Raw genomic sequence first — 57671 nt, forward strand, 5'->3', positions numbered from 1 at the left:
GTGACCACCGGCCCCCACCCGCCGCCGCCCGATGCGTCGAGAAAGCCCCCGATCAACCCGACCGGCCCGACGAGCCGCAGCCGCCGATAGGTATGCGGCCGCCGCGGGCCGCGCCACAGCAGATAGGTGCCGACCGCGGCGAGATAGGCGAACATCACCGGGCGCAGCACCGGCTGGTGGACGAGCGCGAAGATCCACACCCCGATCACGCCCCCGGCGACCCCGGGGACGGCGAGCCGCGCGAAGAGCCGCCAGTCGACGTTGCGCTGCGCGATATGGGCGAGGCCGGAAAAACCGCTCGCGAAACTCTCCGACGTGCGCACCGCCGCCGAGGCGGCCGGCGGCGGCACGCCGAGCGCGATCAGCAGCGTGTTGGAAAGGACGCCGAACCCCAGCCCCAGCGTCCCGTCGACGAGCTGCGCGAAAAACCCCACCACGATGAACGGCGCGAGATCCGCCCAGGGGATCGTCTCCAATCCCATCATCGCCGGAGCCGCGCGACGATATTGCGGACCCGGCCGGCGGGCGCGGTCAGCAGATAGGCGATCGGGAAAAGCAGCGCGATGACCGACAGAATCCCGCTGATCGCCGCATCGGCCCCCGCCAGCCACGGGATGATCGCCGCCCAGATCGACACCGCCAGGAGGACGATCAGGATACGTTCCGCCTCAACATCGTCGAACCCCAGCGGAATTCTCGTCGCGGTGCCGTCGAACAGCGCCTTCAGCCCAAGCTCTGTCCTCCCCCGCCGGTCGACCAGAACCGCGGGGAGCGCCGCGCGCGCGAGACAATTGGCCCCGGCGGCGATCAGCCGCAGCCCGACCGCGCTGGCGAACCCGCGGGCGTCGGTATTGCGATCGCCGATCGCGCGCAGCCCGCCACGGCCGCCGAACACCAGATCCATCAGCGCATCCCCCTCGGGCAGCGCGGGAACCGGCGGCACATAATCCTGCGTCGCGATGATCCACTGCAGGATCGCACCCGGTACGTCGAGCCCGGTCGCCCGCTCCAACCCCTGGAAACCCGGCGCCGAATTCGCCTCGCAGATGCGATAGCCGTCTTCGTCGAACAGGATGTCGATGCCGGTGACATCGAGGTCGAGCGTCTCGGCGGCGCGGATGGCGAGCTCCGCCATATCGTGCGGCGGATTATACGCCACCGCCGCGCCGCCGAGCGAGACGTTCGATTTGAAATTGCCCGTCAGCGAGCGGCGCTCCATCGCCGCGACCACCCGACCGCCGACCACCAGCACGCGCACGTCGCGGCCGTGGCTCGCGCGGATATAATGCTGGAGCACGAAATCGGCCTGGGCATGAGCGCTTTCGAGCAGCCCGGCGAGATCCTCGAACTGGCTGCGGTTCTCGCACTTGAGCACGCCGGCGCCGCGCGTGCCCTTCAGCGTCTTGACGATCACCGGAAAACCCAGCTCGCGCTCGACCAGCGCCGCATCGAGCGGGAATTTGCCGAGGATCGTGCGCGGGATCGGCAGCCCAGCGCGCGACAGGCTCTGCAGGCTGTGCAATTTGTCCGCCACGCGCTCGATCGCGGCCGGGCCGTTGACCAGCCGGACCCCGCGGCGCTCGAGATGGCGCAGCAGCGCCAGCGTCGTATAATCGGTCTCGGCCCCGGTGCGGCAGATGACGAAATCGGGGCGCTCGACGGGCCGCCCCTTATAGGTAACCGCCCAATCGTCCGCGGCGCCGACGACGAGATCGAACCGCTGCGGCTGCAACACCTCAAGATCGATATGCTGCGCGATCGCGGCTTCCTGGAAGCGCAGCACCTCGGGAACCTCGGGGAGCGAGGGATCGAGCGCATGTTGGAAAAGCAACCAGCCTTGCACGTTTCGCTCCCGATTCTCCGGTCCGGCACTCGGCCGGGCCGGCGGTCTCGCCCGAGCCGGCGCAACGGCAGGGCGGCACGCCGACCCCTCCGCCGGCATGATGCGGGTTAGGGATTAAAAACGAAAGGAATTTGCGATCACGCGATGGCGCACGGCAGCCGGAACCAGCGTCGCGCCGGCCGGTTTGATTTCGGGCCGCCCCCCGGCGGACCCCAATCGCCCACCGAAAAGGCCAGCCGATGAAACAGATCCCCGATGTTGATCGCGATTCGCCGAGCGCCAGCGGGCCGGCTCGCGCACACCGCAAGCGATTGCACCCCGGGAAAGCCGCCACCGAATGAACGCGCAGCCGGAAAGCGCCCCGTCCGCGCCGCATCGCGATCAGCCGGGCGACCGCGCGGCGTTGCTCGTGATCGATATGATCAATCCGTTCGATTTCGCCGAGGCCGATCGCGTCCGCCCCGCCGCCGAAACCGCAGCCGCGGTCATCGCCCGGTTGCGGGCGAAGGCCGATGCCCACGACGTCCCCACGATCTACGTCAACGACAATTTCGGGCAGTGGCATTCGGACCGCGATCGCTTGATCGCCGCCGCGCGCCCCGCGCTCGCGGGCGGCGCGATCGAGCCGCGCGAGCGCGATTTCTTCATCATCAAACCGCAATTCTCGGGCTTCTATTCGACCAACCTCGCGGTGCTCCTCCCCAAGCTGGGGGTGCGGCGGCTGATCCTGACCGGTATCGCGACCGAAATCTGCGTCCTGTTTACCGCCGCCGACGCGCATATGCGGGATTATAGTTTGTGGGTGCCCGAAAATGGCGTCGTCGCTCTCGACAGCGCGCACGGCGCGGCGGCGCTGGCGATCATGAACGCGCGGATGGGCGCCCGCACGACGCGCTTCGACGATCGCGCCTTCGCGGCCTGGCTTGCCGACGACGACGCGGATTGAGCCGCGCTACGTGGTCTTTGGCAGCGCGAACGCCAGCGTATAATCCCCATATCGCGTGCCCAGCGCGCCGTGCCCGCCGGCGGTGATCACGACATATTGCCGCCCGTCGCGCCCCTGATAGGTCATCGGGGTCGCTTGCGCGCCGGCGGGTAGCCGCGCCTTCCACAGTTCCGCGCCGGTCCGAAGATCGAAGGCGCGCAGATATTGGTCGGTCGTCGCGCCGATGAACACCAGCCCGCCGCGCGTGATGATCGACCCGCCGAGATTGGGAACCCCGGTCTTGAGCGGAAACCCCAGGTGGCTGCCGAACAGCCCGGTATCCCGCGCGGTGCCCAACACCCTGGTCCACATCACCTGCCGCGTCTTGAGATCGACCGCGGTGAGCTTGCCCCACGGCGGGGCGCTGCACGGCGCACCGAACGGCCCGATCCACGCCTGGACGACCGCGACATAGGGCGTGCCGAATTGCTGGTAATAGATCGGCGCCTTGGCATTCTCGCCGCCCTTCGCGGCCGCCGCGATCATCTTCTGGCCTTGCGCACTGTCTGCGCGCACCAGCCGGATGCGGAACGGCATTTCCATCGTGTTGACGGTGAAGATCGCGCGTTCGGGATCGACCGCCCCGCCGCCCCAATCGGTCACGCCGTCGAACGCGGGGTGGCCGATGATGTCGGTCGTGCCGATCGGTGCATAAATGCCCGCCGCATGCGCCTTGCGGAATTGGATGCGGCAGATCAGCTGGTCGATCGGGGTCGCGCCCCAGGTCGTCGTCTCGCTCGGCGCGGGCGGGGTGAATGACGGCATGCCGACCGAGAACGGCTGGGTCGGCGACATCGCCTCGTCGCCGATCCCGCCGCGCGTCGACACCGGCTTCTCCACGATCGCGGCGAGCGGCGCCCCGGTCAGGCGGTTGAGCAGATAGACCTGCCCCATCTTGGTGGTCTGGACCAGCGCCGGCACGATGCCGCCGCCGGGCAGCGGCAGATCGACCAGCGACGGCCCAACGGGGACGTCCATATCCCACATGTCGCGGTGGACGAGCTGGCGGTGCCAGCGCATCTTTCCCGTCGCGATATCGAGCGCGACGATCGACGTGCCATATTTGTCGTCGAACGGGCGCCGCCGGCCGATCCAGTAATCGGGGGTCGCATTGCCGGTGCCGAGATAGACGATGCCGTTCGCCGCGTCGGCGGTCATCGCGCCCCAGACATTGGGCGTCCCGCGGGTGTAGATTGCGTCACCGGTCAGCGGTTTGATCGCATCGTCGCCGCGCCCCATGTCCCAAGCCCACACCGGCGCGCCTGAGATCGGATCGTAAGCGCGCACCACCCCGGCGGGCTCGTCGACGCCGACATTGTCGATGATCCGCTCGCCGATGATCAGCCGGCCGTTGGCGACGACCGGGGGCGAGGTGCTGATCTGGAACGCGGCGGGCGATACGCCCATCTGGTCGCGCAGATCGATATAACCGCCTTTGCCGAAGCCGGCGCACGGCTTGCCCGTATCGGCGTCGAGCGCGTACATTTTGGCATCGAAGGTCGGCGCGAAGATGCGGTGCGCGCATGCCGTGCCCGCCGGCGCCTCGTAATAAGAGACGCCGCGGCAGACGAGATAGCTGTTGCCGGTGATGTCGGCGTCGGTGTGCCAGCGCCATTTCGCCGCCCCGGTCGTCGCGTCGATCGCCTCGACATAGCTGTGCGGGGTGCAGGTATAGAGCGTGCCGCCGATGTGGATCGGGGTCGCCTCCGAATGATATTCGCGCAGATGCTTCACCGCCTCATCGGGCATCACCAGATCGCCGGTGCGGTGGGTCCAGGCGAGCTGGAGCTGCCCGACATTGGCCGGGGTGATTTGCGCGCGCGACGAGTAACGATCCCCGGCGAGCGTCCCGCCATAATGCGTCCAGTCGCCGGTCGACGGCTTCGGTGTCGCGGCGGATACGGCGGCCTGCGCACTAAGCGTTCGGGGCGCGAATGCGGCATAAGCGCCGGCAAGAACCAGTCCCGCAATCACCGCCGTCGCCGCCATTCTCCTCGCAGGGGGCCGGGTCGCGCTTCGCCACAGCCAGGGCCATGCGACGAGGATCATCAGCACGGTCGGCGCGACGACGCGCGGGATAAGCTGGAGCCCGTCGAACCCGACTTCCCACACCGCCCAAAGCCAGGTGGCGAGCCAGACCAGCGCATAGATCAACGCCCCGCGCCGATCGCTCCGGCTGAGCAGGATCCCCGCCGCGATCATCGCCAGTCCGGCGAGCAGATAATAAAGCGAGCCGCCGAGCCACGCGAGTTCGGCGCCGGCGACGGCAAAGAACAGTCCGAGCAGGGCGACGATCCACCCAAGGATGCGCAGGTACAATCGCATGGCCTCGCCTTTCATCGATCCGGGTTCCTAGAACGCGGCGCGCGGGCGCCCGTTGCGACGGGCGGGGCACGAAGCCCCCGACATGCGGCGAAAACAGCCCCACCGGCACGACCAGCCGGCGGGGACCGACTGTCTCTTTTCGGGATCGAGCACCGAAAAATGAATCTTCAATTAACTGAAAAATATAGCCAAATCGCGCCGACACCGGGAGAAATACACAATGCGCACAATCGCTTTCGCTACTGCTGCGGCCGCCGCCGCGCTTGTCACCGCCGCTCCGGCCTCGGCCGCGACGACGATCAACCTCGTTCCGATCGCGGGCACGCTGACGGGGGCTTTCGGCAACGCCAATCCCGCGCGTTCGGGCACCGATCTCTACAATTTCACCGTGCCGACGAGCGGCGCTCTCCAAGGCTTCGTCGGGTCGCTCGGGCTCAAGATCACGCTGACCAACCTCGACTTCACCTCGGTGACGCTCGACGGCATTTCGTTCGACAAGATCAGCAGCGGTATCTTCGAACTGCAGACGATCGCGCAATCGATCGGCGCGGGATCGCACACGCTGTCGATCGGCTATAAGAATGCGCAGCTCTTTTCGAGCTACGGCGGGGTGATTTCCTTCACCCCGATCGCCGCCGGGGTCCCCGAACCGGCGACCTGGGGGCTGATGATCCTCGGCTTCGGCGCGGTCGCGGGCGCGATGCGCTACAAGCGCCGCGGGCAGGCCAAGGTTCGCTTCGCCTGATCATCATCCGACCGTTCGATGATCTCCGCCTCCCGACGATCCGGTCGTCGGGAGGTTTCGCCGGCGCCCGATCGCTGCCCCGATTCACGGCGCGGTCCGCGTCAGGGAACCGCGCCATGTCACGTCTGTTCCTTAGGTCGGTCACCTGAGGGAGTGCTGGACGTGCCGTGCGTGACAAAGGCTCGCAGGCCGCATTGGTGAGCGGCCCGCGCGACTGTTCCTGGGTCCGGCCCGGCGCGTCGGGGCTGTGGGTGGCGCCCGCCGATTGCTGGATCGATCCGCACGATCCGGTCGAGCGCGCGCTCGTCACCCACGGGCACGGCGATCACGCGCGCGGCGGCCACCAGCAGGTGTTCGCCACCCCCGAGACGCTGGCGATCATGGCGCTGCGCTACGGCGCGGCGCGCGACACCGTCGCAGTGCGTTACGGCGACACGGTCGAGCTGGCGGGCGGGGTCAGCGCGACCTTCCTCCCGGCGGGTCATGTCCTGGGCTCGGCGCAGATATTGCTGCGTTACGCCGGCGAGCGCGTGATCGTGACGGGGGATTACAAGCGCCGCGCCGACCCCACTTGCGCGCCGTTCGTGCCCGCCGCGTGCGATGTGCTGATCACCGAGGCGACGTTCGGCCTGCCGGTGTTCATCCACCCGCCGATCGAAGAGGAAATCGCGCGGCTGCTCGAAACGCGCGCGCGCAACCCCGATCGCTGCGTCCTCGTCGGCGCCTATGCGCTCGGCAAGGCGCAGCGCCTCATCGCCGAGCTGCGCCGGGCGGGATATGGCGAGGCGATCTATCTCCACGGTGCATTGGTGCAAATGTGCCGGTTGTACGAGGAACAGGGCGTGCCGCTCGGGCCGATCGCGCTGGTGATGGATACGACGAAGGAAGCGCTCAAGGGCCAGATCGTGCTGTGCCCGCCCGCCGCGCTCAACGATCGCTGGGCGCGGCGGCTGCCCGATCCGATCACCGCGCTCGCCTCGGGCTGGATGCGGGTGCGACAGCGCGCGCGCCAGCGCAACGTCGAGCTGCCGCTGGTCATCTCCGATCATGCCGACTGGACCGAGCTGACGCAGACGATCGCCGAGGTCGATCCCGCCGAAACCTGGATCACCCACGGCCGCGAGGACGGGCTGTTGCGCTGGTGCGAACTGCAGCAGCGGCCGGCGCGCGCGCTGGCGCTGGCCGGCATGTTCGACGAGGACGATTGAGGTGGAGGCGTTCGCCGAGTTGCTCGACGCGCTCACCTATACACGGTCGCGCAACGGCAAGCTGGCGCTGATCGCCGCCTATCTTCAGCGCACCCCCGACCCCGATCGCGGTTGGGCGCTGGCGGGGCTGACCAATTCGCTCGACTTTCCGGCGGTGAAGTCGGCGGTCATCCGCCAATTGGCGGTCGAGCGCGTCGATCCGGTGCTGTTCGCGCTGTCGCGCGATTATGTCGGCGACACCGCCGAAACGGTGAGCCTGTTGTGGCCCGCCCCGCCGCTCCCCGGCACGCCGCCGACCGTTGCGGAGGCGGTCGGGCTGCTTTCGGCGATGACGCGCGCGACGGTCTACGGCGCGCTGCCGGCATTGCTCGATCGGCTCGATGCCAACGGCCGCTACGCATTGCTCAAGCTCGCCACCGGCGCGATGCGCAACGGCGTATCGACGCGGCTGGCGAAGATCGCGTTCGCGCAGGCGTTCGACGTGCCGGTCACCGACGTCGAGGAATATTGGCACGGCCAGCACCCGCCCTATGCCGCGCTGTTCGACTGGGCGACCGGCCGCGCGCCGCCGCCGCATGCCGCCGGCGCGCCGCAGTTCAGGCCGTTCATGCTCGCCCATCCGATCGGCGACACCGCGGTCGATCTCGATCTCTACGCGGTCGAGTGGAAATGGGACGGGATCCGCGCGCAGATCGTCCACGGCGACGAAACGCGGATCTATTCGCGATCGGGCGACGATATCTCGCACAGCTTTCCCGAGCTGCTCGGCGCGCTCGATACGCCGGTGGTGCTCGACGGCGAATTGCTCGTGCGCGGCGCCTTCCAAGGCGGCGAGGAGGGCGGCGCGGCGAGCTTCAACGCGCTGCAGCAGCGGCTCAACCGCAAGACGGTGTCACGCAAGATGCTGGAGGAATCCTCCGCCTTCGTGCGCCTGTTCGACCTGCTGCTGATCGGCGACGAGGACCTGCGCCCGCTGCCGTGGCACGCGCGGCGCGCGCGGCTGGAGCAATTCGCCGCCGGGCTCGACCCCGCGCGGTTCGATCTCAGCGCGATCGTTCCCGCGACCTCGATGGAGGCGCTCGCCGCGATCCGCGATCAGGCACGCGATCAGGCGATCGAGGGGGTGATGCTGAAGCGCCGCGACAGCCCCTATCTCGCGGGCCGGCCGATGGGGCTGTGGTACAAGTGGAAGCGCGATCCGCTGCTGGTCGATTGCGTGTTGATGTATGCGCAGCGCGGCAACGGCCGCCGGTCATCCTATTATTCCGATTTCACCTTCGGCTGCTGGAACGGAGACCCCGATGCCGGGGCGGAATTGCTGCCGGTGGGGAAATCCTATTCGGGCTTTACCGACGCCGAGCTGAAATGGCTCGATCACCACGTCCGCACGCATACGGTGAATCGCTTCGGCCCGGTGCGCGAAACCGATCGCAGCCTCGTGCTGGAGATCGCGTTCGATTCGATCCACGCGAGCAAGCGGCACAAATCCGGCCTCGCGATGCGTTTCCCGCGCATCCACCGCATCCGCGCCGACAAGCTCCCGCGCGAGGCGGACCGGATCGAGACGCTGCGCGCGCTCGTCGCGGCCGAACCGTAACCCGGATCCCCGCGCGCTACTCGATCCACAAACTATGCGCGTCGATCCGCAGCTTGAGGATCAGCCGCGCCGCGGCGGCACGCATCGCGAGTTCCTGCGCGCGCGCTTCATTGGCCTGCCGATCGGCATAGAGACGATCGGCAAGGTCGATCGCCCCGCGCCGCTGGCCGAGCCCCGCCAGCGCCGCGCTTGCCTCGGCATGGCGTACCGACTCGCGGCTCGCCAGCCACGCGACGTGGCGCGCGCGAAACTCCGCGACATCGGCAGCGGCATTGCCCGCAACGTCGCGCTCGACGATCACCTGTTCGGCACGCGCCGCGCTTGCCTCCGCCGCCGCGCGATCGGCCAGAGCGCGGCGATGCCCGCCGCCGAGCGGCAACGCGACGAACAGGCCGGCGCCCTGCTCCTGCCCGCTGCGCTCGCTGAACAGCCGCACCCCGAGCGATGGATCGGCGATGCGATCGGCGCGCGCACGACGAGCGACCACCGACTGGCGCTCGGCGGTCCCCGCCGCCGCGGCGATCTCGTGGCTGCGCTCGACGATCAGCCGCTGCAATTGCAGCAGATCCTCGTTCGACGCCGAGGGCTCGCGCAGCGCGGGCGCCTCGGCCGGCAACGGCAGGTCGGGAAAGCGCGTCGCGAGCAGCGACCGCGCGCGATCGCGCGACGCCGCGGCGTCGCCCGCCTGTGCCTGCGCCAGCGCAAGGCTCGCCGCCGCCTGTTGCACGTCGAGCTCGGCCGCGTCGCGCAGCGCGGCGCGGCGCCGCGTCGCCGCGACCAGCGCCTGCTGGTTGGCGACCAGCGCCGCCGCATTGCGGTGCAATTCGCTAGCCAGCACCCAATCGTACCACAAGGTCGCGAGCGTCAGCGCCGCCTGATGCCGCGCATCCTCCATCCGGTTCTGCGCGATATCGACCCCGAGCGCCCCGGCGCGGCGATCGAGCGCCGCCTTGCCCGGCAGGCGGAACGCGCGGCTGACCGTTGCGTCATATTCGGCATAGCGCCCCTCGCGATCGACCGTGCGACGCGAAACCGTGCCCTGCGCGGTGATCTCGTGCGGCCCGCGGCGCAACGCCTCGCTGTCCGCCCGCGCCGCATCGACCCGCGCGGTCGCGGCCTCGACCCCCGGATGCGCATCGAGCGCGCGCATCACCAGATCGTGCGGCGGCAGATCGCCGGTTTGCGCTTGCGCGGGGACGGCGGCGCCCGCCACCAGCAGCCACGCCCATTTCATGCCACCCGCCCCCCGTCCGTGATCGCGACCGTCCGCCAGCGAAACGGCAGCCGCCGCCGCACCTGCGTCGCCGCCGCCAGCGCTTCCTCGACCCGCGCGGCGGCGAGCTCCACCTCCACCGCGACGCGCGCGAGCGTCCCGGCGACGCGCTCGCCGGTCGCCGCATCGTCGAAATCGCGGCCGAGCACGGCCTCGCGCCGCTGGTGGACCGGCAGGTGCAGGCAATCGCGCAACGCCGCGGCGATCGCCTCGCCGTCATGCGCGCCGCAGAACAGGGTCAGCACCACGCGGCTCATGCGGCGGACCTTTCGCCGAAACGCTCATAGAGGATCGGGAGCAGCACCAGCGTCAGCAAGGTCGAGGTGACGAGCCCGCCGATCACCACGATCGCGAGCGGCTTCTGGATCTCGGAGCCCGGCCCGGTCGCGAACAGCAGCGGCACCAGCCCGAAGGCGGTGATGCACGCGGTCATCATCACCGGGCGTAGCCGTCGCTCGGCCCCGCTGCGCACCGCCTCGGCCATCGGCAGCCCATCTTCGCGGAGCTGGCGAAAATAGGCGACCAGCACCAGCCCGTTGAGCACCGCGATGCCAAGCAAGGCGATGAACCCGACCGATGCGGGCACCGACAGATATTCCCCCGTCAGCCACAAGGCGATGATCCCGCCCACCGCGGCAAACGGAATATTGGCGAGGATCAGCAGCGACCCGCGCAGCGACTTGAGCGTGAGATAGAGCACGAGGAAGATCAGCAGCAGCGCCACCGGGATCACCAGCATCAGCCGCGCCGCGGCGCGCTGCTGGTTCTCGAACTGCCCGCCCCATTCGAGCCGATAGCCCGGCGGCAGCGCGATCTGTGCCGCGACCTTGGCTCTGGCATCGTCGACATAGCCGACGAGATCGCGCCCCGAGACGAACGCCTGCACCAAGGCATAACGCGAGCCGCTTTCGTGATCGAGCCGGATCGGCCCGGCGGTCTTTTCGATCCGCGCGAGATCGCTGACCCGCGCCAGCTCGCCCGTCGGGGTGGTGAGCTGGAGATCGGCGAAGCGCGTCGCATCCTCGCGCGCGCCGTCGTCGCTGCGGATCATCACCGGGATGCGCTTCTGCCCCTCGTTGACGATACCGGCGGGAAGCCCCTCGAGCTGCGCGCGCAACATATCCTCGAACTGGTCGACCGGCATTCCCGCGCGCCCGGCGGCGGCGCGGTCGATATCGAGCTGGAGATAGTCGATCGTCTCGTTGGCGACGGTCAGCACCTCGGCCGCACCGCGGGTCGATTGCAGCATGCGCTGCACCTTGCCGGCGAGATCGGCGAGCGTGGCGAGATCGGGGCCGAAGATCTTGACCGCCAGATCGCCGCGCGCGCCGGTCAGCATCTCGGCGACGCGCATCTCGATCGGCTGGGTGAAGCTGGGATCGAACCCCGGCATCCCGTCCAGCACCTTGCGCATTTCAGCGACGACGAACGCGCGGTCGCCGCGCCATTCGGCCGAAGGTTTGAGCGTGACGAACAGGTCGGTTTCGTTGAGCCCCATGGGATCGAGACCGATCTCGTCGGTGCCGGTGCGCGAGATCACCCCGGTGACTTCGGGCACCTGCCTCATCAGCTCCTGCTCGACGCGGGTGGTGAGCGCCTGCGAACGATCGAGCCCGACGCTGGGCAGCTTGGCAATCTGGATCACCACCGCGCCCTCGTCCATCGTCGGCATGAAGGTCTTGCCGACCGCGCCGTAAGCGAGCCCCGCCAGCACCAGCGCCGCCCCCGCCAGCCCATAGACCAGCTTCTTGCGCGCGAAGGCGCCTTCGAGCAGCGCGGCATAGCGTGGGCCGAGCTGGCGCATGATCCACGGCTCGGCATGATGCCCGCTCCTGAGCCCGAACGAGGCGAGCACCGGCACAAGGGTCAGCGCAAGCAGCAGCGATCCGGCGAGCGCGAACATGATCGTCAGCGCGACGGGGGCGAACATCTTGCCTTCCAACCCCTGCAGCGACAGCAACGGCAGGAAGACCAGTGCGATGATGACCAGCCCGGCCGACACCGGCACGATCACCTCGGCGGTGGCGCGGAACACGATGTTGAGCCGCGGCGCGGCCTCGTCCTTCGCATGATTGAGCCGGTCGACGACATTCTCGACCACCACCACCGCGCCGTCGACCAGCATGCCGATCGCGATCGCCAGCCCGCCGAGGCTCATCAGATTGGCCGACAGCCCCATCGCGCGCATGAACAGGAAGGTGGTGAGCGCCGCCATCGGCAAGGTCGCGGCGACGATCGCCGCCGCGCGCCAATCGCCGAGGAACAGGATGAGCAGGACGACGACGAGCAATGTCGCCTCGATCAGCGCCTTCTGCACCGTATGCACCGCGCGGCCGATCAGATCGGAGCGATCGTAGAAGACGGTGAGCGTCGTCCCCCGCGGCATCGCCTTCTGTAATTCGGCGACGCGCGCCTGGATGCCGTCGACAACCAGCCGCGCGTCGGCGCCGCGCAGCGCGATGACCAGCCCCTGCACCGCCTCGCCCTTGCCGTGCGCGGTCACCCCGCCGTACCGGGTGAGCGACCCCGCCCCGACGCTAGCGACATCGCCGACCCGCACGATCCGCCCTTCGCGCGCGACGACCGCCATCTGCTCGATATCGCGCGCGTCGCGGATCGCGCCGACCGCGCGGACGATCAGCGCCTCCTCGCCCGCCGCGATCCGCCCCGCCCCGTCGTTGCGGTTGCCGCGCTCGATCGCGGTCTTGAGATCGTCGACCGACAGCCGCGCGGCGGCGAGCGCGACGGCATCGGGGCGCACCTCATAGGTGCGGACATGCCCGCCCAATGCGTTGACATCGGCGACGCCGGGGACGGTGCGCAGCGCCGGGCGGATCGTCCAGTCGAGCAATTCGCGCTTCTCGGCGAGCGACAGCGGCCCGTCGATCGTGAACATGAACACGTCGGACAGCGGGGTGGAGATCGGCGCCATTCCGCCCTCCACGCCGCGCGGCATCTCCGCCATCACCCCGGAGAGGCGCTCGCCGACCTGCTGGCGCGCCCAATAGATGTCGGTGCCGTCGGTGAAGTCGATCGTGATGTCGGCGATCGCATATTTGGCGGTCGAGCGGAGCATCGCCTGATTGGGCAGCCCGAGCATCTCCTGCTCGAGCGGCGCGATCACCCGCGTCTCGACCTCCTCGGGGGTCATGCCCGGGGCCTTGAGGATGATCTTGACCTGGGTCTGCGCGATATTGGGATAGGCGTCGACCGGCAATGTCGCATAGGCCCAGGCGCCGAGCCCCGCGACGACCAGCGTCAGCGCCAGCACGAACAGCCGGTAGGACAGCGACCAGGCGACCAAAGCGCGGAACATCAGTCGTGCCCCGCGATCGACTTGAGCTCGCTCATCCCGGCGACCGCGATCTGCTCGCCCGCGCGCAGCCCGTCGCGGATCACGATCCGGCCGTCGGCGCGGTCGCCGGTCTGCACCGCGCGCACGGCGACGCTTTTGCCGGCGCGGACGAAGACGCTCGGCTTGCCCTTCACCTCGACCACCGCGCGCGCCGGCACCGCGATCGCACCCGCCGGCGCGGGGGCGAAGAGCGTCGCGGGCAGCGCCCGCCCCGATACCACCCCGGCGCCCGCCGGCACCCGCGCGCGCAGCGTCGCCGAGCGCGTCTCGGGATCGAGCGCGTGGCCGACGCTGGTCACCTCGCCCCGCACGTCGCCGGGCAGCCGCACCGTCATGCCGGGGCGGACCTGTCCCAGCAGCCGTTCGGGAAGCTGCGCGGTCAGTTCGTAGCGGCTGGTCGCGTCGATCACATAGGCCGAGGTCGCCTCACTGACCGGGCTGCCGGTCTGGATCGTCGCCTTGGTCACCTTGCCCGCGATCGGCGCGGTGAGCGTATAGCTGCCGCTCGCCGGCGCCCCGTTGACCAGCCGCACGGTGCGCCGCCGCTCGCTCAACTCGGCCTCCGCCTCGCGCAATGCGGCGCGCGCCTCGTCGGCGCGCGCGCCCGCGATCACGCCTTCGCGCGCAAGCTGCCCGAGCCGGCGATCGCTGGCGCGCGCCACCGCGACGCGCGCCGACGCCTGCTCGATCCCCGCCGCCAGCGTGATCATCTCGCGCGCGGCGATCACCGCGAGCGGCTGGCCCTGACGGACGCTATCGCCCTCCACCACCAGGGTCCGGGTGACGACGCCGGGGATCACCGCGGCGACCGCGACGCGCGCATTGGGCGGCGGCGCGAGCGTCGCCGGGACGGTGGCGATCGGCAGGTCGCTCACGCGCTCGACCGGGGCGAAGCGGATGCCGAGCCGCGTCATCTCCGCCGCCGACAGCGCCGACAGCCCCGCCGGCGCGGGCGCCGCCGCATTCCCCGCGCCGCTTTCGCCGCCCGAACAGGCGGAGAGGCTGCCGAGCAGCGCCAGCAACGCCAGATGCCGGTTGCGAGCCATGACCGTTTCCCCCGGATTTCGTGTCCTCGGGGCGCCGACTAGCTTCGCAAACTGTCAGAATCCTGTCAGAAAACCGCCAATGCGAATCCTGCTGGTGGAAGACGAGGCCGAACTGGCGGCGCGCGTGACGGCCAATCTGACGCGTCACGGCATGACGTGCGAATCGCTCGACAACGGCGAGGATGCGCTCGATTTCGCGAGCGACGGGTTCAGCGTGCTGGTGATCGACGTCGGATTGCCGGGGATGTCGGGGATCGAGCTGGTGCGGGCGTTGCGCGCGCGCGCAATCGCCACCCCGATCCTGATCCTCACCGCGCGCAGCAGCTGGAAGGAAAAGGTCGAGGGGCTCAACGCGGGCGCCGACGACTTCATCGTCAAGCCGGTGCGCACCGAGGAACTGGTCGCGCGGCTCCACGCGCTGGCGCGCCGCGCGGCGGGGCATAGCGCGACGCGCGTCGCCGCCGGCCGGGTCGCGATCGACACCGCCACCAGCGAGGCGTGGCTCGACGATACGCCGCTCGCGCTGACCGCCACCGAGTTCCGCCTGCTCCAACTGCTGCTCTACAGCGCCGGGCGGACGCTGACGCGGCAGAGCATCCTCGACAATCTCTATCAGCTCCACAGCGAGCGCGACGAAAATGCGATCGAAGTGCTCGTCGGCCGGCTGCGCCGCAAGATCGGGCGCGAGCATGTCGTCACGGTGCGCGGGCTCGGCTATCGGTTCGCGGCATGAGCGAGGGGTGGCGCAACAGCCTGCGTTTCCGGCTGATCGTCGGATCGGCGGTGGGGGTGATCCTGGCGGTGCTGCTCGCCGGCTTGTTCATCGGCAATCTCTACCGCGTCCACACCACCGATCGCTTTCAGAGCGAGCTGGATCACCACCTCGGCGAATTGCGCGCGCTGATCGCGATCGACGCGCAGGGCCGACCGCGCGTCACGCAGCCCTTGTCCGATCCGCAGTTCAACCTCGCGCGTTCCGGGCTCTACTGGCAGATCGACGGCAGCGGCGCGCGGCTGCGCTCCCCGTCGCTGGCCGGGGATCTCTCGATCGTCCCCGCGACCGACGACGGCTGGAAAAGCGGCCGCGTCGCGCGCGAGGCGGTGCGGATGCGCAGCATGCACACGCGCGTCGCGGGGCGCCCGCTTACCCTCAGCATCGCCTCGAGCCAGCAATTGCTCGACGAACAGGTCGCGCGCTTCCACAAGGATCTCATCCTGTCGATGACCGCAGTCGGGCTGCTTTTGCTCGCGGGGGCGGCGGCGCTGGTCCGTTTCGGGCTGACACCGGTGCGGCGGCTCGGCGAGGATGTGGCGCGCCTGCGCAATGGCGAGACCGAGCGGCTCGATCCGCACGTCCCCAGCGAATTCATGCCGATCGTCGGGCGGTTCAACGCCTTGCTCGACGGACAGGCGCAGCTCATCACCCGCGCGCGCACCGAATCCGGCAATCTGGCGCACAACCTGCGCACCCCGCTCGCGCTGATCATCGACGAGGCCGAGCAGCTCCGCCTGACGGGGAACGCCGGCGCCAGCGAATTCCTGCTCAAGCGCTGCGCGGTGATGCAGCGCCAGATCGACTATCATCTCGCGCGCGCCGCCGCCGCCGGGACGCGCGGCGCGGGCACGCTCACCGAGGTCCGCCCGCTGCTCGCGCAAATCGTCGAGGCGCTGCAGCGCCTCCACGCCGATCGCAAGATCGCGGTGGAGATCGCGGTGCCCGCCGGACTGCGCCTTCCGTGCGATCCCGGCGATCTCGCCGAGATCCTTTCCAACCTGATCGACAATGCCTTCAAATGGGCGAACCGGCGCATCACCATCACCGGCGCGCCCGACGGCATCGAGATCGGCGACGACGGCCCGGGCATCCCGGCCGATCAGCGCGAGGCGGTCCTGGCGGTGGGCAAAAGGCTGGATCCGGATACGCCCGGCACCGGGCTGGGCCTGGCCGCGGCCGCCGATCTGCTGCGTTTCTACGGCGGCCGGCTGTTGCTGCGCGACCGCGACGGCGGCGGTTTGCGCGCCGCGGCGCACTTCGCCCCATAGCAGCCTGATCACCGGCCACGGCACGAAGCTGGCGTCGAGCGCCCGAACGCGACACTATGCGCGCATGATCCGTCGCCCCAGTCTGGAGACCGTTATGATCCGTGCGTCGTTCGTCGCTGCGCTGGCGCTCAGCACTGTGGCGGCCTGCAACGCCCAGCCCACGACCGGGCCGCTGAGCGGCAAGGAATGGGCTGCGCTCGCCGCAGCCGCCAGGCCGGGCGGGATAATCGACCTCGGGGAGCGTCGCGTCACCTTCGCGCGCGTGAAGGGGCTGCACGACGTGACGATCAAGGGCGGGGTGTTCGGACCGGTGGTCCTCGATCAATGGCGCAATGTGACGTTTGATGGCACGCGGTTCGAAACGCCGCCCGCGGAGCGGGTGATGCACGGTTTCGCCGCGCCCTATGTCGACGCTTATTCCTCCGAGCGGTTGACGTTCAGGAACGCGACGTTCGTCGGCTATGTCGACGACGCCGGCAATCTCACCACCGGCGGGATCAACGGGCGCGGCGGCGCGGATATCACCGTGACCGGCTGTACTTTCCGCGAACTCGGCACCGTCGCGACCTTCATGCGCACCGTGGGGGTCGTCTTCACCCGCAACAGATTCGATACCGTGCGCGAAGGCGTGCGGCTCGTCGGCGCGAGCAAGGCAACGATCGCGCACAATCGCATGGGGCCGTTCAGGCCCGCAAAGGGCGATCACCCCGACGCGGTGCAGTTTTTCACCGCCGGCCTGACGCGCCCCGACGATCGCGCCGCGCACGACGTGCTGATCGAGGGCAATTTCATCGATCCGGGGCCGAACGCGCATGTGCAAGGCATCTTCATCGGCGACGAGGCGAAGCTTTACGCGAGCGGGCGGGGCTATGCGAACATCACCGTGCGCAACAACGTCCTGATCGGCACCGGCTGGCACGGCATCACCGTCGGCCCGCACGGCCCCGGCCTGACGATCGAGGGCAACCGGCTGCTGATCCGCCGCTCCAACGATGGGGTGACCGACAACTGGATCATGGTCGGCGACGGCGGCGGCGTCGTCCGCAATAATTATGCCGGCTCGATCAAGCTCGCCCGCGGGGTGACCGGCAAGGGCAACACGTCGGTCAAACGGCCGGCGCGCGCGACGGAGATCAGCGCTGCCGCCGCGCAGCTTGCGCCGGACGCCAACAGATAGACGGTCGATTACGGCGGAAAGACATTGGCGAAATATGCAAATAGCTGACTTTTACAGAGCGAATTGACTATTTGCGTATCGTTCGGCACGGATTGCAGCGAAATCACTCACCGATCTCGCAAGGAAGACGCATGCTCGATCCGCATATCGAAGGCTTGATGCGGGCAATGGCCGAAAGCGGCTTCCGCCTGCCGGACCCGTTCGAGGCGGGGGCGATGCGGATGATGCTTGATTCCCCGCTCCCCGCGCCCCCGGTCGAGATCGCCGCGGTGCGCGACATCACGATCTCCGGGCCGGCGGGGGCGATGCGCGCCAGGCTGTACCGCCCCGGCGAGGGACGATCGCCGCTGGTGATCCTGTTCCACGGCGGCGGCTGGGTGCATGGCACGCTCGACACCCACGACCGGCTGGCGCGCGGAATGGCGCGTGACGCCGATTGCGCCGTGCTCTCGGTGGACTATCGGCTCGCCCCCGAGCATCGCTTTCCCGCGGCGATCGACGATGCGGTGGCGGCGGCGCGCTGGGCGCGCGGCAATGCCGACGCGCTCGGCGTCGATCCCGCGCATTATGCGGTGGCCGGGGACAGCGCCGGGGGCAATCTGGCCGCCGCGGTGGCGCAGATCCTGGCCGGCACCGCGGACGCGCCGGCGCATCAATTGCTCTTCTATCCGGTGCTCGACGGGCGCTGCGCGAGCGCGTCCTTTGCGGTCGAGACGCCCGGCTTCCTCTCGCCGACGCAGATGCGCTGGTATTGGGACCAATATGCGCCGGGCGACGCGCGGCTCGATCACCGAGCCTCGCCCGCGCTGGCGCCGGTCGCGGCATCGCTCGCCCCCGCGACGATCGTCGTCGCCGGCAACGATCCGCTGCATGACGAAGGCGTGGCTTATGCCGAGGCGCTGAACGCAGCGGGGGTGCCGGTGACGCTCCACGATGCCGCCGGCGGGATTCACGGCTTCGTCAGCCTGTTCGGGATGATCCCGATCGCCGACGCGGCGCTGGCGGTCGGCACCGCGGCACTGCACACGGCGTTGCACCGCTAGAGCCGTTCACCAGGCGGTGAAGCCACCGTCGACGACGATCGACTGGCCGGTGACGAACCCCGATTGCGGCGACAGCAGCCACAGCACGGTATCGGCGATATCCTGCGGCCGGCCGAGCCGCCCCATCGGGGTCATCTGCGCGAGCTGTTCCATGTCGGCGCGATTGGCGGGATCGTCGGTGATCGCGGTATTGCCGATCCCGCCGGGGCAGACCGCATTCACCCTGATGCCCTGCCGCGCATAATCGAGCGCGACCGATCTGGTCAGCCCGACCACCCCCGCCTTCGACGCCGAATAGGCGGCCAGCCCCGGCCCGCTGACCACCCCCATGATCGACGCGGTATTGACGATCGTGCCGCCGCCGCCCTGCGCCAGCATCTGCGCGCATTCGTGCTTCAGGCACCACCACACGCCCTTGAGGTTGATCGCGATCGTGCGGTCCCAATCGGCCTCCGCCATATCGACGATCGCGGCGCCGCGCGGCGCGATCCCGGCGTTGTTGAACGCGCAGTCGAGCCGGCCATAAGCGTCGACCGCCGCCCTGACGATCCGTGCGACATCGTCGCCCGAGGCGATGTCGCCCGGAACGAACATCGCGCGTCCACCCGCCGCCTCGACCGCATGCGCGCTTTCCTCGCCCGCCTGCTCGGCGATATCGGCGAGCACGACGCGCGCGCCGGCCGCCGCCAGTGCCAGCGCGGTCTGCCGGCCGATCCCGGTCGCCGCTCCCGTCACCAACGCGACCTTGCTGTCGAAACCCTGAATCATCGTCCTACGGCGCTCCACGTCGCTATTTGCGTAGATTATTTGCAGATATTCTACGTAACAACATCATGTAAAGTGCAATCGCGTTAGCAATGCGAAATGCGCCGTCGCGCGCCGCCAACCTGACAAGAGCGGAACGACGGCTCGGATGTCCCGCCGGTGCGTTTCGACCACGATCGAACCGATTGGGAGCCCCGCTATGCCCGATTACGAACTCTATTACTGGTCGGTGCCGTTCCGCGGTCAATTCGTCCGCGCGGTTCTCGCTCATGCCGGAAAGACCTGGACCGAGCACGGCGACGACGCGATCGCGCGGTTGATGGAAGGAACGCCGGCGCAAATGCCGGTCCCCTTCATGGGGCCGCCGCTGCTCGTCGACACGAAGGCGGATTTCGCCATCGCCGAGATGCCGGCGATCATTCTCTATCTCGGTGAAACGCTCGATCTCATGCCCGCCACCCCGGCGCTGCGCGCGCTCACGATGAAGATCGTCAACGACGCCAACGACGTGATCGACGACATCACCCTCGACGGCGGTCGCCTGATGTGGACGCGCGAACGCTGGCGCGATTTCGTCCCGCGCCTGGAGAAATGGATGTCGCTGTGGGAGGAAACCGGCCGCCGGCATGGCCTGCAGGCGGAATCGGGCTTTCTGCTCGGCGGCGAGCTGCCGGGCGTCGCCGATGTCGTCACGGCCACCTTATGGTCGACCATGACCGACCGGTTCGAGGCGATCGGCGCGATCCTCGAGCAGACCGCGCCGATGACCGCCGCGCTGACCCGGCGGGTGGCCACGCTGCCGCCGCTCGCCCGCCTCGCCGCCAAAGCGCGCGAGGATTATGGCGACGCTTATTGCGGCGGCCAGATCGAGGCCTCGCTACGCAAGGTGCTGGGCACCTAGCCGATCCTCGACGAACCCGACGGCGCCGCGCGTCATAGCAATAACCATCTCAATTTGCGATTGATTCGCATTTGCAGATTGTGATAGCCGGCGCCGAAAGGACGATTATGCGAAACCAACCGATTCTGATCGCCGGCGGTGGATTGGCCAGCCTGTGCCTCGCGCATGGCCTGAAGCGCGCGGGGCTGCCGTTCGCGGTTTACCAGCCGGCCGATGCCGCGCGCGCGTACGATGCCGGATATCGTCTGCGTATCGATGCAGCCGGGCAGGAGGCGCTCGCGCGATGCCTGCCGATCGACCTGCTCTATTTGCTCTATCAAACCGCGTCGATCGCGGATTCCGACCCGTGGTCCGTCGATCCGAACCTGAAATCGCTGTCCGCCCGCGCGCCGGAGAAGCCGGACGGCATGGCAAAAGGGCTCTCCGACCTGTGCGTTTACCCCGAGACGCTGCGCCGGATCCTGCTTTGCGGCATCACCCCTCACGTCCGTCCCGGCTACGGGCTCTGCGCATATGAAGAAACCCCGGAGGGCATCGTCGCGCTCTTCGACAATAATGAGCGCGCGACCGGTCGCTTGCTGGTCGGTGCGGAGGGCGCGCTTTCCGCGATCGGCGATCCGGCGGCGCCCGCGCATACCGATACCCGCTACATCTGCGGCAAAGCGCCGGCGACCGCCGAGAATTGCCAGGCATTCGGGCGGCTGCTCTGCGCGGGCACGACGATCGTTATCGACGACGGCGTCGCCGCGCTGATCGACATTATGACCTTCCGCCGATCTTTCGGATCGATGGCTAGCGAGATTTCGGGCGACTGCCTGCTGCCCCCGGTCGCGGACCACGTCTATTGGGAAGTATATGGCCCTCGCCTGCGCGAAGAACTGAACGGGTCGACCGGCGCGATGGCCCGCGCGATCGCTTCGCTGACCCGCTATTGGGCGCCGCCCTTGCAGGCGATATTCGCGCGCAGCGATCAGCGCGACTGGCGGATCCGGACCGCAGCAACCCCGCCATCAGCGACGATCGACACGTCGGGCCGCATGACGCAGCTCGGCGCCCCGGTCGACGCGCCGCAGCCGTCCAGCGGCCTCGGCCTGCGGCTTGCGCTGCAAGATGCGGCGGACCTCGCCCATCGGCTGGCCGCGGCGGGCGATGACAATGATGCGACGATCCTTGCCGGCTATCGAGCCGCCGCACGCGAACGGTGGCGCAAGGCGACGCAGGTGCTCGAATCCGGTGACAGGCTGATCGCCGCGTGACACGCCCGCCCGGGCGCGTCTATCCCTCGCGTTCGGTAACCGCCGACAATCCTGCCGCCAGCGCGTCGAACACCGCCCGATAGCGTCCGCCGCGTCGCAAATCCTCGTGCATGACGATCCAGATCGGCAGCGGCAGATCGAGCGCGTCGGGCAGGATGCGCACCAATGCGGGATCGCGCCGCGCGACGGCGGTCTGGCAGATGCCGATGCCGAACCCGGCCTGGATCGCGGCGAACTGCGCCGCATCATTGTCGACGCGGAGCGCGAACATCGCGCGGTCGATCCCCGGCACATGCCGCATCGACGCGCGGATATAGGCGGTCTCGGTATCGAAACCGATGAGGTCGTGATGCTTCAGCTCGGCCGCGCTGGCGGGTATGCCGCGCAGCGCGAGATAGTCGCGATGCGCATGAAAGCCGAGCCGGACCGAACCGATCCTGCGCGCGACCAGCGCCTGCTGGGTCGGCTCGACCATGCGCACCGCGATATCGGCCCGGCGCTGAAGCAGGTCATCGACCTTGTCGGACAGCGCCAGCTCGATCGCCAGCGCTGGGTGGGCGCGGCGGAGGCGGGCGAGGATCGGCGGCAGGTGCATCACCCCGACCGCCTGACTGGCGCTGACGCGCACATTGCCCTCGATCGCATCCGCCTGGCCGGTTCCGGTCCGACGCAACGCGGCCGCCGCGGTCACCAGCGCCTCGGCATGCGGCTGGAGCACCAGCGCGCGGTCGGTGGGTGACAGGCCGCGCTGCGAGCGGACGAACAGCTCGCCGCCGATCGCATCTTCCAGCGCGCTGATATGTCGCGCGATGCTCGGCTGGGTCATGCCCAGGACGCGCGCGGCGCCGGACAAGGAGCCCTCGCGTAGCACCGCCGCGAAGCTGCGATAGACATCCCAACTCGGTTCGCCGTTCATCTATTTTCGTATAGCAGATCTTCGACTTTCATCAATTTTCGTAAAGCTCGCCGCGCGTCATCCTTGCCGCGTCAAGACAAGGAGACGGTGATGACCAGACAGACAGCACTCATTCTCGGCGCAACCGGCGGGATCGGCGGCGCAATGATGCGGCGGATGCTGGCGAGCGGCTGGCAGGTGAAGGCGCTCACCCGCGGTGCGTCGGCGAGACTGGCGGCGGGATGCGAGCCGATCGTCGGCGACGCGCTCGATCCGGCGGCAGTGGCGTCGGCCGCGCGCGGCGCCGATGTCATCGTTCATGCGGTGAACCCGCCGGGCTATCGCGACTGGGAAAAGCGGGTGCTGCCGATGCTCGACAATACGATCGGCGCGGCGCGGGCGAGCGGCGCGCGGATCGTGCTGCCGGGGACGGTCTATAATTACGGCCCGGATGTCTTTCCCCAGTTCGACGAGGATGCGCCGCAGCGGCCGGTCACCCGCAAGGGCGCGATCCGCGTCGAAATGGAACGGCGGCTCCGCGCCGCGTCGGACAATCGCGAGGTCACCGCGCTGATCCTGCGCGCCGGCGACTATTTCGGGCCGGGCGCGGCGAACAATTGGTTCGGCCAGGGGTTGATCGCGCCCGGTCGGCGGCCGGGGGTGATCCGCAACCCGGGCCGACACGGCATCGGGCATCAATGGGCCTATTTGCCCGATGTCGCGGAAACCATGACGCGGCTGCTGGCCGGCCCGTCGCTCCCCGATTTCGCCAATTTCCATATGGCGGGTCATTGGGATGCCAGCGGCACGCAGATGGTCGAGGCCATTGCGCGCGCGCTGGGATCGCCGAACGTGCCGATCCGGCCGCTGCCGTGGTGGCAGCTCCGCCTCGCCGCGCTGGTCGCGACGACGCCGCGCGAGCTCATGGAAATGCGCTATCTGTGGCACCAGCCGGTGCGGATGACCAATGCACGGTTGCTGGCGCAGCTTGGCGAGGAACCGCATACGCCGCTCGACCAAGCCGTGCGCGCGACGCTGGCGAGCCTCGGCTGCACCACCGAAAGCCGGGCTCAGCCGAGCCGGATCGACAGTTCGACATCGTCGGTGAACGGCATGGTGATATAGCCGTTCGCGACCGCGCCGACATGCGCGAGATAATCGGGGCAATAATCGGCATTGTCGGCGACGATCACCGCACCGGGACGGAGCCGGTTTTCGACCAGCTGCAGAATATCGCCATAGAGCGATTTGGCGCCGTCGAGCAGCAACAGATCGACATGTTCCGGGAGATCGGTCGCCAGCGTCGCGAGCGCATCGCCCTCCCGGAACTCGACCAGATCGGCCAGCCCGCCGGCCGCCAGATGGGCCTTGGCCCGCGCGATCTTCGACGGTTCGAACTCGCTGGTGATCAACCGGCCGCCGCCATTGTCGCGCAGCGCCGCCGCGAGATGCAGCGTCGACAGGCCGAACGACGTCCCGAATTCGACGATCGCGGTGGCGCGTGTCGCGCGCGCCAGCATGTAGAGCAGCCGGCCGGTTTCGCGCGAGACCGGCAGCGCAAAATCCTTCAGCTCGGCGTAAAGCGCGCGATAGTCGTCCTTGCTCCGCATCAGCCGGCGGCGCTCCTCGGCGGAGAGCGAGGCGAAGGCCGGGCTGGCAAAGGGCGAGGCCGCTTCCGCCTCGGCGAACAGACGATCGAGAAGAGGCGCGACGGGCGCGCCGACAAAGGTGGACATTGATTATCTCCGATAAGCGGGCAAATCCGCATTTGCCCGAACCGGAAAATACGAATAGTTCGTCGCATTTCCTATTCGCATTGGCCGGAGCCGCAACGATGCCTCGCCCAACCACCCGCGTTTCCTCGCGAAAACAGCCGCGGCAGGCGCGATCGACCGAGCTGGTTTCGGCGGTGCTCGACGCAGCTGTTCAGGTTTTGGCGGCCGAAGGCGCGGCGCGTTTCACCACCGCGCGGGTGGCCGAGCGCGCGGGGGTCAGCGTGGGATCGCTCTATCAATATTTCCCCAACAAGGCGTCGATCCTGTTCCGGCTGCAGAGCGACGAGTGGCGACGCACGACCGATCTGTTGCGGGGGATCCTGGAGGACAGGCGCGTCGCGCCGCTCGATCGGTTGCGGACGCTGGTGCATGCCTTCATCCGATCGGAATGCGAGGAGGCGCAGATCCGCGGCGCGCTCAACGACGCGGCGCCGCTCTATCGCGACGCCCCCGAGGCGATCGAAGTCCACGCCGCGAGCGCGGACATCTTCAGGGCCTTCACGCGCGAGGTCCTCCCCGACCTTGCCGAGGAAGCGCGATCGCGCACCAGCGATCTCGTCAAGACGACGCTCAGCGAGGTCGGCGGCAGTTTTTCCTCGGTATCGCGCACCCCCGCCGAGATCGAAAGCTATGCCGCGGCGCTCGCCGATATGCTGTGCGCCTATCTCGAGCGGCTCATGACGAGGGATCGCCTGTGATCGCCTGGCGGGTTCGCTCGACGGAGGTATAGATCCACGCGCGCGCGACGGCATCGCGCGCGCGGAACGCGGCGATTTGATCCGCGAGCTGGAGCGTCTGCGCGATCGAATCGCGTCCGGCCAGCAAGGCTTCGCGCGCATCGGGATCGATCTCGAAATGCCAGACCCGCGCATGATCCAGCGAGACGGTTTGCGCATCCAGATCGACCGTGAGATGCGGTGATGCCGCATCTTCGAGCGCCGCGGCGATCACCGCCACCACATCGCGATCGAGCAGCACGGGAACCACGCCATTGGCGATGCAATTGGCCTGGAAGATCGGGTTGAACGACGGTGCCACCACCGCACGGATGCCGAATTCCGCCAGCGCCCAGACGGCATGCTCGCGGCTCGACCCGCAGCCGAAATTCGCCCCGCTGACGAGGATCCGCGCGCCGGCATAGCGCGGCCGGTTGAGCACGAAATCGCGCTGCGGCTCGCGCGAGCCGATCGCGACATAGCGCCAGCCGGCGAACAGGCCGTCGGCCAGCCCCTTTTTCGACACGCTGCGCATCTCACGCGAGGGGATGATCGCATCGGTATCGACATTGTCGCGGAGCAGCGGCGCGGCGATCGCGGTGAGCGTGGTAAAGGGTTTCATCGGGCGGCCACCCGACGCGGATCGGCGATATGGCCGGCGATCGCCGAAGCGGCGACCGTTTCCGGCGACGCGAGATGCGTGCGCGTGCCGGGGCCCTGCCGGCTTTCGAAATTGCGATTGGTCGAGGAGACGACGCGCTCCTGCGGGCCGAAGCTCTCGCCGCCGGCAAAGAAGCACATCGAGCAGCCGGATTCGCGCCACTCGAAGCCGGCGGCGCGAAAAATCTCGTCCAGCCCCTCCGCCTCCGCGGCGCGTTTGACCTGCGTCGACCCGGGGACGCAGATCGCCTTCACCCCCGGCGCGACGTGCCGGCCGCGGAGCAAGGCGGCGGCGCGGCGCAGATCGCCGATGCGGCTGTTGGTGCACGATCCGATGAAGGCGGCGTCGATCGGCAGTTCGGCGAGCCGCATCCCCGGCGCCAGCCCCATATAATCGAGCGCCCGCGCCTGTCCCTCGGTGGTGCCCTGCCCCGCGCCCGGCGCCGGCACCGCGCCGTCGATCGCCACCACCTGCTGCGGGCTTGTGCCCCAGGTGATCATCGGCGCGACGTCCCGCGCATCGAATATGCGCTCGACATCGAAGCGGGCGTCATCGTCGCTGGCAAGCGACAGCCAATGCCCGGCCGCGGCCGCCCAATCCGCGCCGGTCGGGGCAAAGCGGCGCCCCTCGAGGAAATCGATCACCTTTTCGTCGGGCGCGATGATCGCGGTGAAGGCGGCGAATTCGGTCGCCATGTTGCACAAGGTCAGCCGTGCCTCGACATCGAGCGCGCGGACCGCGCTGCCGGCATATTCGACGACATGCCCCGCGCCGCCACCGACCCCGAAGCGGCCGAGCAGCGCCAGCGCCAGATCCTTGGCCGTCACCCCCGGCGCGAGTTCGCCGTCGATCCGGATTCTCATCCGCGGCGGACGGCGCACCCGCAACGTCGACGTCGCCAGCGCATGTTCCGCCTCGGTCGAGCCGATCCCCCAGGCGAGCGCGCCCAACGCGCCCTGCGAGCAGGTATGGCTATCCGGGCAGATCAGAGTCGCGCCCGGCAGCACGATGCCGAGTTCGGGCGACATCACATGGACGATGCCCTGCTGCGGATCGTCGAGATCGAACAGCCGGATCCCCGCCTTCCCCGCCGCCTCGCGTGTCGCAAGGATGAAGTCGGTGCCGGTCGGCATCAAGGTCCGGTCGGTGCGGCCGGGGCGCGTGTCGATGATATGGTCCATCACCGCGAACGCCTGATCGGGCGCCGCTACCGGCAACCCCCGCTCCTCCAGACCGCGCAGCGCGACGCCGCCGGTGCGCTCGTGGAGCAGGATCCGATCGATCAGGATCAGGTCGAGCCCGCCCGGCGTCCGGGTGACGCGATGCGCATCCCAGATCTTGTCGAAAATCGTCCGGCTCAACGCGCCACGCCCTCGCCCAACACCTCGCCATTATGCTGCCCGGGCAGCGGCAGGTCACGCTGCAGCCCCGGCTTGCGCCCGTCGATTTCGAGCGGCAGCGCAGGGAGCGACACCTTCCGCCCGTTTTCCAGCGTCACGTCGAGCAGCCCGCCCGCCGCGGTGAGATGCGGATCGTCGAACAGATCCTGCGGCCGGGTGATCGGCGCGAACGGCAGTCCGATCGCCTCCAGCTTCGCAACGATCGCGTCGCGCGGCATCCCGGCGAACATCGCGCGCAGCGGCGGCAGCACGCGATCGCGCTGACGCACGCGATCGTTATTGGCGGCGAGCCCCGCGTCGGCGGCGAAGTCGGCCAGGTCGAATTCGCCGCAGAACGCCTGCCATTGCGCGTCGCTCACCACGCCGACGAACAATTGCTCGTCGGGATCGGCAGTCTCGAATACGTCATAGACCGCCCAGGCCGAAATCCGCGCGGGCATCGGCGGCGCCGGGGTGCCGGTCACCGCGGCCTGCGCCATATGCTGGCCGACGAAGAAGGCGGTCGTCTCGAACAAGGAGCATTTCACCTCGCCGCCCGCGCCGGTGCGGTGCCGCCGCTCGAGCGCGGCGAGGATGCCGATCACTCCGAACATCCCCCCCGCGATATCGATCACCGACGCGCCCGCACGCAGCGGGCGCCCGGGCGGCCCGGTCATATAGGCGAGCCCGCCCATCATCTGCGCCACTTCGTCGAGCGCGGTGCGATGCCCGTAGGGGCCGGTCAGAAACCCCTTGGCGGTGCAATAGATCAGCCGCGGGTTGCTCTCGCGGAAGGTCTCCGGCCCGAGCCCGAGCTTGTCGAGCGCGCCGGGTCGGAAATTCTCGATCATCACATCGGCATCGTCGATCAGCCGGCGCGCCGCGGCCTTGCCCGCGTCCGATTTGAGATCGAGGCAGATGCTGCGCTTGTTGCGGTTGAACATCGGGAAATAGCCCGCGCCCGATCCGAGCAGCCGGCGCGTATGATCCCCGCCTTCGGGCTCCACCTTGACGACGTCGGCGCCGAGATCGCCGAGAATCAGCCCGATCGACGGACCCATGACCATATGAGTGAATTCAACTACTTTCAGGCCGGCCAGCGGCAACGCTTCCATCATCCCTGTTTCCCGGCTTACACGTCGACATGCCTCGACAACCTGTCGTCATTTGATATAGAAATAGGACAATAAGGCAAGCGGAGGTTTGATGGCGCCCGAGATATTGGTCAGCGAGGTCGGCCCGCGCGACGGGCTGCAGAGCATCAAGAACATCCTGCCGACCGACGTCAAAAAGGCGTGGATCGCGGCCGAAGCGGCGGCGGGGGTGCGCGAGATCGAGGTCGGCAGTTTCGTTCCGGCGAAGCTGTTGCCGCAACTCGCCGATACTGCCGAAATCGTCGCCTTTGCCAAGACGATTCCCGGTCTGACGGTGGCGGTGCTGGTGCCTAACCTGCGCGGCGCCGAGGCGGCGATCGCCGCCGGCGCGGACAAACTCACCCTGCCGCTGTCGGTTTCCGAGACGCACAGCCTCGCCAATCTGCGCCGCACCCACGAACAGGTGATCGACGAGGCCCGCGCGATCGCCAAACTGGTCGCCGCGCAGCCCGAAGACCGCCGGCCGCATTTCGAGGGCAGCCTGTCGACCGTGTTCGGCTGCACGCTCGAAGGCGCGATCCCGCTGGCGCAGATCCTGCGTCTCGCCGAGGCGCTGATGACCGCAGGCTGCGACGAGGTCGGGCTGTCCGACACGACCGGCTACGCCGATCCGAAAGCGGTGAAGGACATGGTCCGCGCGGTGCGCGGCGCGGTGGGGGATGCGGCGCTGACCGGCATCCATCTGCACAATACCCGCGGGCTCGGCCTCGCCAATGTGCTGGCGGCGCTCGATATGGGGCTGACGACGGTGGACGCCTCGCTGGGGGGGATCGGCGGCTGCCCGTTCGCGCCGGGGGCGAGCGGCAATATCGTCACCGAGGATCTGGTGTTCATGCTCCAAGCGATGGGGCTGAAGACCGGGATCGACCTGCCCCGGCTGCTCGAGGTGCGCAAGATCATCGCCGGCGCGCTCCCCGACGAGCCGCTCTATGGCTTCACCCCCGACGCCGGGCTGCCGCTCGGCTTCGTTCCCGAAATTCAGACACGCTCGATGGAGGCTGCGGCATGACGATCGGCACCCGAATGATTTGCGAAGAAAAGACCGCCCGGCAATTGTTCGAAGAAGTGATGGCCAATCCCGCCCGCGCCAAATTCGGCTTTGGCGAGAGACTGGCGATCGTCAATGTCGACTTCCAGAATGCCTATACGCGGATCGACGAATTCAAGACCGCTTACGAAACCGATCCGCGCCAGATCGACTATGCCAATATCATCTCGCGTCTTGCCCGCGCAAAGGGAATGCCCGTCATCTGGACGCATGTCGCCTATATGAATGACGCCAGCGATGCCGGGGTGTGGGGAACGCGCACCGACACCCCCGATTCGCTCCAGAACATCAAATATAATTCGCGCCGCCACGCCTTCGACGACCGCTGCGAAATCGATCACGAGCGCGACGCGATCTACACCAAACGGATGCCCTCGGCGTTTTTCGAGACGCCGCTGCAGAGCCTGCTGGTGTGGCACAAGGTCGATACCGTCGTGGTGACGGGCGGCTCGACCTCGGGCTGCGTCCGCGCGACCGCGGTGGACAGCCTCAGCCGCGGCTATCGCACGATCGTCCCGATCGAGACCTGCGCCGACAAGCATGAAAGCTATCACTTCGCCAATCTGACCGATCTCCAGCTCAAATATGCCGATGTCGAGCCGGTGCAGACGGTGATCGACTGGCTGGAGGCACGCTGATGCGCGAGGGAGAGAAGGATCCCGGGCTGTACGATTTCCGGCCGTATCGCGATCGCGCAAGGCTGGAATGGCCCGAGGGCAAGAAGGTCGCGGTGTGGGTGTCACCCAATCTCGAATTTTACGAGATCGACCCACCCGCCAACCCGCAGCGCAAGAGCTGGCCCAGGCCGCACCCCGACGTGGTCGGCTATGGCCACCGCGATTATGCCAATCGCATCGGGCATTGGCGGATGGCCGAGGTGATGGAAAAACACGGCTTCAAGGGATCGGTGTCGCTGTCGGTCGCCTTGTGCCAGCATCACCCCGATGTCGTCGCCAATGCCAATGCGCTCGGCTGGGAATTCTTCAGCCACGGCATCTACAACACCCGCTACAGCTACGGGATGGACGAGGCGCAGGAACGCGCGATCATCGAGGATTCGATCCGCACGGTGCGCGACGCCACCGGCCAGACGATCAAGGGCTGGCTCGCGCCGGCGCTGACCCACACCCCGCGCACGCTCGATCTGATCGCTGACTATGGCATGACCTATACCTGCGATCTCTATCATGACGACCAGCCGGGGCCGGTCCATGTGAAGCAGCGCCGGCTGGTATCGATGCCGTACAGCATCGAGGTGAACGATCATTACGGCTTCTTCGTCTACAATATGAGCCCGCGCGACTATGCCGATACGCTGATCCGGCAATATGATCGGCTGGCGGCGGAGGGGGAAACCTCCGGCACGGTGATGTGCATCCCGCTCCACAGCTATCTGATCGGCCAGCCGCACCGCATCGGTCCGTTCGAGGCGGTGCTGCGCCACATCGCCGCCGATGGACGCGCGTGGATCACCCGTTCGGGCGATATCGCCGATCATTTCCTCGCGACCGGCTATGACGCCGCGGTCGCCGACGCAGCCCGTTACGCAAAGGCCGACGCATGACGCTCGATCCCGCCTATCTCACCTATCCCAGGCGTCGCGCGGGGATGGATCACGATCTCTATCCCGCCGCACCAATGCCGTCGCGCAAACCGGTCAGCTGGCCGGGGGGCAAGCCCGTCGCGGTGACCCTGCTCGTCAACCTCGAATGGTTTCCGATCACGCCGGCCGACCAGCCGTTCCGCGCGCCGGGGCATATGGTGACGCCCTATCCCGACTATCGCCATTATACCGCGCGCGAATATGGCACGCGGGTCGGCTTCTACCGGTTGCTCGATGCCTTCGCCAAGGCCGGGGTGAAAGCGACGATCGCGGTCAATTCCGCGATCGCGGAGCGTTATCCCTCGATCATCGCCGACATCCTTGCCGGCGGGCATGAGATCATCGCGCATTCGACCGACATGAACGCAACGATCGCGGGCGGCCTTGCCGAAGCCGAGGAGCGCGCGCTGATCGCCGAAGCGCGCGACAGGCTGGCCGAAGCGATCGGCGCCGCGCCGCGCGGCTGGCAATCGATCGCCCGATCGCAGAGCTTCAACACGCCACGGCTGCTGGTCGAAGCGGGGTTCGACTATATGTGCGACTGGGTGAACGACGATCTGCCCTATCTCGCGACCACCCAAGCCGGGACGATCGTCAGCGTGCCGTTCAACCACGAATTGTCCGACCGGCAGATGATTGCGGTGCAGCAGCAGTCGATGGACAGCGTGGCGCAGCAGATCGACGACGCGCTGGCGTGGCTCAAGACGGAGAGCGCTTATTATCGCGCCGGCCGCGTGCTGCCGTTCACGCTGACGCCCTATATCACCGGCCTGCCCTATCGCATGGACGCGTTCGAGGCATTGCTCGGCCGGCTGGCGGGCGATGATACGACCTGGTTCGCGACCGCGAGCGAGCTGGTCGACGCGTGGCGCCCGCAGGCGGCCTGATCGACAAGGAAACGGCCCGGCCGGAATCGCTTCCGACCGGGCCGCCATTGCCCACCCCCCGGGGGAACAGATCGGTTCAGCTTGCCGCCGCCGCGGGCGGCTGGACGCGCGGATCGAGCATGATGCGCAGCACCCGCGCGAGCAACGCCTCCATCGCCTCCTGCCGTTCCTGCGCGGCCTCACCGTCGTAACGCACATCGCGCAGCGCCGACACCGGTTCGTCGCGCAACGCGGCGACCATCCGCTCGAGACGATCGATCCGGTCGTTCGACACCGACAATTCGATCAGCAGCGCAAGCGCGATATTGAGAACTTCCTCGGCCTCCGCATTGGCCAGGCTTTGCGGGCGCACGCCGCGCGCGGAGAGGATCAGCGCGGTGAGCGCCTCGGCGCTTGTCGTCGTCACGCCGGCTTCCTCGCGCTGATCGCATACCAGCGATTGCCGGCAAATCCCTGAACCGCCGCGAGATCATGCTCGACGATCTCATCCGCCGCGAAACCGGCGGCGCGCATGTCGGCGCGCAGATCGGCGGTGGCATAGGTGCTCCAATGGACTTCGCCATTGAAATGCGTGTCCCAGTCGCGCTCGACCTGGTGGACGATCGTCGGCTGGTCGCGGATCGCGACGTCCTGATGGATCACCACGCCGCCCGGGCGGACCAGCCGGCGCGCCTCGCGCATCATCGCGCGGCGCTTCGCCTCGCCGATCTCGTGCATCAGATTGTGCGAGACGACCAGATCGAAGCTGCCGTCCGCGAACGTCATCGCCGAGGCATCCATCTGGTGGAAATGCACCCCGACGCCGAGCGATTCGGCGCGTGCATGGGCATAACGCAGCATCGCCCCGCCGATATCGACCGCATGGACCTCGGCATCGGGATAATGCGCGGCATAAGCCGCCGAAGCCGCTCCCGCCGAGCAGCCGATGTCGAGGATGCGCTGCGGGCGGAGTCCGCCGAAACGCTCGTCGAGCAGCCTGATCACCACGCCGGCCTTGCTGTCGGCGCGGCCGATCCCCTGCCCGAAGGAGAAGACGTTGCCGCCGCATTCATAGAGCGCGCCGGCGACGACATCATCCTCGCCGCGATCCATCGCATAGCCACCGGGCTGCAGATGGATGTCGACATCGGCGACCTCCGCCGAGGGATCGTAATCGGGGTCGAGATTGAGGCTGCCCTTGCGATCGGGCGCGGTCACCAGCGCGCGCGCCGCGGCGCGCATGCGATCGAGATCGCGATAGATCGGTTCGCCGACCGAAACCCAGATCATCTCCTGCGCGGCGCGGTTGGCGGCGCTCCAACGGCGATAGCTCGGCGAGAGCAGGAAGGCGCGTTGCACCTCCTCGGGCGATTGCGGCGCGCGGCCATACGCCGCGATGAAGGCGGGCTGTGCCTCGCTCGCGAAAGCCTCGACGTTGCGCGGCCGCACCCGCGTGTTGAGCAGCCGCCGCAGCGCGACCACAGCCTCTTGCCGGCTACGCTGTTCGGCGCTGGTTTCGGGCAGCACGGCGTGCTGCAAATCGCGAACCTTCATCGCGGCTACCTCTCGAAAACTGATGAAGGCAGAAAAGCATAGCGGGTGGCGGACCGCAAGACATTTGATCTATCTTTGATACAAATCAACCCGCCTCGACCAGTTCGAGCAATTCGCCCGCCGGGCCGATGATCGTGCAGCTCCGCCGCCCGGCATAGATCGCGCCGCCGTGCCGCGCGGGCGGCGCGATCGCCAGCGCGGCGACGGGATCGAGCTGCTCAATCTCCAGCGTGACCAGCGCATTGCCGGGCGGCAGCATCATCGGATTGCCCGGGCGCGGGCCGGCGACCCGGCCCGGCCCGACGGGATAGCCGTCCAGCTCGAGCAGATTGCCGCGCTGGCGCATCCCGATCGCGCTGAGCTCGATCGTCTCGTCGGAGGAAAGCCGCTGCGCGCGCTGGATGATATCGACCTTGCTCTGCCGCACCGGGCGCTCGCGCAGCGCGAAATGATCCACATACCAGCGCAGCATCGCGCTGAAATCCTCCCCGGCGCAGACCGTGATGAACGTCCGCCCGACGAACCCGCTCGGCGGCGGCAGGATCGAGCTTTCGCGATCGCCGCTCTCCATCGTGAAATAGAGGCATTCGCCGCCCGGCCCGACCACCTGCATCGCGACGATCGACGGCATGAACTGCAAGGGACGCGGCGAACCGATGATCTCGAACGGCGATGTGGCGAGCCTGGCGGCGAGCGTGTGGACGTCGTCGACGATGATCTCGAACGCGGTCCAGCCGAACGAGGTGAGCGGGCGATAATCCGCCACCGCCGGCGCCTCGACCAGCCGGACGAACGTATCGGTCTCGCCCGCTGCGCGCATCGTGACGAAGCGCGCGCCGGCACTCCCCGGCCGGCCCCAGCTCGCCACCAGATCCGCGCCCAGCGCGCCACGCTCGACCGCCACGAAACCGAGATAATCGGCATAGCCGGCCTCGGCGGCGTCGAGATCGGGCACGCTCGCGGTGGTCGCGGCGATCCGCAGCAATTGCGGGTCGGTAAAGGTCGTCCAGTCGCTCATGCCCAATCCTCCCACCGGCGGGTCGCCGCGAAGGCTGGCCATGCCAGCTTTTTTGTTATATCTCTATATCAAATGAACCGTCGCTCAGAGCAAGTGCGCCGCCGAGCTCGGCGAGTTGAGATCGAGGCGGATCTGATAGCGATCGGATCGATATTGCGCGAGAATATGCTGCACCGGCACGCCATTGATGTCGAGTACGGTACGGCTGACGCGCAGGATCGGGGAGCCGATATCGACCTGCAGCATCGCCGACAGCGTCGCGTCGGCCAGCGTCGCCGAAATTGTCTGCCGCGCGGAGCCGATATGCACCCCGGCTTCCTCCAGCAGCGCCAGCATCGGGGTCGATTTGAGCTTGGCGCGCGTCATCTTCATGCCGAGCGCCGCCGGGATGTAGCTGACGAAATGGCCGACCGGCACGCCATCCAGCCCGCGCATACGGACAACGCGCAGCACCTTGCTGTTCACCGGGATCTCCAGCGCCTCGTCGATCGGCGGCCGTGCCGGGACGGTCTCCACCTCGAGCAGCTTCACCTTGGTGGCCCGGCCGAAGGTCAGCAGCGAATCGAGCGCCTGCTCGATATTGCCCTGGATCGGCTTGACCGGCGAGCGGAACACCACGGTCGTCCCCACGCGGCGCTTGCGCTCGACGAGATGGTTTTCCGCCAGCTCGTCCAACGCGCGCCGCGCGGTGATGCGCGACACGCCGAACTGCGCGGAAAGCTCCTGCTCGGTCGGCATGCGGGACCCGAAGGCACGCTCGCCGCTCGTGATCTCCTCGCGCAATTGCAGGAAGATCTGGTGATAGAGCGGCACCGCCTGGCCGCGGTCCACCGCGACGATTTCTTCGCTTTCACTTGGCAAGGAAAGTTCTCTCCCCTCTTTCGCGCACTTGCGATTGCGCGGTGATCCTTGCGGGCACGATTGGCAACAGGAAAGGTCTATCGAACATGCAATTCAAGCCATTTATTGACGCCGCCGAGGCCCGTGCGCTGATCGACGCCGGCGTTGCAGCCGCGCAAAGCGAGGGGCTGACGATGAGCCTCGCGGTGGTCGATGCGGCGGGATATCCGCTGGCGCTGCACCGGATGGACGGCGCGGGGCTGCTCACCGCGGAGGTCGCGCTGCGCAAGGCGCGCACCGCCGCGCTGCTCCGTGCGCCGAGCCGGGTGCTCGCCGAAAGGGTGGCGGGCGACCCCGCGCTGCTCGCGCTGACCGACTATCTGCCGATGGCCGGCGGCCTGCCCGCGACAGCCGAGGGCGGCGCGGTCGCCGGCGCGATCGGCATTTCGGGGGGCAATGCCGAGCAGGACGAACGGATCGGGAATGCGGCCCTCCTTGGATTGCGGCCCGCAGCTGGCTGAACCGATGCGGCGCGACACGGCGCCGCGCCTTTCAGTGCATCTCCTCCCCGCCCGACACGTTCATCGCCTCGCCGGTGATATAGCGCGCCTGCCCCGAGCACAGGAAAGCGCAGGCGTTGGCGGTGTCGCTCGGCTCGCCGACGCGGCCGAGCGGGATGCGCCCGCGCATCGCCGCCATATAATCGTCGAGCGTCTGCCCGCGCGCCTTGGCCATGAACTCATTCTGCCAGCCGCCCAGCCCGGTCGTGACATGATTGGGGCAGACCGCGTTGACGGTGATCTCCTCCGGCCCGAGCTCGATCGCCGCCGATCGGGTGAGGCCGACCAGCCCGTGCTTCGAGGCGATATAGGAGGAGGTGAGTGCCGACCCCGATTTCGAGCCGCGGCTGCCGATCGAGACGATCCGCCCGCGCCCCCAGCCGGCGTGAACCTCCTGCTTCAGCATCTGGCGCACCGCATATTTGGTTGCGAAAAAGGCGCCGCGCAGGTTCACGTTGAGCACCGTGTCCCACATCTCCTGCGTCGCATCGACCAGCGGGCCGAACAGATAGCCGACCCCCGCATTGTTGACGAGGATATCGAGCCGGCCGAACCGCTCGACCGCATAAGCGACCAGCGCCTCGACCTGCGCCTCCTCGCGCATGTCGGCCTGAAAGGTCGCGACCTCGGGATTGATCCGCCGGATGTCATCCGCCACCGCAGCCATCTCGTCGGTCGATCCGACGCCGTGCGCGGGCGCCATATCGCCCTCGACCCGGCCGAGATCGTGGATCACCAGCCTGACGCCGTCTTCGGCGAGCTTGCGCGCGATCGCCTCGCCCAGCCCGTTGCGCCGGCCCGCACCGGTGACGATCGCAACCTTGCCTTCGAGATCGGGATACATGGCCATCACTCCTATAATTCGATCGCCGCGCGATAGCCTTCGGCCGTGGCGGCAAGCGGAATGCGCGGTGCCTTGCAATCGCCGATCGTCCGCACTTCGATCCCGGCCGCACGCAGCGGCGCCGCCAGCGCGTCGTCGGGGATGCGCGCGGTGGCGTAAGTGAGGAACGAAACGTCGCGCAGCAGCGTCTCGGCGCCGCTGTAGATATTGGCGTAAGCGAGTTCGCCGTCCTCGATCTTCGGCGCCGGCAACGGGCGGACCGAGGTGATGATCTCCACCCCTTTGCGGTACAGCCGGTGGTAGACCCCCTGACGGACGACGAGCGATTCATCGCTGGCGATTCGCTCGCGCGGGGTGAGGATCGCGACCCGCTCGAACCGGCCGGCGAGAAATTCCGCCGCGTCATAGGTGAAGGCGCCGTGATCCTCGTCCCAGATCACTGCGGTGCCGGGGTTGCGCCCGGGATAAGCGGCAAGCTGACGGACCGCCTCGCGCAGATCGGGCACCAGCCCCTCCGCTTGCCACGCAGCCGGGAGGAAAGCGGGCCACGCCGGGGTCGCGCCGGTGGCGAGGATCACGACATCGGGCGTCAGCGCGACCAGCTCATCGAGCTCGACCCGCCGCCCGAGCCGGAAACGCACATCGTGGCGGCGCGCGGCGAGCTGCTGATAATCGTAGATGCTGCTCAGCCCCTCGCCGCCGGGCAGATCGGCGTGGAGCCGGGTCTTGCCTCCCGGTTCGTCGGACGCGCCGAACAGATGCACCTGATGTCCGCGCGCCGCGGCGACCCACGCCGCCTCCAGCCCGGCGATCCCCGCCCCCACCACCGCGACGCGGCGCGGGGTTGCCGCCGGATCGGGCTGCCAGTCGGCCTCGTCGGGCGCGCCGACCCGCGGGTTATTGTCGCACAACAGCCCACGGCCGGAGGTGATCATGTGCCAGCAGGTATTGCACGAGACGCAATAGCGGATTTCCGCCTCGCGCCCGTCGCGCGCCTTCGCCGGCCAGGCCGGGTCGGTGACGAGAGGACGCGCGAGCATCACCAGATCGGCGAGCCCGTCGCGGATGATCCGTTCGCCCTCATTGGGATCGGTTATGAGGCCGAGCGCGCCGAGCGGTACATCGGGCGCCGCCGCCCGCCCGAGGCGGTGGATCGTCTCGACATAGGGCGTGCGCGGCCCGTGATTGTCGGGGAGATGAGTGTAGAGCGTATCCGAATGGCTACCCCAGCAATAAGTGAGATAGTCCATCGCGCCCTCGGCATGGAGCCGCGCGGTGATCCGCGCCGCCTCCGCCTCGTCGATACCGCCCGCGATACCGTCCCACGCCGGCAGCTTGACGCCGATCAGGAAGCCGGTGCCGCACATCTCGCGGATGCCGCGCATCAATAGCCGCAGCAGCCGCGTCCGCCCCTCCAGATCGCCGCCGAACGCATCCTCGCGCCGGTTAGCGTGCGCGGAGAGGAATTGATGAAAGAGATGCCCGTGCCCGGCCGAAATCTCGACCCCGGCAAACCCCGCCCGGGCCAGCGCGGCGCAGCTTTCGACGAAGGCGTCGATCATCGCGTGGACATCGGCGGTGCTCATCGCCTCGGGCACCGTCCAGCTCAGGTCATCGGGCAGCGCGGAGGCGCCGCGCGCGTTGAGATTGCGGAAGCCGGCGCGGAAGCCGCGGCCGTTATCCTGCACCTGCCCGAGCATCAGCCCGCCCTCGCGCGCGACCGCCTCCGCCCAGCGCGCCAGCGCATCGGCGTTGACCCCCGACAGCACCTGCGGGCGGGTCGGCAGCGTCTGCCACGGCAGCATCGCCATAGGCTCGCTGACCAGCATCGCCGCGCCGCCGCGCGCGCGATTGACGTAATATGCGATCAGCCGGTCGGTGACGCGCCCGTCGACGCAATAATGCGTCGAGGTGGAGGCGTGAACGATGCGGTTGCGCAACGCGCGCCCGCCGACCCGCACGGGGGAAAAGAGATGCGGATAGGCGGTCACGCTCAATCCGGATCGTGGAAACGCATGACGCGGCGAATGAACCCGTTGTTCCACGCCGCGCGCTCGGCCTCGACCGCCGCGCTCGGCTGATAGGCCTCGATATCGGCGCGGGCGATGCTGCCCTTTTCCTCGAGCAGCCGCTCGATCGTATCCTGCCGCTCGCGCAGCGCGGATACTTCCGCCATCAGCTCGAGCAGGAAGGTCATGATCTGGTCGGTCGCGGGATCGTCGAAAAAGCGCGATCGCTTGCCCTTGCTCACCCGCGGGAGCTTCACATCGACCTGCTTCGCGTCCGCCATCGCTGCCGCCTTCAAGAAAAAAGACGGAGCGGGGAGATTGGCGCTCCCCGCTCCGCCAGTGTGCCTATGGTTAGAAGTTGTAGCGCACCCGCGCCATCCACGTCCCCGGATTGTTGAGATACGGATAGATCAGGAACGAGGTCTTATAGGTCGAATTGAAGCAGTTGCTGCATTCGACCCCGACCGACCAGCCGGCATCCGAGGCAAGCGTCAGCCCGCCGTTGAACAGGCTGTGCGCCGGCTGGAACCCGGCCTTGTCGTTCGAGGTCGAGACCCAGGTGCCACTGATGTAATTCCAGTTCGCGCTCGGCTGCAGCGAATAGCCGCCGCCGAGATCGAAGCTGTAATTGGCGCCGAGCGTCGAGGTGAAACGCGGCGCGCGCGTCGGCTGCCCGATGCCGCCGGTCGGCGTGACGATGCCGGTGTTGCAGTTATTGGCGAAATTGCCCGCCAGGCAGCGCGCGATCTGATCCTTGGTGGCCTGGTTGAGATTGGTGTAGCGTGCGTGCTGGAGGCCGAAGTTCCAGAACAGATTGAAGTTGCGAACCGGCGTGAGGTTGATTTCGCCCTCTAGCCCATAATTCTCCATATCCGCCACGTTGCGCGTCAGATAAGTGATCGTGTTGGTGAGCGGGTTATAGCCGCCGCCCGGAAGCTGGGCATCATAATCCATGAAGTAGAAGCCGGTCAGGTTGACCCGCAGCTTGCGATCGAAGAATTCCGAACGGATGCCGCCTTCATATGACCAGATCGTTTCCTTGGTGAAGGCCACTGCGCCCGACGCATAATAAGCGCGCGAATTCCAGCCGCCGGACTTGAAACCCTTGGTCACCGAGCCGAACACCATCACGTCGGGCGTGATCTTGTAGTTGAGCGCGAAACGCGGGGTCCAGACCTTCGAGCGAAGCTCGGTCGGAATGCCCGCGTTGAGCACGTCCTGCGTGTCGAACGGCTGGTTGATCGCCGAAGACCGCGCGAGCGGGCTTCTGTTCGGCGTGAAGGTGATCGTCTTGTCCTCGTCGGTATAGCGGATACCGGCGGTGAAGGTCAGCTTCGGGGTGAGGTGAAGGTCGCCCTGGAAGTAGCCGGCATAGGCCTCGGTATTGTTGCGCATCACGCGATCGCCACTCACCGTCGGATTGCCGCTCAGCGGCACCGAGATATTGGCGAAGTTCGTCCAGTTGCGCTCGTTGACGTAATAGAAGCCGCCGACATAGCTCAGGAAACCGTTGAAGGTCGTACCGGTGACCTTGATTTCCTGGCTGAACTGTTTGCTCCAGCTGTCATTGACCAGCGGCGTCGAGGTGCCGCGCGCGCCGGAGATGAAGTCCACCCCGTCGAACACCACGCTGGCGCTGCTCAGCCCGGCGAAGCTGTCGCTCATATATTTCTGGCGCAGATAGGAATAGCCGGTGATGATGTTGATCGCCGCATTGTCGCCGACATCGATCTGCAGGTTCGAGCTGACCAGCGCCGACCGCGCGACATTGCCAAGCGCGATATCAGCGAGCCCCGCCGAGACCAGCCCGGTGCCGAGCCCGCGATCGTTGCGGAACGGGGTATAGCTGACGCGCTCGCCGGTCTTGGCATCGCGGAAATTGGGCAAATTGGCGACCGAGGAATAGGTATAGCTCCCCGCCAGATCCCAGGTCACCGTATCCGACGGAAGCGCGCGTAGCGCACCGCGCACGCCCCAGCTTTCCTCGCCGTTGAGCTTCTGCCCGGTCACGCGATCGTTCACATAGCCGTCCGCGCGCGTGTAATAGCCGCTCACTTTGGTCAGCAGCTTCTCGTTGAGCGGCAGATCGATCGAGGCGCGGATCTGCGCGCGGTTATAGCGGCCGTACCCCGCATCCATATAGCCGGTGATATGATCGCTCGGCTTGCGCAGGATGACGTTGATCGCGCCGCCGGTGGTGTTGCGGCCGAACAAAGTGCCCTGCGGCCCGCGCAATACTTCGAGCCGCTCGATATCGAAGAACGAGAAGTTGTTGGCACCCTGGCGCGAAATATAGATGTCGTCGACATAAGTCCCGACCGGCGGATCGAAGGTCGAGATCGACTCGGTATTGGCCAGGCCACGCAACGAATAGGTGTTCGCGGTACCCAGCGCGGTATTGTTGTGGCCAATCAGGTTCGGCACGTAATTGACCAGATCGAGCGTGTTGTTGATCTGGCGCAGCTTGATGTCGTCGCTGGTCATGGCGGTGACGGCGAGCGGTACTTCCTGCAGGCGCTCTGCACGACGCTGCGCGGTCACGACGATATCGGTGCTCGCGACGTTTTCCTCGGCGGCCGGCGCGGGCGCGGTCTGCGCCACTGCCGCGGTGGAGGAGAGCAATACCGCCCCCACGAAAATACCAGCCTTGCGTGAGTTCAGAACCATGACCGTCTCCCTGAGTTCGTTAGAGTCCCGGGGGGTGTTCCCCTCCGCGGCGCAAACAACGGCCCCAATTCACAGCACCGCTATTTGTTATATCCTTATATCAAATCAGCTGCGTGTAAACCGCTTTTTGCACGCCGCGTCGCGGGGCATCGCCGCGAGGAATTCGCGTATCGGCATGATCCATTCGGCGGGGCGGTCGAGCACCATGCCGGGGCCGCCGGGCAATTCGGCGTAGGACCAGTCGGGCCGCGCGGCACGCAGCCGCGCGCCGGATTCGAACAGGGGATCGGTCCGGCTCGCCACGATCATCGTCGGGCAGGCGATCCGCGGCACGTCCCGCTCGAAATCGTGGCGCGGGATCACCGAATGGCCGTGTTCCTTCCACGGGCCGTGCGCGAAATAGGTGACGACCGCGATGTGCACCGTCTCGTCGCTCCAGTCGGCGTCGCCGACGCGGCGCACCCACGCCCAGCGGTCAGCAAAGTGGCTGCCGTCGGGCGCGATCTGCTGATCGTCGGCGAACCGCCCGACGCGCGCCTCGCGCTCGGCGGCGTCCAGCAACGGCGCATTGTCGAGCACCAGCCCGGCGACCAGCTCGGGACGCTCCGCCGCGAGATGCCCCGCCGCCAGCCCACCGCCGCGATGGCCGATCACCACCGCCGGGCCGATCCGCAATTGTTCGATCAGCGCGCCGGTCGCGGCGGCATAAACCTCGATCCCCGGCCGCGCTGGCGGATCGGACATGCCATGCGCGGGCAGATCGAGCGCGATCGCGCGATAGCCGGATCGCGCGAGCATCGGCAGCACATGGCGAAACTGGATCGACGCCCAGGGCGCCTGATGCACCAGCACGACCGGCGCGCCCTCGCCCAGGCTGCGATAATGAAGCTGCCCCTCGGGCCCGTCGACATAGCCGCGGCGCTCGCCGGGCAGCGCGGTAAGGATCGGCAACGTCATCGCCGCACCTCGAGCGGGATCATATGATCGCCGAGCAACCGACCGAAGGTCATCGCCGGGGTGACCATCATCCCGCCGCACGCGGCCTTGCCCATCGTCTGGCTGGAGCCGAGGATTTCGCCGGCGGCATAGAGATTGGCGATCGGCGTGCCGTCGGGGCGGATGACGCGCAGCTCGTCGTCCACCGCCAGCCCGATCGCGCTCGATACCGCGCTCGCCTGCAGCCGGATCGCGTGGAACGGCGCTTCGGCGATCGGCAGCGGGTGATGCTCGCGCCCGAAGAAATCCTTCCCGGTCTCGACGCCGTAATTGAACCCGGCGACCGACCGGGCGAGCCCCTCGGCGTCGATCCCGGCGCGTTGCGCGAGATCGGCGAGCGTATCCGCGGTCACAAACGCCGGCCCGCCCGCCGCGAACGCCGCGATCACCTGGTCGCGCGTCCAGCCCTCGACGATCGACGGGGCTTCGGTCAGCATACGATGATCGAGGATGATCCAGTAACGCTGGCCGGGCTGGTGGAACAGCGCCATCTCGCGCGCATCGACGCTGTCGATATCCTCGCGCACGAAGCGCTGCCCGGCGACATTGACGTAGATCTCCCACGGCTGGCGCCGCTCGGGGAAATGCTCGATGCGCCCCACCGCGCGCGCGGGAAAGTTGTCGCTGTTGAACAAGGTGCCGAAATTGCAGAACAGGTTTTCGGCCCCGCGCGCATAGCCGCCCAGCGACTCGCCAAGCGCCAGCCCTGCCCCGCGCGACCAAGGCCAGGGCGCGGCATTGTAATGCGGCACGCCGTTGCGCGCGGCGAAGACCTCGGCATCGCCGGCATAGCCACCGCAGGTCAGCAGCACCGCCTGTGCACGGATATCGTGCGCCACGCCATCCGGCCCACGCACGATCGCGCCGGTCACCGCGCCCGCATCGTCAGTGGTCAGCGCGGTCACCGCATGATTGAGCCGCACCGTAATCGCGCGGTCACGCGCCAATTGCTCGACGATCGGGACGAGCACGTTCTTGACGCTGATCCCGCCCTCGCGCCCCCAATAATAGCGCGGCACGCGATAGGGCTCATGCCCGAAACCGGTGACCGGATGCTCGGGCAACGGCTCGAACCCCTCGTCCATCAGCCAGTCGAAGGTCGCAGCGGCATGATCGACCGCGCGGCGCACCAGCCCGGGGTTGGCGGTGCCGCGGCTGATCCGCATCACATCCTCGAAATGCAGGTCGGCGCTATCCTCGATCCCGCGCGCGCGCTGGAGCCGCGTGCCCGCCGCACTCATCTGCCCCGTCGCCACCCAGAGCGAGCCGCCGAGCCGATCGGCGTGATCGACCAACAGAACACGCGCGCCGCGCCGCGCGGCGAAGATCGCGGCCGGCAGCCCGGCCGATCCGCCGCCGACGATCAGCAGATCGATATCGTCATCCTGTCGCACCTGCTCCGCAGCGTCCACGCGTGCTCCCCATCCCGATCGCTCGGCCGAAATCAAATGTACTATTTATATATCAAATCATCCGCGCGTCGCGAAATCAAGCGCGGTGATCGCGGCGCAGCCCGCCTCAGGCGGTCGCGAGCTCGGCCTGCCCCGCCGCGCGCGGCGCTTCATCCCTCAGCGTCTCGGCCATATCGGCGGCTAGCGCGCGATAATGTTTGAGGCCGAGGCAGACGAATAACAGGGTCGGAAGGCCGATGATCACCACGAACCCGCTCAGCGCCACGCCGATCGCCTTAGGCGTGCCCATCCAGTCGGTCGCCGCGCCGATCAACGGCGGCCCGAGCAGCGGGCCGACCAACGTGATCACGGTGTTGAAGATCGCCACCGAACGGCTGCGCATCTCGCCCGGGGTGATCATCTGCAACGCCGCCGGACCGCCGGCGGTGGCGGCGGATTTGCCGATGAAGGCGATGAACATCGCCACCACCGCCCATTGCGCCGAGGGCATGATCGGATAGAGCGCGCTCGCCGGCACGGTGATGAACAGGCCGAGGATCAGCACGCGCATCGCGCTATCCTCCTTGCCTTTGCCCAAGGCGTTGCTCGCCCACAGCGCCAGCGCGGTGCCGATCGGGCCGGCGGTGAAATAGAACAGCCCCGTCACCGCGCCGATTTCCGCGACGTTCCAGCCATAGACGCGCTGGAACAGCGGCACGTTCCACAAGGTCAACGTGCTCATCGCGAAGTTGCACGTCGCGCCCAGCGTCACCACGCCGAACCCGCGCCAACGCTGGAGCATGTAGCGCAGCGCGCTCGCCTGCGGCCCCTGTTGCGGCGCGAGCCGCTCGGTGCGCGCCGGCTCGCGCACCGTCAACATCAGCAGCGCGAACAGCAGCCCCGGAATGCCGACGAGGAAGAAGGCGAGCTGCCACGGCTCGAAACTGCCCAGCCCGAACAAGTGCATCGGCCCGCTGTCGTGCAGGGCCGAGACGAGATAGCCGCCGAGCAAGAACGCCAGCCCCGCGCCGAGATACGGCCCGGCCATATAAAGACTGATCGCCCGCGCACGCTCCTTGCGGTTGAAATAATCGCTGATCATCGAGACCGAGCAGGGGCTGACCACCGCCTCGCCCAACCCCAGCCCGAAGCGGAAGAAGAGCAGCGGGAGGAAGCTCATCGCAAAGCCGCTCATCGTCGTCATCATGCACCAGATGACGATGCCGGCGACGAGCAGCCATTTGCGGCTCGTGCGATCGGCGAGCAGCCCGAGCGGGATCGTCACCAGCACGTTGAACGTCGAAAAGGCCGGCCCCATCAACAGCCCGACCTGAAAGTCGCTCAGGTCCATCGCCTTTTTGATCGGCTCGACCAGCAGCGACAAGATGTAGCGATCGAAATAGGAAAGAACGAAGACCAGCAGCAGCAGGACGACGACATACCAACGGTATAATGCTCCCGTGCGCTGTTCCACCGGCGTCCCTTCTTCCCGTAAATATTTGTTATATTGAGATACTATAGCGGCAAACTGCTGCCGAAGACGTACCAGCCGCCCTTGCCGTGCCGCGGCCGGCCGGGCTCGTCCCAGCCGAAGGCGTGGTGGCGATCGGGATAGGCGTTCACGTCGGGCAGGATCTGCGCGAAGCTGCGCGCGCGATCGAACCCGGCCGTCTCCATCAACGCGATCGGATCCTGCGCGCGAAAGGCGGTGTAGAAGGGCTCGTTGTTATTGTCGGTATCCCAGTTCCAGAAATAATCTTCCCAGGCATCGACCAGCCCGGTCGCGGGCAATTCCTGATGCACCATCATCCCGCCGGGGCGCAGCAGCCGGCGGCATTCCGCGAGCACCTTGCGCGTCGCCTTCACCGGGATCTCGTGGAAGAAGAAGCTCGAGACGATCAGATCGAAATACCCGTCGGGGAAATCCAGCGCTTCGGCATTCTGCTGGCTGAAATGAACCTTTATCCCCTCATGTTCGGCGACCGCATGACCCCAACGCAGCAACGGCGCGGCGAGATCGACGCCATAGGCCTCCACGCCGGGAAACGCCTCGACATAAGGAATCAGATTCTTGCCCGACGAGGTGCCGAGATCGAGGATCCGCAGCGGGCGGAAATCGGGCCGCTCATGCTTGATCCAGCGGCTGATCACCCGCGCCACCCCGCCCCAGCTGCGGTGGCTCATCGTCGCCGAAAAGACCCGTGCGCCGAGGCTGACGACGGCGCCCTGCGCAACATCGTCCTCGACCCATTCACTGTGGAAGCACCCCGGGGTGAGATGCACGTCGAGCGTGGTGAGATAGCGCGGCATCTCCAGCGCCGGATCGAGCCGCAGCGAGCCGCCGGCCGGGTTGCGCGCCGCCGCCTCGCGCGAAACCTCGATCATCTCGGGCAGCGCGCGTTCGATGCTGTCCTGCACCGAGAGGAAGCACATCTCCTGCGCGTTATAGCGTAGCGTGGAATAGAAACGATAGGACGCCTCGCGCTTCATCGCGCGCTCGATCGCCAGCGCATCGTCGAGCGCCTCGCCCTTCGCCGCGCGCTGCGGCTTCACGCGCGCGTCGAAATTGCGCTTGAGCGTCTCGGGCATGTCCTGGATCGCGAAGCGGCGCAGCGCGCTGCAGAAACGCTGGCGTCCGCGCTCCTCCAGCGTCGGCCGGGCGAGCGCCTCGATATCGGGGATCACCGAATTGCGTCGATCCAGCGGCGCGTTGGAAGCCATGTCACATCCCTCCTGCCGGCACCTGCCGTCAGCGTCCCGTTGCAACCTTTCGTTCCCTCGCCCTCTGGACAACAGGCGCTTAAGGCTGTTGAATAGTCTTATATCTAGTACAAATGAGATTGCAAGGGAGGCCGGCGAGAGGGATGAAGCGGGTGTTGATAGCGGGGGCCGGGCCGGTCGGCCTGACGGCGGCGCTGTTGCTGCTGCGGCGCGGCATTGCGTTCACGCTGCTCGAACAGGCGGAGGCGCTGCCCGACGATCTGCGCGCCTCGACCTTCCACCCGCCGACGCTCGACATGCTCGCCCGGCTCGGGGTGGCGGACGCGCTGATCGCGAAGGGGCTGGTCAGCCCGACGTGGCAGATTCGCATGCATCCCAGCGGCGAGCGCGCAATATTCGATCTCGCCGCGATCGGCGATGCCACCGCGCATCCCTATCGCCTGCAATGCAAGCAATCGGTGCTGTGTCGCATCCTGCTCGATGAGGTCCGCGCGCAGGGCGGCGACGTGCGGATGGGCATGGCGGTCGAGGATGTCGCGCAGGACGACGATGGCGTGTCGGTCATCGCGCGCGACGCAGCCGGGGGATTGCATCGCTTCGACGGCAGCTTCCTGATCGCCGCGGACGGTGCGCGCAGCGTGGTGCGCGGCAAGCTCGACCTTGCGTTCGAGGGCAAGACCTATCCCGAGACGACGATTCTCGCGACGACGCGCTTCCCGTTCCACGATCACCTGCCGGCGCTGTCGAACGTCAATTACGTGTGGAAGGAAAACGGCACCTTCAGCCTGTTGCGGCTGCCCGATCTGTGGCGCTGCAGCCTTTATCCCGATGGCGACGAGACGATCGAGGATGCGCTGGAGCCCGCCAGCATCGCGCGCAAATTGCAGGAGATCGCGCCCAATCCGGGCGGCCACGTGGTCGATGAGATTCGCCCCTATCGCATTCATATGCGGATCGTGGACGATTATCGCCACGGCCGCATCCTGCTTGCCGGCGACGCCGCGCACGTCAATTCGCCCTCGGGCGGGATGGGGATGAACGGCGGGATTCACGACGCGCACGAGCTGGTCGCGACGCTTGCCGCGGTGCTCGACGGCCGACCGATCGCGCATCTCGATCGCTATACGCGCCGCCGGCGCCCGATCGCGCTGCAGGAGATATTGACCCAGGCCGACCGCAACCGCGCGCGAATGCAGGAGCGCGATCCGGCGAAGCGCCGCGCGATGCTCGCCGCGCTCCAGCGCACCGCCGGCGATCCGGCCGAGGCGCGCGCGCATCTGCTCCGCACCTCGATGATCGACGGCCTGCGCAAGGCCGCCGAAATCGCATGACCCCCGCGACCTATGATTATGGCCGCGCGGGGGTGATCGGGATCGGCACGCCGCAGGCCAACCCCACGGTCGAGGCGGAGATGCGCGTGCTGATGCCCCCCGCGGTGCTGGTCGCAGTCACGCGGCTGACCAGCACCGCGGACCAGTCGATCGATCGGCTGCGCGATTATCTCACACATCTCGATCGCGCGCTGGCGCAATTCGATACGCTGCGCCCCGCGGCTTATGGCTTCGCCTGCACCGGTTCCTCCTATCTGATCGATCGCGACCGCGAGCGCGCATTGATCGAGCGGCTGGAGGCACGGTTCGGCTATCCGATCATCACCGCCACCGATGCGATCCACGCCGAATTGCAGCGATCGGGCGCGACGCGCATAGCGCTCGCCTCACCTTATCCGCCCGCTTTGGCCGATGCCGCCGCACTTTTCTGGCGCGCGCGCGGCTATGACGTCGCCGAGGTCCGGCGCATCGAGACCGGCAGTGCAGACACACGGAGTATCTATGCGCTGGGCAGCGCCGAAGCGCGCCCGATCGCGACCGCGCTTGCCGCGCGCGATGTCGACGCGGTGCTGCTGAGCGGGACCGGCATGCCCTCGCTCGCCCTGCTCGCCGATCCGCCGCCGGGCGCCCCGCTGCTTTCCTCGAACCTGTGCCTCGCGCGCAGCCTGTGCCGTCAGCTCGGGCTGGCGGAACCCGATCCGATCGACTGGCACCCGCGTCTCGCCGCGGCGCTCACCCCATCCAACGAAGGACATTCCCCGCAATGACTATTCACGCGACAGCGATCATCGATGCCGAGCGCATCGCCGGCACCGGCAGGCCGATCGAGGTGGTCGACCCGTCGACCGAGGCGGTGATCGCCGAGGTCGCGGAGGCGGACGACGCGCTGGTCGACCGCGCGGTCGCCTCCGCCCGCGCCGCGTTCGAGCGCGGCGAGTGGAGCCGCGCCAGCGTCGAGCAACGTCAGGCGGTGCTGCGCGCCTGCGCCGATGCGATCGACGCCGCGGCGGACCGCATCGCCGATGTGGAATGCGCCAATACCGGCATCCCCTACGCGCAGGTCCGCAACGGCCAGGTGGTGCGCGCGGCGGGCAATTTCCGCTTCTTCGCCGATTATATCGGCCAGATGACCGCGGAGCTCTATGAGCAGGATCCGCAATATCTCACTTATGTGCGGCGCGAGCCGGTCGGCGTCGCCGCGCTGATCTCGCCGTGGAATTCGCCGCTCGCGCTCGGCTCGATGAAGGTCGCCTCGGCGATCGCGTTCGGCAACAGCTGCGTGCTCAAGCCCGCGGAACAAGATCCGCTCGGGCTGACGATGCTGATCGAGGCGATCCAAAGCGCGGGGCTGCCCGGCGGGGTGGTCAATCTCGTCAACGGCTTCGGCGCAAGCGTCGGCGACCGGCTGGTGCGTCATCCCGACGTGGATTGCGTCTCGTTCACCGGCGGCACGCGCACCGGCAGGATCATCATGTCGGCCGCGGGCGCCAATCTGAAGCCGTCGGTCATGGAATTGGGCGGTAAATCGGCCAATATCATCTTCGACGATGCCGATTTCGAGGCGGCGCTGGACGGCGCGCTGATCGGCATCTTCAGCAACAACGGCCAGCAATGCCTCGCCGGATCACGCGTGCTGGTGCAGCGCCGGATCTACAAGCAATTCGTCGAGGCGTTCGTCGAGCGCACGCGCAAGGTGCGGGTGGGCGATCCGCGCGACGCCGCGACCGAGATCGGCCCGCTCGCGACGCGCCAGCATTATGCGCATGTGATGAGCTTCGTCCCCGCGATCGGCGATAGCGGCGCGCGGATCCTCGCCGGCGGCGGCCGTGCGCCGGGGTTCGAGCGCGGTTTCTACTTCCAGCCGACGATCGCCGAGGTCGAGTCCAACGCGCACCGCTTGTGCCAGGAGGAGATTTTCGGCCCGTTCGCCGCGATCATGCCGTTCGACAGCGACGAGGACGCCTATCGCATCGCCAATGAATCGCGCTTCGGGCTGGTCGGCTATGCCTGGTCGCGCGACATCGCGCGGGTGATGGAGGCGCAGGAACGGATCTCGGCCGGCACGATCTGGTGCAACACCCCGATGTTCCGCGATTTGCGCGCGCCGTTCGGCGGTTTTCGCGAATCCGGGGTCGGCGCCGAGGGCGGGCGCGCGGCGGAAACATTCTACACGCGCCAGAAAGCGGTGAGCATCCCGCGCCGCCCGCTCAATCTGCGCAAGCTGGGGGCCTGAACCATGTCGACCGACCTGCACGAAGAGCTGACCGATTATCTCGACGCCTATTTCGCGGCGTGGAATCGCTATGACGTGCCCGCGATGCGCGCCTTGTGGGACGAGAGCGAGGAAAAGGCGCTCTATCTCGCCGAGGAATGCGAGCCGCATATCGGCTGGGAGGCGATCCTCGGCTATTGGGGCGTCGATCGCTCCAAGGCCGAACGGCTGCTGACATGGCGCGATCTCCATGCGGTACAGGCCGGCGCGGATGTCGCGATCGTTTTCTTCCACGCCAATTGGAGCACCTATCTGCCCGGCAACCGGCTCTATCCCAAGCCGTTCGGTGGCCCGGTGCGGATCAGCATGACATTGCGGCGGACGGCCGAGGGCTGGCGCGCGATCCATTATGTCGAATGCCCGCTTGCGTCGCTGATCCAGCTGCGCAAGGCGCATGAGGACGCCGTCGACCCCGCGCTCTACGCGCGGCTCGCGGCGAAGGGGATCACCTATTGAAGGATTCATCGATGAGCACGGACATCCAGAATATTTCCGTCACGACGATCGACGGCAAACCGGCATCGCTCGCCGATTATGCCGGATCGGTCGCGCTGGTCGTCAATGTCGCGTCGAAATGCGGGCTCACCCCGCAATATGACGGGCTCGAAAAGCTTTATCGCACCTATCAGGACAAGGGCCTCGTCGTCCTCGGCTTTCCGGCCAACAATTTCCTCGCGCAGGAACCGGGCAGCGAGGAGGAGATCCTTCAATTCTGCACCACCAGCTATGACGTGACCTTCCCGATGTTCGCCAAGATCAGCGTCGCGGGCGAGGATCGCCATCCGCTCTATGCGGCACTGGTCTCGGCGCGACCGGCGCGCACCGGCGGCGCGGCGATGCGCGAGCGGTTGGCGTCGAAGGACATCCCGATCTACCCCGAGCCGGAAGTGCTTTGGAATTTCGAGAAGTTCCTCGTCGGCAAGAACGGCGAGGTGCTCGCCCGCTTCAGCCCCGACACCGCGCCCGAGGATCCCGCGCTCACCGCCGCGATCGAAAGCGCGCTGGCGGCATAACGCGATCGGGGAGGCGTGAATCGCCTCCCCACCCTTTTCAGAACGCCAGCCTGATCCCGGCGTTGCCCTTGACGCTATAGCTCTTGCCGAAATCGTTGATCGCTGTGTTGGCCGAGGCTTCGCCGAACAAAGTCAGCCGATTACCGATCAGCGCGCTGCCGCCGACGCCCAGCTCGCCCCACAAACGGTGGTTCTCGCGCCGGATCGGCGTCCCCGCCACATCGGCCACCGTCCCGTCGAGCCATTCGTAGCTGAGGTTGGCGATGCCGTAGAGATAGCGCCCGGCGTCCTGCCGCTCGACCGACAGCCCCCAGCGACTCTTGAGGCTGCCGCCGAGATGTGACGAGACCGCCGCGCCATGCGGGTCGGAGAAGCGGTCGAAGGTGACATGCTGATAGACCATCTGGATCTGCGGTGTGACCGACAGCTTGGCCCCCACCGGCGCGCGCTTGCCGACCTCCAGGCTATAGGTCTGGCCGAACCCGTGCTTGCCGTCGGCGAGCGTGCCGAGCACCGCCGAGCGCAGCCTGCTGTCGAACCACGTCGCCTGCGCGCGGCCGTCGATGTAGAAGCCCTTCGGCCCGAACCAGGTCAGCGTCGCCCCCGCGCTATAGCCCTTGGTCTTGATGCTACCGCCGCCATAGACCGAGGCGATGCTCGCATTGGCCTCGCCATAGCCGCCGAGCACGCCGAGCACGAGGCTCGCGCCGTCGCCGCGTTCGCTCAGCACATGATCGGCGCCGAGCTCCATCTTCCAGCTGTCGACATTGACGTCGGCAAGGCTGGTCGAGACGGTCGCATTGGGGCGCGAGCGGCCCGCCTGCATCCGGCCCCAGATCCCCGACGGCTTGCCGCTCTCGGTCGCCGCCCATTGCCGGTTGCCGGTGCGCTGCTGCATCGTCCCGACATCGGTGAGCGCCAGCAGCGTCTGGCCATAAGCCTCATAGACCGGCACCCCCGGCTGGTAGAGCGGCACCTGCGGCTGTTCCGGCGCGACGAGCAGCGTCGAGCGCAGATACCAGTCGCCGTCGGTCGGGGTGGCGACCCCGCCCTTGTAGAGCCGATAGCCATAGGCGCCGGCGATCACCGCCTGTTCGCCGCCGATCGCATAATCGCCGTGGAGCAGGAAGGTGCCGTCCGACGCCCCGGTCACGTCGACGATCTTGATCCCCTCGACCGTCTGCGCGCCGAGCCCGCCGCGGTTGACGAGATCGATCGTCGTGCGCCCGGCGGTCGCGCCGGTGATGAGCCGGTCGGTCTGAGAGGCGTCGCCGCCGAGCACGGTCTCGATCTCCAGCCGGCCGCCCGCGCCGGTATAGCTCGCCGCGGTCAGCGTGCCGAACCCGTCGCGGCCCGGCGCGACGATGCCGAGGTTGGTGACCCCACCGACCGATCCGGTGCCTTCGAGCCGCGCGCCGCTGGCGACGTTGACCGTGCCGCCCAGCGTCCCGGTGACCGCGAGCGTCCCCGCCGCGATCGTGGTCGCGCCGGTGTAGCCGCCGCCATTGCCGGTCAGCAGCAAGGTGCCGGCGCCGGTCTTGGCCAGCGCGCCGCTGCCGGAAAGCGGGCCGGCAAGCGTGAGCGTGGTGGCGTTCGCGGTCGCGATCGTCCCAGCTCCCGCGACAGTGACCGCGCGGTTGCTGGCGAAGGTCGCGCTGGTCGCCAGCGCGCCGCCGTCGAAGCGCAGGCCCCCGCTCGCCGCGCCGAGGCTGGCGTCACGCGCGATCTGCAGCGTGCCGCCGTTGATCGCGGTGCCGCCGGTGTAGCTGTTGGTGCCGGTGAGGACGAGCGTGCCCGCGTCGGTCTTGACCAATTGCGCATCGCCCGCGAGCGCCGCGTTGATCGTCGCAACGAACCCGGCCCCGGCTGAACTCCCGTCACCGACGCGGACCACCGATTGCGGCGCGGTCAGCGTGATCGGGTCGCCGTTGATCGTGTAGCCGCTGGCGGCGAACTGCATCCCCGCGGCGGTCACCGCGCCGAGGCTGTTGTCGACCGTCACCGTCCCGGCGCTGCCGCCGAACACCGCGAACGCGCCGTCGCTATAGGCCGCATTCACCACGCCATTGGCGTCGGTCCAATTGTCGTTGCCGGTGCCGTTCTGCCACGCGCCCGACCCGCCGTTGATCACGCCGTTGCCCTTCGGGCCGGATGCACCGTCCCAGAAATTGAGCGACAGCCCGGCGAAATTGATGAGATTGACCTGTCCGGCGACCGACGTCTGCACCGCGACATTGCTCCCGCCCGGCATGCTGCCGAGCGTCAGGCCGTTGTCGGTGAGCGTGCCGCCATAGTTGATCAGGCGATAGACGCCGGCCCCGAAATCGCCCCCCGCCGGGGTGGACACATTGAGCGTGCCGTCGAGCACGAGATTGCCCCCGACATTGACGAGATCGTTGAGCGCGCCGCCCGACACATTGGCCTGGCCGAGCTCATAAGCGAGCGTCGCGCTCTGGCTGATGAGCAGATCGCCGTTGATCGTGAGCGTGCCCACGCCGCCGACGCCGGGCGCCAGCGTGCCGCGCAGGTTCACATTGCCGCCGATCGTCCCGGTGCCGCCCAGCGTGGCGAGCTGGTCGATGGTCACCGGCCCGGTCGCCGCGCGATAATCGCCGGTCACGAACAGCGCCCCCTGCACCGCCTCGATGCCGCCGGTCTGGCTGCCCGTGCCGCCGAGCACCAGGGTGCCCGCGCCGAGCTTGCCGATCAGACCCGCGCCGGTGAGATTGCCGGTGAGCGTGAGCGTCGTGCCCGCATCGACCGAGAACACGCCCTGCCCGGCGAGATCGACCGCGCGCGCCGAGGTCAGATCCGCGGTGGTGTTGAGCGTGCCGCCGTTGAACGAGAGCCCGCCCGTCGCCGCGCCGAGATTGGCGTCGCGGGAAATCCGCAATGTGCCGCCGTTGATCGCGGTGCCCCCGGTGTAGCTGTTGGTGCCGAGGAGCTCGAGCCGGCCGACGTCCGTCTTGACCAGCTGGGTGCTGCCGGTGATCTCCGACGTGATGATCACGCTATAGCCGAGCCCGGCGCTGGTGCCGTCGCCGACGCGGATCACCGACTGCGGCCCGGTCAACGTCAGCGCATCGCCCTGGATGCGATAATTCGTCGTCGCGAACTGGAGCCCCGCGGCGGTGACCGTGCCGAGGCTGTTGTCGATCGTGACCAGCCCCCCGGTGCCGGCGAAGATCGCGAACGCGCCATTGTCATAGCCGGCGTTCACCGCCCCGGTCGCCTCCGTCCAGCTATTGTCGAGCGCGGTCCGCCACATCCCGCTGCCGCCGTCGACCATATTGTTGAGCTTGTTCGCCCCGGCGCTGCCGTCCCAGAAGTTGAGCAGCGCGCCGCCGGTGTTGACCAGATTGACCTGCCCCGCGATCGACGTCTGGACAGTGAGCGCCGGCCCTGTGGGCATCGTGCCCAGTGCGAGGCCATTGTCGGTCAGCGTGCCGGCATAGTTGAACACGCGATAGAGGCCGATATCGAAGCTGCCCCCGGCCGGGACCGTGACATTGAGCGTGCCGTCGACCGTCAAATTGCCGCCGACATTGACCAGATCATTGAGCGGACCGCCCACCGTGTTCCGCGCGCCGAACTCATAAGCGAGCGTCGACCCCGCGGCGAGCGAGAGGTTGCCGTTGATCGTCAGCGTCCCCGGGCTGTTGCCCGGCGCCAAGGTGGCGCCGTCGCGCATGTCGACGCTGCCGCCGATAACGCCGCTGCCCGCAAGCGTCGCGCCCGCGAAGACCGTGGTCAGCCCGGTCGCCGCCGACTGATCGCCATTGATGCGCAGCGTTCCCGCGTTGACCAGCGTCTGCCCGGCGTAGCTGTTGCCCGCGGTCAGCGTCAGCACGCCCGGGCCGTTCTGCACCACCGACCCCGTTCCCGAGATCAGGCCGGAAAATCCGATATCGTCGGAATGGAAAAATACCAGTGAACCGTTGTTCGCGACGTCCCCGACGATCGAGCCGGCGGTTCCCCCGTTGCCGAGTTGCAGAACGCCCGCCGCGATCGTCGTGCCACCGGTGTAGCTGTTCGCACCGGTCAAGGTCAGCACGCCCTCGCCGTCCTTGATCAGCGCGCCCGCCCCGGTGAAGCGGGGAGCGATGCCGATGCTATAGCCATTCGTGTCGATGACGCCGCCATTTGCCCCGAGGGCGATGTCGCGCGCGTCGAAGCCGGTGAAGAAAGTGCCATTGTTGCGCGTGGCGCGAACCAGCCCGCCGTCGATCGCAAATGTAACCGTCCCCCGACCGGCGCCGACCTGACTGGTCTCCAGAACCCCGCGATTGGCCGCCGTACCGTTCAGGGCAAGACTGCCGCTGGCGCCCGTGGCGACACCGAGTAGCAAGCCACCTTCGGCGTGCACCAGCCCGCCATCCTCGATCGTCAGCGCGCCATTTCCCTGGTTGCCGACGGTCATGTTGTAGCGGGTGACCTGCCAGTTCGATCCCGGACCGGTCACGACGACGCTGCCATCGGCATTGGCGCCGATATAACCCTGATCGCTGGTGACGCTTGCGCTGTCCTCGATGCGCAAGGTGCCGCTGCCGAAGCTGCCGATCGTCAATTGCGCGGCGCTGATCCAGGACGTGCCGGGACCGGTGACGACGACATCGCCGTGCGCACTTGCGCCGACGACCGCATCCTGGCTCGAAACCAGCGCGCCGTCCGCGATGCGCAACGCGCCGGTCTCCCAAAGGCCGACGTTGAGCCGGCCGGCGATTTGCCAGGCGGACCCCGTTCCGGTGACCAGCGCCTGACCGGCACTGTCTTGGCCGATGACGGCGCCGTCGCTCATTATCTTGCCGCCATCGGCGATCGTCAGCTCGCCCGTTCCACCCGAACCGACCGACAAGCCACCGACGGTCCAGGTCGATGCGCCGCCGCTGGCGTTGCGGCCGGTGACCGTAAGCCGGGCCTGATCGCCGATGCCGCCGCCGATCCAGCCGTTGACGCTGCTCATCGTGCCGCCGTCGCCGAGCCGCAACTCGCCAGCCCTGACGTAGAGATCGCCCGCGACGCTATCGGCACCGGTCAGCACGAGCGTGCCGAGGTCGCGTTTCTCGAGATCGCCGTCGCTGGTCAGCGCCGATGCGATCGTCGCGGTATAGCCGGCGCCGGCCAGCGTACCGTCACCGACCCGGATCACCGATTGCGGCGCGGTCAGCGTGATCGCGTCGCCGGTCAGGATATAGCCGTCGCTGGCGAACTGCAGGCCCGAGGCGGTGACCGCGCCGCCGCCGCCATCGACCGTCACCGTGCCGGGCGCGGCCGAGAAGATCGCGAAGGCGCCGTCGTAATAGGCGGTATTCAACGTGCCGTCGGCGAGCGTCCAGTTATCGCTGCCCGCGCCGCTCCGCCAGATGCCGGAGCCGCCGCTGACGATGCCGTCGCCACCCGCGCCGCCGCCGTCCCAGAAATTGACGTCCACGCCCGCGATGTTGACGAGGTTGACCTGATGGGCGATCGAGGTCTGCACCTGCACGATCGCGTCCGCCGGCATCGTGCCGACCGCAAGCCCCTGATCGTTCAGCGTGCCGCCGTAACTGATCACGCGATAGAGGCCGACGTCGAAATTGCCGCCGGGGGTGGCGGTGACGTCGATCGTACCGGCCAGCGTCAGATTGCCGCCGACGACGGTGAGATCGTTGAGCGGGCCGCCGACGACATCGGAATGGCCGAATTCATAATCGAGCAAAGACCCGCTGGAGAGCGCAAGATCGCCCGCGATCGTCAGCGTGCCCGGGCTGTTGCCGGGCGCCAGCGTGCCGCCGCTGGCGATCGTCACATTGCCGCCGATCGTCCCGGCGCCGCCGAGCCGGCCGCCGCTCTGCACATTGACGAGGCTGGCGGCGCTGCCGAGCGTGCCGTTGACGCGCAGCGCACCGCCCGAGACGATCGTCGTGCCGGTGAACAACGCGCTGTTGCCGGTGAGATTGGTGTCGCCCGCGACCTGGTTGATCGCCCCCGCGCCCGAGATCGCGGCGCCGAAAATATAATCGGTGTCGGTGTGGTTGAAATTGATCCGCGAGGTCGCGCTGCCCAAAGCGAGCGACGGCGCGGTGAACGCCCCCGCCGCCGCGGCAGCCTGCCCTTCGCCGCCGCCGATATTGAGGATGCCCGTCGCGGTGCCGACATCGGCGAGGACGAGAGAGCCGGCGACGTTCACCGCGCCGCCGTCGCTGAGGGTGAGCGCGCCGGTGCCGGCGCCGCTGCCGATCACCAGATCGCCGCTCGTGCGGAAACGCGAATTGGCGCCGGAAACGGTGAGCGTCGCCGGCAGCGCCGCCGAGACCGTCCCGAAGGTCGCGTTGGTGAAGGTCGCCGCGCCGCCCTGATCGAGCATGAAGCGGCCATTGGTCATCAGCAGCGCATCGCTGCTCGTCCAGTTCGATCCCGCGCCGGTGATCGAAATGTCGAGGAGGCGGGTGGTGCCGTTCTGCGCATTGCCCGCCGCTGTGCCGACCGTGCTGGCCGCCGCGGTGTGCAGCGCGCCGCCGCCGCTGATCGTCACGGCGCCGCCGGTGTTGGCGGCGGCGGCAAGCGTCAGGCCACCCGTCATATCAGCCTGCGAGCCGGTGCCGTCGATCGTGAACCGCGCTGTGCCGAGCTGGGTTCGCAGCGACATGCCGCCGGCGGTGAGATCGAGATGGCCGCCGTTGGTGATGTTGACGGCCACGACCCGGCCATTGTTTCCCGCGACGTTCATCGCGGCAGTACCGAACGCGGAACCCTGTCCGTCGACGGCGAGCGCGGTATTGCCCGAGCTCAGCGTCGTCGGGCCGCCGGAGGTCAT

Annotated in this window: 48 protein-coding genes (2 of these 48 only partly in view); 22 read left to right on the top strand and 26 right to left on the bottom strand. The window is 67.9% G+C overall.

What is annotated here, in order from left to right; all coding sequences use genetic code 11:
* Together NED98_RS00925 and NED98_RS00930 are read right to left on the bottom strand one after the other, a co-directional pair.
* Positions 1-485, bottom strand: partial view of a sulfite exporter TauE/SafE family protein gene (locus NED98_RS00925; protein WP_265311503.1) — the 5' portion only. The gene continues 307 nt to the left of window position 1, outside the view; the window shows 485 of its 792 coding nt (coding positions 1-485); it begins with the start codon at positions 483-485; the stop codon falls past the left edge of the window.
* Complete coding sequence (locus NED98_RS00930) at positions 482-1843, bottom strand: ATP-grasp domain-containing protein (protein ID WP_265311504.1); 1362 nt, start codon at positions 1841-1843, stop codon at positions 482-484. The genes NED98_RS00925 and NED98_RS00930 overlap by 4 nt, the downstream gene beginning before the upstream one ends.
* Positions 1844-2180: 337 nt before the next feature.
* Between NED98_RS00930 and NED98_RS00935 the strand changes: the two genes are divergently transcribed.
* Positions 2181-2789 (top strand): cysteine hydrolase family protein, encoded by a 609-nt coding sequence (locus NED98_RS00935; RefSeq protein ID WP_265311505.1) that lies wholly within the window; start codon positions 2181-2183, stop codon positions 2787-2789.
* 6 nt (positions 2790-2795) lie between these two features.
* Here NED98_RS00935 and NED98_RS00940 read toward each other — a convergent pair whose 3' ends face one another.
* Positions 2796-5168 (bottom strand): membrane-bound PQQ-dependent dehydrogenase, glucose/quinate/shikimate family, encoded by a 2373-nt coding sequence (locus NED98_RS00940; RefSeq protein WP_265311506.1) that lies wholly within the window; start codon positions 5166-5168, stop codon positions 2796-2798.
* A gap of 205 nt (positions 5169-5373) precedes the next feature.
* On the opposite strand from NED98_RS00940, the gene NED98_RS00945 reads away from it, so the two are divergent.
* From NED98_RS00945 to NED98_RS00955, 3 genes are all read left to right on the top strand, one after another.
* Positions 5374-5898, top strand: coding sequence for an FxDxF family PEP-CTERM protein (locus NED98_RS00945; RefSeq protein ID WP_265311507.1), 525 nt, complete (start codon positions 5374-5376; stop codon positions 5896-5898).
* A gap of 167 nt (positions 5899-6065) precedes the next feature.
* Complete coding sequence (locus NED98_RS00950; protein WP_265311508.1) at positions 6066-7106, top strand: ligase-associated DNA damage response exonuclease; 1041 nt, start codon at positions 6066-6068, stop codon at positions 7104-7106.
* Position 7107: 1 nt separating this feature from the next.
* Positions 7108-8703 (top strand): cisplatin damage response ATP-dependent DNA ligase, encoded by a 1596-nt coding sequence (locus tag NED98_RS00955; RefSeq protein WP_265311509.1) that lies wholly within the window; start codon positions 7108-7110, stop codon positions 8701-8703.
* A 16-nt stretch (positions 8704-8719) separates the two neighbouring features.
* Here NED98_RS00955 and NED98_RS00960 read toward each other — a convergent pair whose 3' ends face one another.
* From NED98_RS00960 to NED98_RS00975, 4 genes are read right to left on the bottom strand one after another with little or no spacing between them, the layout of a single operon-like run.
* Entirely contained in the window at positions 8720-9937 is a 1218-nt protein-coding gene (locus NED98_RS00960) for a TolC family protein (protein ID WP_265311510.1), read from the bottom strand.
* Positions 9934-10233 (bottom strand): DUF3240 family protein, encoded by a 300-nt coding sequence (locus NED98_RS00965; RefSeq protein ID WP_265311511.1) that lies wholly within the window; start codon positions 10231-10233, stop codon positions 9934-9936. Before NED98_RS00965 ends, NED98_RS00960 begins: the two co-directional genes overlap by 4 nt.
* Complete coding sequence (locus tag NED98_RS00970) at positions 10230-13292, bottom strand: efflux RND transporter permease subunit (protein ID WP_265311512.1); 3063 nt, start codon at positions 13290-13292, stop codon at positions 10230-10232. Before NED98_RS00970 ends, NED98_RS00965 begins: the two co-directional genes overlap by 4 nt.
* Positions 13292-14377, bottom strand: a complete 1086-nt coding sequence (locus NED98_RS00975; protein ID WP_265311513.1) for an efflux RND transporter periplasmic adaptor subunit — start codon at positions 14375-14377, stop codon at positions 13292-13294. Before NED98_RS00975 ends, NED98_RS00970 begins: the two co-directional genes overlap by 1 nt.
* Before the next feature lie 79 nt (positions 14378-14456).
* Here NED98_RS00975 and NED98_RS00980 point away from each other — a divergent pair, with 79 nt between their 5' ends.
* From NED98_RS00980 to NED98_RS00995, 4 genes are all read left to right on the top strand, one after another.
* Positions 14457-15110 (top strand): response regulator transcription factor, encoded by a 654-nt coding sequence (locus tag NED98_RS00980; protein WP_265311514.1) that lies wholly within the window; start codon positions 14457-14459, stop codon positions 15108-15110.
* The gene (locus NED98_RS00985) at positions 15107-16420 is read left to right on the top strand and encodes a sensor histidine kinase (protein WP_265311515.1); all 1314 of its coding nucleotides are present in this window, start codon (positions 15107-15109) and stop codon (positions 16418-16420) included. Before NED98_RS00980 ends, NED98_RS00985 begins: the two co-directional genes overlap by 4 nt.
* A gap of 94 nt (positions 16421-16514) precedes the next feature.
* The gene (locus tag NED98_RS00990) at positions 16515-17597 is read left to right on the top strand and encodes a right-handed parallel beta-helix repeat-containing protein (protein WP_265311516.1); all 1083 of its coding nucleotides are present in this window, start codon (positions 16515-16517) and stop codon (positions 17595-17597) included.
* 131 nt (positions 17598-17728) lie between these two features.
* Positions 17729-18640: an alpha/beta hydrolase gene (locus NED98_RS00995; RefSeq protein WP_265311517.1), complete on the top strand. Its 912-nt coding sequence runs from the start codon at positions 17729-17731 to the stop codon at positions 18638-18640.
* A gap of 6 nt (positions 18641-18646) precedes the next feature.
* Here the strand turns inward: NED98_RS00995 and NED98_RS01000 are convergent, their stop codons facing one another.
* The gene (locus NED98_RS01000; protein WP_265311518.1) at positions 18647-19408 is read right to left on the bottom strand and encodes a glucose 1-dehydrogenase; all 762 of its coding nucleotides are present in this window, start codon (positions 19406-19408) and stop codon (positions 18647-18649) included.
* A 196-nt stretch (positions 19409-19604) separates the two neighbouring features.
* On the opposite strand from NED98_RS01000, the gene gst reads away from it, so the two are divergent.
* Positions 19605-20306, top strand: a complete 702-nt coding sequence (gene gst, locus NED98_RS01005) for a glutathione transferase, Atu5508 family (RefSeq protein WP_265311519.1) — start codon at positions 19605-19607, stop codon at positions 20304-20306.
* A 107-nt stretch (positions 20307-20413) separates the two neighbouring features.
* Positions 20414-21562 carry an FAD-dependent oxidoreductase gene (locus NED98_RS01010; RefSeq protein ID WP_265311520.1) on the top strand — a complete coding sequence of 383 codons (1149 nt, stop codon included), beginning with the start codon at positions 20414-20416 and terminating at the stop codon, positions 21560-21562.
* Between the two features lie 19 nt (positions 21563-21581).
* On the opposite strand, the gene NED98_RS01015 is transcribed toward NED98_RS01010, so the two are convergent.
* Positions 21582-22478, bottom strand: coding sequence for a LysR family transcriptional regulator (locus NED98_RS01015; protein ID WP_265311521.1), 897 nt, complete (start codon positions 22476-22478; stop codon positions 21582-21584).
* A 90-nt stretch (positions 22479-22568) separates the two neighbouring features.
* Here NED98_RS01015 and NED98_RS01020 point away from each other — a divergent pair, with 90 nt between their 5' ends.
* The gene (locus NED98_RS01020; RefSeq protein WP_265311522.1) at positions 22569-23582 is read left to right on the top strand and encodes an NAD-dependent epimerase/dehydratase family protein; all 1014 of its coding nucleotides are present in this window, start codon (positions 22569-22571) and stop codon (positions 23580-23582) included.
* Here the strand turns inward: NED98_RS01020 and NED98_RS01025 are convergent.
* The gene (locus NED98_RS01025; RefSeq protein WP_265311523.1) at positions 23528-24193 is read right to left on the bottom strand and encodes an O-methyltransferase; all 666 of its coding nucleotides are present in this window, start codon (positions 24191-24193) and stop codon (positions 23528-23530) included. The genes NED98_RS01020 and NED98_RS01025 overlap by 55 nt on opposite strands.
* A gap of 98 nt (positions 24194-24291) precedes the next feature.
* Between NED98_RS01025 and NED98_RS01030 the strand changes: the two genes are divergently transcribed.
* Positions 24292-24930, top strand: a complete 639-nt coding sequence (locus tag NED98_RS01030) for a TetR/AcrR family transcriptional regulator (RefSeq protein ID WP_265311524.1) — start codon at positions 24292-24294, stop codon at positions 24928-24930.
* On the opposite strand, the gene leuD is transcribed toward NED98_RS01030, so the two are convergent.
* From leuD to NED98_RS01045, 3 genes are read right to left on the bottom strand one after another with little or no spacing between them, the layout of a single operon-like run.
* Positions 24908-25570 carry a 3-isopropylmalate dehydratase small subunit gene (gene leuD, locus NED98_RS01035; protein WP_265311525.1) on the bottom strand — a complete coding sequence of 221 codons (663 nt, stop codon included), beginning with the start codon at positions 25568-25570 and terminating at the stop codon, positions 24908-24910. The two genes, NED98_RS01030 and leuD, sit on opposite strands and share 23 nt — an antisense overlap.
* Positions 25567-26970: a 3-isopropylmalate dehydratase large subunit gene (locus tag NED98_RS01040; protein ID WP_265311526.1), complete on the bottom strand. Its 1404-nt coding sequence runs from the start codon at positions 26968-26970 to the stop codon at positions 25567-25569. Before NED98_RS01040 ends, leuD begins: the two co-directional genes overlap by 4 nt.
* A complete protein-coding gene (locus NED98_RS01045; RefSeq protein ID WP_265311527.1) occupies positions 26967-28103 on the bottom strand; it encodes a CaiB/BaiF CoA transferase family protein in 1137 nt (378 codons plus the stop codon). Before NED98_RS01045 ends, NED98_RS01040 begins: the two co-directional genes overlap by 4 nt.
* A 91-nt stretch (positions 28104-28194) precedes the next feature.
* On the opposite strand from NED98_RS01045, the gene NED98_RS01050 reads away from it, so the two are divergent.
* From NED98_RS01050 to NED98_RS01065, 4 genes are read left to right on the top strand one after another with little or no spacing between them, the layout of a single operon-like run.
* Positions 28195-29151 (top strand): hydroxymethylglutaryl-CoA lyase, encoded by a 957-nt coding sequence (locus NED98_RS01050; RefSeq protein WP_265311528.1) that lies wholly within the window; start codon positions 28195-28197, stop codon positions 29149-29151.
* Positions 29148-29828, top strand: coding sequence for an isochorismatase family protein (locus NED98_RS01055; protein WP_265311529.1), 681 nt, complete (start codon positions 29148-29150; stop codon positions 29826-29828). Before NED98_RS01050 ends, NED98_RS01055 begins: the two co-directional genes overlap by 4 nt.
* The gene (locus NED98_RS01060) at positions 29828-30754 is read left to right on the top strand and encodes a polysaccharide deacetylase family protein (RefSeq protein ID WP_265311530.1); all 927 of its coding nucleotides are present in this window, start codon (positions 29828-29830) and stop codon (positions 30752-30754) included. The genes NED98_RS01055 and NED98_RS01060 overlap by 1 nt, the downstream gene beginning before the upstream one ends.
* Positions 30751-31680, top strand: coding sequence for a polysaccharide deacetylase family protein (locus NED98_RS01065; RefSeq protein WP_265311531.1), 930 nt, complete (start codon positions 30751-30753; stop codon positions 31678-31680). Before NED98_RS01060 ends, NED98_RS01065 begins: the two co-directional genes overlap by 4 nt.
* 76 nt (positions 31681-31756) lie before the next feature.
* Here the strand turns inward: NED98_RS01065 and NED98_RS01070 are convergent, their stop codons facing one another.
* The 4 genes from NED98_RS01070 to NED98_RS01085 form a co-directional block, all read right to left on the bottom strand.
* Positions 31757-32086 (bottom strand): hypothetical protein, encoded by a 330-nt coding sequence (locus NED98_RS01070; RefSeq protein ID WP_265311532.1) that lies wholly within the window; start codon positions 32084-32086, stop codon positions 31757-31759.
* Positions 32083-33213: a class I SAM-dependent methyltransferase gene (locus NED98_RS01075; protein ID WP_265311533.1), complete on the bottom strand. Its 1131-nt coding sequence runs from the start codon at positions 33211-33213 to the stop codon at positions 32083-32085. The genes NED98_RS01070 and NED98_RS01075 overlap by 4 nt, the downstream gene beginning before the upstream one ends.
* 85 nt (positions 33214-33298) lie before the next feature.
* The gene (locus NED98_RS01080; protein ID WP_265311534.1) at positions 33299-34231 is read right to left on the bottom strand and encodes a VOC family protein; all 933 of its coding nucleotides are present in this window, start codon (positions 34229-34231) and stop codon (positions 33299-33301) included.
* Between the two features lie 84 nt (positions 34232-34315).
* Positions 34316-35092, bottom strand: coding sequence for a GntR family transcriptional regulator (locus NED98_RS01085; RefSeq protein ID WP_265311535.1), 777 nt, complete (start codon positions 35090-35092; stop codon positions 34316-34318).
* 86 nt (positions 35093-35178) lie between these two features.
* Between NED98_RS01085 and NED98_RS01090 the strand changes: the two genes are divergently transcribed.
* Complete coding sequence (locus NED98_RS01090) at positions 35179-35592, top strand: GlcG/HbpS family heme-binding protein (protein WP_265311536.1); 414 nt, start codon at positions 35179-35181, stop codon at positions 35590-35592.
* 31 nt (positions 35593-35623) lie between these two features.
* On the opposite strand, the gene NED98_RS01095 is transcribed toward NED98_RS01090, so the two are convergent.
* The 8 genes from NED98_RS01095 to NED98_RS01130 form a co-directional block, all read right to left on the bottom strand.
* Positions 35624-36481 carry an SDR family NAD(P)-dependent oxidoreductase gene (locus tag NED98_RS01095; protein WP_265311537.1) on the bottom strand — a complete coding sequence of 286 codons (858 nt, stop codon included), beginning with the start codon at positions 36479-36481 and terminating at the stop codon, positions 35624-35626.
* A gap of 5 nt (positions 36482-36486) precedes the next feature.
* On the bottom strand, positions 36487-38466 hold the full coding sequence (locus NED98_RS01100; RefSeq protein ID WP_265311538.1) for an FAD-dependent oxidoreductase: 1980 nt from the start codon (positions 38464-38466) through the stop codon (positions 36487-36489).
* A 2-nt stretch (positions 38467-38468) separates the two neighbouring features.
* Entirely contained in the window at positions 38469-38765 is a 297-nt protein-coding gene (locus tag NED98_RS01105; RefSeq protein WP_265311539.1) for a hypothetical protein, read from the bottom strand.
* Between the two features lie 70 nt (positions 38766-38835).
* Positions 38836-41151, bottom strand: a complete 2316-nt coding sequence (locus NED98_RS01110; protein WP_265311540.1) for a TonB-dependent receptor — start codon at positions 41149-41151, stop codon at positions 38836-38838.
* 105 nt (positions 41152-41256) lie between these two features.
* A complete protein-coding gene (locus tag NED98_RS01115) occupies positions 41257-42108 on the bottom strand; it encodes an alpha/beta fold hydrolase (RefSeq protein WP_265311541.1) in 852 nt (283 codons plus the stop codon).
* A complete protein-coding gene (locus NED98_RS01120) occupies positions 42105-43559 on the bottom strand; it encodes an FAD-dependent oxidoreductase (RefSeq protein WP_265311542.1) in 1455 nt (484 codons plus the stop codon). The genes NED98_RS01115 and NED98_RS01120 overlap by 4 nt, the downstream gene beginning before the upstream one ends.
* Positions 43560-43665: 106 nt before the next feature.
* On the bottom strand, positions 43666-45012 hold the full coding sequence (locus NED98_RS01125; RefSeq protein ID WP_265311543.1) for an MFS transporter: 1347 nt from the start codon (positions 45010-45012) through the stop codon (positions 43666-43668).
* A 41-nt stretch (positions 45013-45053) separates the two neighbouring features.
* Positions 45054-46259, bottom strand: a complete 1206-nt coding sequence (locus NED98_RS01130) for a class I SAM-dependent methyltransferase (protein ID WP_265311544.1) — start codon at positions 46257-46259, stop codon at positions 45054-45056.
* 152 nt (positions 46260-46411) lie between these two features.
* On the opposite strand from NED98_RS01130, the gene NED98_RS01135 reads away from it, so the two are divergent.
* Genes NED98_RS01135 through NED98_RS01155 form a run of 5 tightly spaced genes read left to right on the top strand, consistent with a single transcriptional unit; the run spans position 46412 to position 50875 of the window.
* Positions 46412-47590 carry an FAD-dependent oxidoreductase gene (locus NED98_RS01135; protein WP_265311545.1) on the top strand — a complete coding sequence of 393 codons (1179 nt, stop codon included), beginning with the start codon at positions 46412-46414 and terminating at the stop codon, positions 47588-47590.
* The gene (locus NED98_RS01140; protein WP_265311546.1) at positions 47587-48357 is read left to right on the top strand and encodes a maleate cis-trans isomerase family protein; all 771 of its coding nucleotides are present in this window, start codon (positions 47587-47589) and stop codon (positions 48355-48357) included. Before NED98_RS01135 ends, NED98_RS01140 begins: the two co-directional genes overlap by 4 nt.
* Positions 48354-49823 carry an aldehyde dehydrogenase gene (locus NED98_RS01145; protein ID WP_265311547.1) on the top strand — a complete coding sequence of 490 codons (1470 nt, stop codon included), beginning with the start codon at positions 48354-48356 and terminating at the stop codon, positions 49821-49823. The genes NED98_RS01140 and NED98_RS01145 overlap by 4 nt, the downstream gene beginning before the upstream one ends.
* 3 nt (positions 49824-49826) lie before the next feature.
* The gene (locus NED98_RS01150) at positions 49827-50318 is read left to right on the top strand and encodes a nuclear transport factor 2 family protein (RefSeq protein WP_265311548.1); all 492 of its coding nucleotides are present in this window, start codon (positions 49827-49829) and stop codon (positions 50316-50318) included.
* A gap of 11 nt (positions 50319-50329) precedes the next feature.
* Positions 50330-50875, top strand: coding sequence for a glutathione peroxidase (locus NED98_RS01155; protein WP_265311549.1), 546 nt, complete (start codon positions 50330-50332; stop codon positions 50873-50875).
* A gap of 37 nt (positions 50876-50912) precedes the next feature.
* Here NED98_RS01155 and NED98_RS01160 read toward each other — a convergent pair whose 3' ends face one another.
* A protein-coding gene (locus NED98_RS01160; RefSeq protein ID WP_265311550.1) for an autotransporter outer membrane beta-barrel domain-containing protein crosses the window boundary here: on the bottom strand, positions 50913-57671 show its 3' portion. The gene runs 1926 nt beyond the window's last position; only the last 6759 of its 8685 coding nucleotides appear in the window; its start codon lies beyond the right edge, outside the window — the gene reads right to left on this strand; the stop codon is at positions 50913-50915.

Origin of the sequence: Sphingomonas lycopersici (assembly GCF_026130605.1) — a bacterium.
GTDB lineage: Bacteria > Pseudomonadota > Alphaproteobacteria > Sphingomonadales > Sphingomonadaceae > Sphingomonas > Sphingomonas lycopersici.

What these genes read in the sequence shown, in the direction of transcription:
- NED98_RS00975 (WP_265311513.1), bottom strand. Translation starts at nt 14,377, where the DNA reads ATGGCTCGCAACCGGCATCTGGCGTTGCTGGCGCTGCTCGGCAGCCTC.
- NED98_RS00940 (WP_265311506.1), bottom strand. Translation starts at nt 5,168, where the DNA reads ATGAAAGGCGAGGCCATGCGATTGTACCTGCGCATCCTTGGGTGGATC.
- NED98_RS01055 (WP_265311529.1), top strand. Translation starts at nt 29,148, where the DNA reads ATGACGATCGGCACCCGAATGATTTGCGAAGAAAAGACCGCCCGGCAA.
- NED98_RS01145 (WP_265311547.1), top strand. Translation starts at nt 48,354, where the DNA reads ATGACTATTCACGCGACAGCGATCATCGATGCCGAGCGCATCGCCGGC.
- NED98_RS00980 (WP_265311514.1), top strand. Translation starts at nt 14,457, where the DNA reads ATGCGAATCCTGCTGGTGGAAGACGAGGCCGAACTGGCGGCGCGCGTG.
- NED98_RS01155 (WP_265311549.1), top strand. Translation starts at nt 50,330, where the DNA reads ATGAGCACGGACATCCAGAATATTTCCGTCACGACGATCGACGGCAAA.
- NED98_RS01150 (WP_265311548.1), top strand. Translation starts at nt 49,827, where the DNA reads ATGTCGACCGACCTGCACGAAGAGCTGACCGATTATCTCGACGCCTAT.
- NED98_RS01020 (WP_265311522.1), top strand. Translation starts at nt 22,569, where the DNA reads ATGACCAGACAGACAGCACTCATTCTCGGCGCAACCGGCGGGATCGGC.
- NED98_RS01010 (WP_265311520.1), top strand. Translation starts at nt 20,414, where the DNA reads ATGCGAAACCAACCGATTCTGATCGCCGGCGGTGGATTGGCCAGCCTG.
- NED98_RS00965 (WP_265311511.1), bottom strand. Translation starts at nt 10,233, where the DNA reads ATGAGCCGCGTGGTGCTGACCCTGTTCTGCGGCGCGCATGACGGCGAG.
- NED98_RS00985 (WP_265311515.1), top strand. Translation starts at nt 15,107, where the DNA reads ATGAGCGAGGGGTGGCGCAACAGCCTGCGTTTCCGGCTGATCGTCGGA.
- NED98_RS01115 (WP_265311541.1), bottom strand. Translation starts at nt 42,108, where the DNA reads ATGACGTTGCCGATCCTTACCGCGCTGCCCGGCGAGCGCCGCGGCTAT.
- NED98_RS01050 (WP_265311528.1), top strand. Translation starts at nt 28,195, where the DNA reads ATGGCGCCCGAGATATTGGTCAGCGAGGTCGGCCCGCGCGACGGGCTG.
- NED98_RS00990 (WP_265311516.1), top strand. Translation starts at nt 16,515, where the DNA reads ATGATCCGTGCGTCGTTCGTCGCTGCGCTGGCGCTCAGCACTGTGGCG.
- NED98_RS01075 (WP_265311533.1), bottom strand. Translation starts at nt 33,213, where the DNA reads ATGAAGGTTCGCGATTTGCAGCACGCCGTGCTGCCCGAAACCAGCGCC.
- NED98_RS01030 (WP_265311524.1), top strand. Translation starts at nt 24,292, where the DNA reads ATGCCTCGCCCAACCACCCGCGTTTCCTCGCGAAAACAGCCGCGGCAG.
- NED98_RS00970 (WP_265311512.1), bottom strand. Translation starts at nt 13,292, where the DNA reads ATGTTCCGCGCTTTGGTCGCCTGGTCGCTGTCCTACCGGCTGTTCGTG.
- leuD (WP_265311525.1), bottom strand. Translation starts at nt 25,570, where the DNA reads ATGAAACCCTTTACCACGCTCACCGCGATCGCCGCGCCGCTGCTCCGC.
- NED98_RS01095 (WP_265311537.1), bottom strand. Translation starts at nt 36,481, where the DNA reads ATGGCCATGTATCCCGATCTCGAAGGCAAGGTTGCGATCGTCACCGGT.
- NED98_RS01110 (WP_265311540.1), bottom strand. Translation starts at nt 41,151, where the DNA reads ATGGTTCTGAACTCACGCAAGGCTGGTATTTTCGTGGGGGCGGTATTG.
- NED98_RS01025 (WP_265311523.1), bottom strand. Translation starts at nt 24,193, where the DNA reads ATGTCCACCTTTGTCGGCGCGCCCGTCGCGCCTCTTCTCGATCGTCTG.
- NED98_RS01130 (WP_265311544.1), bottom strand. Translation starts at nt 46,259, where the DNA reads ATGGCTTCCAACGCGCCGCTGGATCGACGCAATTCGGTGATCCCCGAT.
- NED98_RS01015 (WP_265311521.1), bottom strand. Translation starts at nt 22,478, where the DNA reads ATGAACGGCGAACCGAGTTGGGATGTCTATCGCAGCTTCGCGGCGGTG.
- NED98_RS01080 (WP_265311534.1), bottom strand. Translation starts at nt 34,231, where the DNA reads ATGAGCGACTGGACGACCTTTACCGACCCGCAATTGCTGCGGATCGCC.
- NED98_RS00995 (WP_265311517.1), top strand. Translation starts at nt 17,729, where the DNA reads ATGCTCGATCCGCATATCGAAGGCTTGATGCGGGCAATGGCCGAAAGC.
- NED98_RS00945 (WP_265311507.1), top strand. Translation starts at nt 5,374, where the DNA reads ATGCGCACAATCGCTTTCGCTACTGCTGCGGCCGCCGCCGCGCTTGTC.
- NED98_RS01105 (WP_265311539.1), bottom strand. Translation starts at nt 38,765, where the DNA reads ATGGCGGACGCGAAGCAGGTCGATGTGAAGCTCCCGCGGGTGAGCAAG.
- NED98_RS00935 (WP_265311505.1), top strand. Translation starts at nt 2,181, where the DNA reads ATGAACGCGCAGCCGGAAAGCGCCCCGTCCGCGCCGCATCGCGATCAG.
- NED98_RS01090 (WP_265311536.1), top strand. Translation starts at nt 35,179, where the DNA reads ATGCAATTCAAGCCATTTATTGACGCCGCCGAGGCCCGTGCGCTGATC.
- NED98_RS01065 (WP_265311531.1), top strand. Translation starts at nt 30,751, where the DNA reads ATGACGCTCGATCCCGCCTATCTCACCTATCCCAGGCGTCGCGCGGGG.
- NED98_RS01045 (WP_265311527.1), bottom strand. Translation starts at nt 28,103, where the DNA reads ATGGAAGCGTTGCCGCTGGCCGGCCTGAAAGTAGTTGAATTCACTCAT.
- gst (WP_265311519.1), top strand. Translation starts at nt 19,605, where the DNA reads ATGCCCGATTACGAACTCTATTACTGGTCGGTGCCGTTCCGCGGTCAA.
- NED98_RS01140 (WP_265311546.1), top strand. Translation starts at nt 47,587, where the DNA reads ATGACCCCCGCGACCTATGATTATGGCCGCGCGGGGGTGATCGGGATC.
- NED98_RS01000 (WP_265311518.1), bottom strand. Translation starts at nt 19,408, where the DNA reads ATGATTCAGGGTTTCGACAGCAAGGTCGCGTTGGTGACGGGAGCGGCG.
- NED98_RS00960 (WP_265311510.1), bottom strand. Translation starts at nt 9,937, where the DNA reads ATGAAATGGGCGTGGCTGCTGGTGGCGGGCGCCGCCGTCCCCGCGCAA.
- NED98_RS01060 (WP_265311530.1), top strand. Translation starts at nt 29,828, where the DNA reads ATGCGCGAGGGAGAGAAGGATCCCGGGCTGTACGATTTCCGGCCGTAT.